The organism is Flavobacterium sp. PL02 (assembly GCF_035013205.1).
Lineage (GTDB): Bacteria > Bacteroidota > Bacteroidia > Flavobacteriales > Flavobacteriaceae > Flavobacterium.
The window spans coordinates 1-57671 of sequence record NZ_JAYGJP010000004.1 but is presented as its reverse complement, the minus strand read 5'-3'; the positions used below and the strand labels follow the sequence as shown (position 1 = coordinate 57671).

Here is a 57671-nt window from a genome sequence, read left to right as displayed (position 1 = left end):
GATGCATTCAGCAAAAAATTCAGTGCTGAAAGAAAATCTAAAACATCCAAAAAAGTAGAAACGTCCTATGTTATACCAGTAGTGTTTCATATTTACGGTGATGTTCAAAGCGGGAAAACCGTTACTTACCAAAAAATCGTAAACCACCTAAAAGAACTAAATGATGATTTTAATGGTCGTAATGCAGATTACGCAACTGTAGATCCATTTTTTCAGGCAAGAAGAGGAACATTAAAAATTGAATTTAAACTTGCTAAAATCGACCCAAATGGAGGTTGTTCTTCTGGAGTTGTATTTCACCCTGCAAAAAATGGTTATGGTAATGGTGGCGGATACGATGACCAAATCGCTGCAGATGCATGGGATAATAAAAAGTATATGAATGTTTATATTCAGAACGATTTATATGCCGATGGAACACTTAACAACTCAGGAGTTGCCTGGTACCCAAGTACAGGTATGACTGCTAGTAATACAGCGAGAGTTGTATTTAATGGTGCTTATATATTTGACAACTCTTATAGCAAAGAATTTTCGGCTACATTAACACATGAGTTTGGTCATTTCCTAAATTTAATACACACTTTTGAAGGTGGTTGCACAGGTACTGATGAAGTAGACGACACTCCTCTTGAAGATGGTAAACATACGTTGTCATGTACACAAGGAACAAATTGTAATGGCGACAGAGTAAATAATGAAAACTACATGGGTTACAATGGCGCTCAAGGTTGTTACAAAATGTATACTCAAGGACAAATAGACAGAATGCTTGCTGCCTTAGAACATCCTGCAAGAAAAACACTTTGGCAAGAAAGTAACTTAATTGCTACGGGAGTAAATACAACAGGAGGATTATTAGCTTCAAGCACAAATTTCTTTAAAGAAGCAGTTGTTAATGATGGCTCGTTTGATACTGCTGCAACAATTACCCTTACAGGAACAGAGACATTTGCTCTAGCTTCTGGAACACTAGCTTCTGGAACACATTTTACCCATACTTTTCCAGCAGGAATTACACCAGTAATAACAGTTAATTCTAATTCTCAATTAACAGTTACTTTAACGGGAAAAGCAACAAGCCATTTAAAATCTAATAGTGCCAAAGGAACAATTACATTGTTACCAGCAGCTTTCTCAGGCGGAGCTTCGACTATGACTTGTACAGCTTTATACTATGATCTTAAATTTACAGATCCTTACGGAATTTACTTTGTAGATATGCCAGATGCAACTGCAAATGCGACTCTTACATGGAAAGCATTTGATATCGAAAAAGGAGATGATCCATCATTTGGAGCTTGGAGATATGCAGCCAATGCATTAAAAATTGAAACCTATGCTAAAAAACTAGTATGTGAAACAGGAACCAGAAACATTTCATTACTTCCTGCAAATACACAAATAAGTGCTGCTAGTAATTTTAAAGCTCCGGGAGCATATCCTGATCAATTAGATTTACGCACTACAACATACAAAAACTGGGATGGTAAAACAGGATATGTAGGTTTTGACTTTCTGCTTGAGGGCGCAACTTGTTACGGATGGTTCAAAGTTACTGTAGATGCAGACGGAAACGGATATACAATATCTGAATATGCATATAACACACAACCAGGTTCGCCTATAACTACAGGAGTAACTGCAAAAGTTGGGGTAACATTATCACCAAGCACATTATACGAATCTGATAATAATGATGGTGCAGTTCCTACAAATGCAGTAATTACATTATCTACTAATAATGGAACTTTTACCAAAAGTTCAGGAGCATTAACAGTAGGTACCGATTATACAATTACAGGCGTTCCTGCAGGATTAACTGCAACTTTAACATTAGAAAATAACTCTAAAGCTGTACTTGCTTTAACAGGAAAAGCAACTTCTCACTTACCTAACAATAATTCTTCAGTAGTAGTTACATTTAAGGATGCAGCAATAACTGGCGGAATTACAACACTAGATAATGCATCTAAAACAATAAAAGTAGAATTTGAAGCTCCTTTTGGAATCTATTATGTAGACAATCCTGACTATGTAGCTTCACCAGCAGCAAACTGGCAATGGTTTAGCTTAATTATCGGTGATAATACCGAATATGGGGCATGGCAATTTGCAGCAAATGCATTAAAAATCGAAACTTATGGTAAAAGATTAGTTTGCGAATCAGGAACAAGAAATATCACTAAAGTTCCTGCAGGTGGTACTATAGGAGCATCAAGTAATTTTACAGCTCCGGGAGCATATCCTAATCAATTAGATTTACGTACAGCAACATACAATACTTGGGATAACGAAACTGGTTATGTAGGTTTTGAATACACTAATAGAGGAAGAATATGTTACGGATGGATGAAAGTAAAAGTAACTGCAAGTGGAGACGGATATACCGTTACTAATTTTGCTTACAATACTAAACCAAACGAATCTATAACAACCCCAATTATCAATGCACCTAGTAATTTGGCAGGAACAGTAAATGTAACAGCACTTTCGGTTGCATTAACATGGGTAGATAACTCAGATAATGAAACAGGATTTACATTAGAAAGAGCTGAAGGAACTGGTGCATATAGCGTTATTAAAACTTTTGCTCCAAACGTAACTTCTTATACAGATACAGGATTAACAAAAGGAAATGCTTATTCTTATAGAATAAAAGCAAATATGAATGCTACAAATTCCGATTACTCGAATGTGGCAACAGTAACAATCGAAGATTCTAATCCGAACCCAACATTAGCTAAACCAATAATTAATGAAGGAGATACAGGAATTTATGCTACAGGTTTTTATGTAACATGGGGATTAATCAATGGTGCAATTAGTTATGACATTCAGGTATATAATGAAACTGACGGATGGGTTGACCAAGGAACATCAACTGCTCATTTCTTATATATTAATAAAAAGGGAACGCAAACAAGTTATAGAGTAAGAATGAGAGCTGTAAATGCAACAGGTACAAGTGACTGGAGTACTCCTAGAGACTTTACGCTTCCTGGAGCTTTAGTAGCGCCATCTAATCTTGCTGCAATAGCAAATGCAGCTACTCTTGAAGTTGATTTAACATGGGATGATAATGCAGACATCGAAACTGGATTCTCTATAGAAAGAGCTTTAGGAAACGGAGCATATAGCGTAATTGCAACTCTTAGTGCCGACGAAACTTCATATACAGATACAGGATTAACTGCAGGAAGTACTTACTCTTATAAAGTAAGAGCAAGCGAGAATACTACTTATTCTACCTATTCAAATATTGCAACAGTAACTATCGATGATGCAAACCCAGCGCTACCAATTCCTGTATTTTACGATCCATCTAATGGAACTTACCCTTACGGATTTTACGCTACATGGGCATTAATTAATGGTGCTACTAGTTATGAAATACAATTATATAATGCAGTAACAGGATGGGCAGATTTTGCAACATCTACATCTTATAGTCAATATATTGAGAAACAAGGAGAAGAGAGAAATTACAAAATAAGAATAAGAGCTGTATACGCAAATGGAGCAAGTGATTGGAGCGCTCCTATGGACGTTACCCTACCTCCTACGCTTGGAATTAATGAATTTGAAAACGATAAATCATTTACAATTTCTCCTAATCCAGCTTCAGATGTTGTAAACTTCTCACTTAAGAATATAGAATCAACTAATCTGGTAATTACAATTTACAACAATAATGGAGCGCTTATAGATACAGTTCGTAATACAACTACTTATCATGTGAACCACTTACCAACAGGTATATATTATGTAGTAATTACAGATGGTACACTTAAGCAAAGTAAAAAACTGGTAATAAAATAAACGATTCCTAATTTTTATAATAATACTCATAAACCTAAACCGCCGAAAAGAATATCTTTTGGCGGTTTTTCTTTTTATAACTTTGTCTGATTAATTTGAGAAATGAAATGAGAAAACAATATAACTTACGCCCAAGCAAAGATGGTTTAAGAGCTTGGGATGTACATCGATTAATAGAACTATCTAAAAACTTCCCTGTTAAACGTGTTTTATTAAGCGAAATTAGTGAAGTAAATGAAACATACTGGTTTCAAGATCCAAGCCAATTACCTACTTGTACAGCTATTCTGGAGCATATAAAACTCATGGAAGAAGCTAGTTTAGACTACCCAATTATTTTATGTGCCAATGGACGCCTGATGGATGGAATGCATCGCGTAATGAAAGCACTTCAACAAGGTCATACCGATATTAAAGTAGTACAGTTTAAAACCACACCCGAACCTGATTTTATAGGTATTCCGGCAGACGAATTGCCGTATTAAAAATTTAAAACCTTTGTTCCTTTACTTATTTAATCATTAACAATAAAAGCTAAAAAAGGAGCTATTTCCTGCTATACACTCTATCTTTTATGGCGAACCCCGCCACAAAAGGATGCCGTTCCTATCAGGGCTAAAAGAATAAAAAAAACACCCAAATAATTTATTGGTCTCAGATATAGTTTAAAACTATCCACTTTAGTGCATTTCGCTTTAGCTTCTAAAAAATATTTTAGCCACAAATTGCACAAATTTTCACAAATTAATTAGCGCTAATTTGTGTAATTTGCGGTTAATAAATAAGTATTGTAGCCTAGCAGACTTTCAAATCTATGAACTTTTAGTCCATAGTGGTTTAATTAAATAAAAAACAAACAACAACTCTTTTTTATAGATAATTTCGTAAACAAACTAAAAATATTCTAATATGAAATACATATTGACCTTATTAATCACGCTGCTTTCATATAATATGCATTCACAAAATATTATTGGCGAATATTGGCGTATTAGCGAAATTATTGGACAAGACACAAATTACACTCAAGAATATGTTTTACAAAAAATGGATAAAGATGATAAACCTTATTCAATGTATGGAAATAGAATATTCTTTGATAAGAACAACACATTTAAATGTAGTTATTCTGCTACGTGCGGAAATGATTGTTTTCCATCGTCAGTAGGTGCATACAAACTCATAGACAACAAACATATCGAGATAGATATAAATGAATTTTCGCAAACAGGAGATTGTGAGCAAAAAAAGATTGCACTAAATCTTAAACTAAGATATTATATATCGCAGAAGACAGATAAAATAATTAAACTGATTAAGAGCGATGGAAATATATTTCAGGATAATCTAAATGAAAAATACTCTTTAATGGTTGATAATTATAGAGAAGAAGTAAAAAACAGAAGCTTCGATTTGCTTAATTTTAAAACAAACCAAAAAGACAATTTCCTACGAGTAAATGCATATATAAAGAATAAAACTAAAATTAAAAACTATAAAATTCTCTATACCCAAAAATTAGATGGCACTTTTCTAATAAATTTAGTTCAAAATGAAGACGCAGAGAATGATTATTTTTATATCATAAATGCTTTTGTAGACAATTTCGAATACAACGTTGGATATTATAAACTCAAAAAGAAGTAGTTTTTACTTCTTTTTGAGTTTATAATCCTAACAGGTTACAAAAACCTGTTAGGAAACAATCCCTAAAAGGTCAAGAAAAGACCTTACAGGATAACATATTTAACTTTTAAATCTGCATCATCTGCTAAACTTTAAACTTTAAACAAGTTTAATATCCAAAAGGATTATCTACACTATTCATTGGCTCAGTAAACCACTTAGGACCATTTGCAGTCATATAAAAATGATCTTCATGACGAATACCAAATTTCCCAGGAATACAAATCATTGGCTCATTACTTACAACCATTCCTTCTTCAAGTTCTATTTCGCTTCCTCTTACCAAATAAGGATATTCGTGAATATCTAAACCAGTCCCATGCCCTACTCGATGAGGTAATCCAGGCAAATTATAATCAGAACTTAATCCCGCTTCCGCTAAAGTTTTTCTGGCAGCATCATCTACAGAACCGCAAGTAGCACCTATTTTGGCAGCTACAAAAGCAGCATGTTGAGTTGCCTTTTCCAGATTCCAAATAGTTTTATATTCTTCAGATGCTGTTCCATAAGCATACGATCTTGTAATATCCGAAATGTATCCTTCTAATTTACAACCTGTATCGATAATAACTGCTCCATTATCTTTTAAATCCTGAGGAACAGATACACCGTGAGGATATTGTGTATCATCGGCAAACAATACAATACAAAAATACGATCCCGAAGGTATACCCGCTTTTATATGCGCTGCATTAATAAAACTAGTAACCTCATTAGCGCTAATTCCTGGGCGTAATATCTTGGCAGCAGCACGTTGTACAACCATTGTAATATCTTTGGCTCTTTGGATAATAGCAATTTCATTTGCCGATTTTTGCATTCTGCAACCCGAAGTAATTGGCAAAGCATTTATAATCGTATAAGATTGATTCGTTTTAGTTACACCATCAACCAAGAAATATGGAGCCGACTCATCTAAAGCAATAGTTTCGCCAACTATATTTTTATTCTTTAATAATTCGCCCATTAAAGCATACGGAGATTCATGCTCTTCCCAACAGTTGATTTTTCCGTTTATTTCCATATACTTTTTAAAAGTACCTTCTTCAAACTTAGGAACAATATAATCTAGTGTTCCATCATCGTATAGTAAAGCACCAACCATTCTTTCAGATGGATTCCATTTTGTACCAGTAAAATAATAAAGGTTCGTTCCGGCGTTAACATAAGTCGCCTTTACCTTTACCTCTTTCATAATAGCAACTGCTTTTTTAATCCTGCCTAAATATTCCTCTGACTGAATTGGTTTTACATCCAAAGTCATATTTTCAATTTTTTCTAACTCAATAGCTGCGTTCGAGCCTCCTATTCCAATTGCCATTTATTATATTTTTTAAGTTATTTTATTTATCTAAAACCGTTAAGGTATATTATTTATATGTAGCGTAAAAATTAACCACAAGGTTGACACAAAGTTCGTAAAGTTTTTAAAATCTTTCTAATCATGAGGGAAATTTAACCGCAAAGTCTTAAATCCTTTTAATCTCTTTAATCTGTGGTAAAAAAATTAACCACAAAGCTCGCAAAGTTTATCCTCAATATTGCCTTTCTGAGGAACGAAGAATCTCCACAAAAAACTCCACAATCTTTGCGGAGCTACTCGCGGAGACCCTTCCTGCGTCAGGATGACAAGATTGTGGCAATTCGTAGCAGAAAAAAATAACCGCAAAGTTTTTAAAATCCTTTTAATCTATTTAATCTGTGGCGAAAATTAACCGCAATCTTTATCGAGCTACTCGCGGAGACCCTTCCTGCGTCAGGGCGACAAGATTGCGCTTATTCGCACACATTCTCAGAACCTTAGTGTCTTAGCGCCTCAGAACCTCTGTCTCTTTGAACCTTTGCCCCTCTGAACCTACCTAAGTATAAACCCATTTTTCATAGGATCTTTTGGATCTATAACAAAAGTATTAATACCAGTTACAAAAGCAGTTCCTTGTACTTGCGGAATCACCGCCTGAAACGGACCAAAATCTTTTTCCTCAACAAGCGAACCTTTAAAAGTACTTCCTGTTATACTTTCTATCGTAATAGATTCATTCGGTTTTATGGCATTTCTAGCATTTTCAATAGCAATTCTGCCCGAAACACCCGAACCTGTTGGAGAACGATCTACTTCGCCATCGGCAAAAACACAAACATTCCTGCTATGATTAGCAATATCCTGTGGTTCATCTATAAAAATTGTTCCGTAAAGAAAACTCAAATCATCTTCAAAAGGATGCAAAACTTCTTTATCCTGATTCATTACCGCATGTTTTATGTCCATTCCGCTCTGAATAATGGTACGATAATCTTCTTCGGTTAAACCGAAATTTAAATGCGTATTTTTTCTCAAATCTACATAAGCATAAAATGCACCGCCATAAGCCAAATCATAAACAACATTTCCTATCCCGGGAACATCAACAATACGATCCAATCCCACAACAAAACTAGGCACACAATGAAAACGTACTCCAGTAACTTCTCCGTTTTTAATCGTAACATAAGAGCGTATTCTACCGCAAGGAGCGTCTATTTTTAATTCATTTTCGCCTTCTATTACAGTAATCCAGTTCATTTTTGCGGCAAGCGTACTTATCGCAATAATAGCATGACCACACATACTACTATATCCCTCATTATGCATAAATAAAATACCAAAATCGGCATCATCATCATTTGGCGGAAGCAAAATACAACCGTACATATCAGCATGACCACGAGGTTCAAACATTAATGAAGTTCTTAAATAATCGTAATTCTCTTTAATATCTCTACGATATTCCAATACACTATTTCCTTTAAGCTCAGGAAAACCCGAAACGATAACACGCAATGGTTCGCCGCCAGTATGCATATCAATCGTTTTTATTTGTAACGCATTCGATGCAATTTTATATTCTGTATTACTACAAATATTACTATATGTTTTAGACATTTATCTCTGATTTTAAATTAAACTCTTTATAAAAATAAGCTGCAGCAACAAGGTCTTCTAAAGCATGACCAACCGACTTAAAGAAAGTAATTTCAGTATCAGATGTTCTACCTTGTTTTTTATTGCTACATAATTCAAATAAATCTGCTTTAATAGATTCTCTTGTAATAATTCCATTGGTTAACGGAATTAAAATATCGCCACTTTCCTTTAATCCACCCTGATAAGTATCAAGAAACACACTCGATTTTAAGATTGCTTCATCATCGGCTTCACGCATATCCTTTTTATATGCTCCAACCAGATCCAGATGTTGCCCTGCTTTAAGCCATTTACCAAACACAAGCGGAATAGGCGATAATGTTGCCGAAGAAATTATATCAACTTGCAATATCACTTCTTCGATTGTAGAAACTGCTGTACAAGTAAACGGAAAACCTTTTAAAGCGTCACAAACCATTTGTGCTTTTTCTATTGTTCTTCCCCACACATATACTTGTTTTATGGGACGAACACTGGCATGAGCCTGAATTAAATTAATTGCCAGAGCACCAGTTCCTATCATAAGCATAGACGAAGCATCCTTGCGAGAAAGATAACTACTTGCCAATGCCGATGTTGCTGCTGTTCTTTTACCTGTTAAGGATTTAGCATCCAGAATTGCTTTGATATTCCCTTTATGTCCATCTAGATAAATGTATGTTCCTTGTATAGAAGGCAAATCATACTTACCATTATTAGGGCTTACGGTAACGATTTTTACTCCTAAATCTTTCCCAGGCTGAAATGCAGGCATTAATAATAATGTAGAATCTTTGTTTTCCTCAGGGTTAGAAAAATCATGGTGATGCCGAAGAGGTACTTCAATTTTTTCTGTCGAAAATCCATCACGAAGTCCTTCGATTAATTTTTTAAAATCACAATTTTCTGAAATAAAATTGTCTGAAATAAGTTGAATAGGTTCCATATTTAAAGTTGAAATTTCATTAAAAATAGCAGATTATTTTTTCCAAATCCAATTTTACAAAGAACTAGTTAACATAAGGCAACTTAAGGTTAATATAGTATAAATTGATTAGTTTTGAAGACTATATTTTTATAAAAAAATCAATTTAAAAATAATGAAAAAGTTAAAACACATTTTATTACTTCTGGTTGTTTCCCTTACTTCGTACTTGAGTTTTGCTCAAACAGAAACTGCCGTTAAAACCGATTTAGAGAATAAATTATCCCAATTATTTCCTGGTGTTGAAATTACCAAAATGAAAGATTTAGAAGGATTTAAAGAATCGTATCAATTGGTACTTAATGAACCATTAGATCATAAGAATCCTAAAAAGGGAACCTTTAAACATTATATCTATTTATCGCATATAGATTTTAATAGTCCGATGGTAATCGAAACCGAAGGATATGCAGCTCGATACACAAAAACCGAATTAAGTTCTTTATTAAATGCCAATCAGGTTATTGTAGAATATCGTTTTTATGGCAAATCCAGACCAAACCCAATTCCTTGGGAATACCTGACAAATGATCAAGCCATTGCCGATTATCATAACATCGTTACTAAACTAAAACAATTGTACACAGGAAAATGGATTTCGACAGGAATTAGTAAAGGTGGAGAAACTACCTTAATTTATAAGTCTAAATACCCAAAAGATGTTGATGTTGCAGTTCCTTATGTAGCACCATTAATTAATACACAAGAAGACCCAAGAATACAACAACATCTTGCAACTGTAGGTACTGCAGAATGTCGCGAGAAAATAATTGAATTTCAGCGTGCATTACTTCAAAACAGAACTGCACTTCTTAACGAAATAAAACTATATGCAGCAGAAAAGGAAATGACTTTTACAGAAGTTTCTATGGATGAAGCATTAGAATATGCTGCTCTCGAATTTCCTTTTTCTTTCTGGCAATGGGGAGGAAAATGCGAAGACATTCCGAGTAAAAATGCATCTTCAAAAGAATTATTTGATTACATGAATAAAATCGTTGGAATTAGTTTTTACTGCGATAAAACCTTCGATGAGTTATTACCATCTTATTACCAACACATGAGCGAATTGGGTTATTATGGTTTTGATTTTACTCCGGTAAAAGATTTACTAACTGCTGTAAAAAGCACTTCGAATTCTCGATTTGCGCCTAAAGATGTCCAAATAACCTACAACCCAAAATACATTAAGAAAGTTAGAGAATACGTAGAAAATAAAGGTTCAAAAATACTTTATATCTATGGAGGTTATGATACATGGGGAGCTTGCTCGCCTACTCCAAACCCTAGCCTTGATGCGTTAAAAATGGTTAATCCGGGTGGAAGTCATGCAACAAGAATTAAAAATTTCCCAGAACAAGATCAGGAAAAAATAATGAAGACTTTAGAAAAGTGGTTAGCTAAATAGATCTATAAAAAAAGAGAAAAGCAAAATGATTTTACCGCAAAGAACACCAAGATTTACGCAAAGTTCGCAAAGCATAATGATTAAGCTTTGCGAACTCTGCGATTTTTCCTTGCGCTCTTTGCGGTTAAATTTTATTCTTAATGTAATCTAGATTCATTTATGCACTACATTTTCTTCTGTAAATCCTTAATATCTAAAATACAAAACCAAGATTAAGACGAATATTTTGAGGTGTTCCAGTAAACAAAGATGTTGTTCCGTATGCGCCTGGAAAATATAATTTATCGGTAATATTATTGGCAGTTACACCAACAATATAATTTTTGTACCTGTAATTTGCCGACATATCGATATAAGAAAAAGCAGGTAATAAAATAGAATCAGCACGATAACTACCTCCTAAAGTATTTCCTTGGAATCTAATTCCTGCACCTAATTTTAAATTCTTTAATAGTGTTTCGGTAAAATTGTATTCCAACCAAACATTACCAACATATTTAGGAGCATTCAAAGGTCTGTCGCCTACATTTCCTATCGATGTTTTTCCTAGATATTTAACCTCATTATAAGAATAACTTCCCATCACTGACCAGTTTTGAGAAATAATACCTTGTACCGAAACTTCAATTCCTTTACTGTTTAAACCCGGAATTGCCATTCTTCTTTTCTTGTTTGGATCACTAGGATCAGCCACAAGTAAGTTTACATAATCTATATCATATAAAGCCAGCGTAGTACTTAGTCTATTCGAAAAAAAGTCACCTTTATAACCTATCTCATATTGTTTTCCTTTTTTGGGCGGAAATGGCCCACCAGCACCAACATTATTATTGGTTTGTGGTTCAAATGATTCTGTATAAGATGCATAAAGAGATATATTCTTTTTAAGTTCATAAACCACTCCTACTCGTGGAATCCATGCATTAGCATCCGAAGTAATTTCTACTCCCGTAGCATCAAGTTCATCTACAGGCTTTTGTTTATAGCGATACTCATTATAGCGCATTGCCAAGTTTAATTTCCATTTTTCTCCTATCGAAATTTGATCATGAATAAACCCTGCATAGTTATTCGTAACCTTAGTATTATTATCCATTCCCTCATCTCCTAGCGGTACATTTGGATCATTGATAACAATTGCATCTTGCGAATAATCTGGATTACCAATGCTCAACGACGGATATACTTTGCTTATATATAGATTTTTTAAAACACGATCCTGAATAATATCTGCACCAACTATCAGTTCATGCGATATAAATTTAGAAGTCTTAAAGTTATATTTCAAAAATGCCGTATTAGCAATCCATTGCGTATTATATTTCCATGTAGTTCCTTCTCTCGGAATACTATCTTGTGTAGCATTTAATGGTCCAAATCCATAAACATCAAGCATATCCAAATTTCTTTTTACATATCGACTCATTAAAGTAAAACTAAGCTTATCACTAAATTTATGTTTAAAAGTTAGCGAAGCCGAAGAGTTTTTATCTTTCCCAAACGAAGGATTTCCTTGCGTAGTAAAATTTGGATCAACATTATCAAAATCATAGCTTCCATCATCTTTTTTCTTAATATATGTCCCTCTGTCATATTGAAAACGCGAATTCATAGTTAGGTACGTATAATCAAGATTTAAAGATGTTTTATCCGAGAAATCATATTGCAAAGTTGGCGTAATAAGCAAGTTTTTCATGTATTGAAAATTTCTATAACTATCGCTATTCTCTCCTCCTACAACCAATCTGTATTTTAGTTTTTTATCTTTAGTTAATGGTCCCGTAGCATCGGCAAATCCTGTAAATAAATTCCAACTTCCGGTAGTAAAATTAACCTCGTATCTTGCTTTATCCAGAGGTTGTTTGGTCGTTAAACTAATAACTCCTCCCGGATTTCCTACAGAATACATTACAGAGGCTGGTCCTCGCATTATTTCGACTTGATCGAGATTATATAATAATACTTTCTGGCTATAATGATATAGAGTACCTCGCATCCCATTGGTCAATAAATAAGCATCTCCATAATTATTAAAACCTCTCATAGAAAATGAGCTATAAGGCGTTGTATTAGCAACTCCTACCATATTTTTGGCAACCTCATTAAGATTTAAACTTCCTTGATCTTGCCAAATACCTTTGGAGATTACCTGTATAGATTGTGGTATATCTATAAGCTTTGTCGCAGTACGTGTTGCAATAGATGAGATTGTATCGTTGTACCGCTTTTCTTTTTTTCCGTAAATAGTAATATTATCTAGTTCTTCAGTTTTGGCGTTGTCTTTTGTAGTTTTATGCTGTGCAAAAGCAACTTGCCCCAATATTAAAAGGGCAAAAAGTATATTTTTCATTTAGTTTTATATAAATTTTAAATAATAACAAGTATTCCATTGGCAAAAAGCCATGAAAATTCATTTCAATACCGATTGAAAATTGAAATTAGATTTTATATAAAATAAGCTGGAGGTCGAAATGTTACTATAGAAACCGAGATAGGTTTCTTTGCAAAATGAAAAAAAGAAGTTAAATGATTCTCTTTATATTTTTTATCAAAGATATCATCGCTACTAAAATTTTGAATGTAAACAAGTTCTTGCTTTTCTTTTAGATGGTTTTGCATCTCTTTTTCATTAGCATCAAGCTTTAATAAGTTTTTTTTAAGCTCACACTTTCCATTACAAGAATTGAATTCTACTTTTCTTTGTACACAAATAGTTTTAGCAATTTTATCTTGGTTAATTTTAAACATCGCATAAACCAATACATTCCCAAAAGATGGAAACATTAGTATAGATGAAAGTAATATGATCAAAAACTGCTTCAGACTTATTTATTTTCAGCAAAAGTAACGTATCTATCCAAAAATAATCATGCTTTTTTAATAAAACTCGATTAAAAACCTTTAAATTTATGTTCTAAAATCTTATTTTATGAAAAACTATGTACTACTTTTCGTTACTGTTTTAACACTCTCTTTTAACTCATGTACAACGATGAAAGACACTACAAAAACTGCAGATCTTTACAATACCTCTTGGGAACTAGAATATATTTCTGGTCCTCGTATCGCTTTTGATGGTTTATATCCTGATAAAAAACCTTTTCTTAAATTTGATGAAACTACAAAACAAGCATCTGGAAATGCAGGATGTAATGGATTTAGTGCTCCATTTACATTAAAAGGAAAAACACTAACATTTGGGGAACAAGGTCCAACAACTATGATGTTTTGTGAAGGTGGTGGAGAACAAACTTTCTTGCAAATGATTAAAAAAATCAATGCCTACTCTATTGATAAAGATGGTAAACTTAATTTATTACTAAATGACGTCCCAATGATGAGATTTAAAAAAGTAACTAAATAATCTTAGCATATAAAAACAAAATCCCTCAATATAGAGGGATTTTTTATTTTTAAGGTTCTGAGATTCAAAGGTTCAAAGGGAAAAAATTTTGCGGTCAAATCTTTTGCCACTCCCGAAGCTTCGGAATAAAAGGATTAAATAGATTCCGAACTTTGCGAACATAGCGTAACCCTTTGCGAACTTTGCGGTTAACCCCCCTACTACATTATATTTAGAGTATATACTATCCTGAAATTTCGGGACTGAAACTGAAAACTGAAACTGAATACTATTTTTCGATTATTCTCTGGCGATGTTTAATCCCCCAATCTGCGATTACTTTGGTAACATCTTTAAGCGTTGCACCATATTCTGTAATTTCATATTCTACCATTATAGGTTGAGTGCTTAAAACGGTTCTGGTTATAAGAAGATTTACTTCTAACTCTTTTAAATCTCTACTAAGCATCTTACCAGAAATTCCTTTAATCTCTTTTAATAAGTCCGAATAACGCATTTTTTTATAGCATAAGCAGGCAATAATCGATATTTTCCACTTACCGTTTAATATATCCACCACATCCTGAATGGCCATTACTGTGCTATAGCACTGTTTTAATCTAATATCATTTTCTGTTTCCATACCATGTTACTTGGTTACTCATTTGTCACTATTACTTTTCGTTACAAAGTTACAAAAAGTAACAAGCTTTTATCTAGATTTGTACTTCCTAATTAAAAATAATTAAAGATGAATTTACTAGACACATTAAAGTGGCGATATGCTACTAAAAAAATGAACGGTAATAAAGTACCGCAAGAAAAATTGGATTATATACTGGAAGCTGCCAGACTTGCTCCATCTTCTTCGGGATTACAACCATATAAAATTTTTGTAATTAGCAATCCAGATTTATTAGAAAAAATAAAAGCTATTAGTTGGAACCAAAGTCAGATTACAGATTGTTCGCATTTATTAGTTTTCGCAGCTTGGGATGGTTATTCGCTTGATAGAATTACTGCTGTATTTAACAAAACTCTTGCCGAGAGAGGTTTGCCAGCTGATACAATGGATGATTACAAGAAAACACTTTGGGGACTTTACGAACCTCTTTCTACAGAATGGCACGCAAATCACGCGGCTCGTCAGGCTTATATCTCTATGGGAGTTGCAATTGTAGCTGCTGCTGAGCAAAAAGTAGATGCTACACCAATGGAAGGTTTTATTCCTGCAGAAATGGATAAACTTTTAGGTTTAGAAGAGCAAGGTTTAAAAAGTGCGTTATTGTTGCCTCTTGGTTACAGAGATGAAGCTAATGACTGGCTAGTTAACATGAAAAAAGTAAGAACTCCAATGGAAGAGTTTGTTACTGAAATTAAGTAAGCTTTTTTAGGTACAAAGGTTCAGAGATTCAAAGGTTCAAAGGGAAAAATTTTGCGGTCAAATTTTTGCCACAGATTAAAAGGATTAAATAGATTCAAGACTTTGCTCCCGACGCTTCGGGATTGCTTAATCCTTTGCGAACTTTGCGGTTAATTATCTAACACAGATTTTAAAATATATTTATTGAAAATGAAAACTCAATATATACATCTTAAACACCAATACAGCCCTTTGAACCTTTGAATCTCTGAACCTCTGTGCCTTAAAAAAAACTTATTTTTTTATCTCTTGAAATATAAATTCAGCATCGGCATAACTTATAGGAATGTCTGGAGCAAAACAAGGCAGACCAAGATATGTGGTTATGACACCTTTTCCTAAAATTAATTTATTGTCTTTTTTTAATAACGAAATCGGAACTCTTTTTAGGTCACCTCCATAAGTTCTACAATAAAATTCCCCAAGATATACATCCTTTTTGATGTTACCTTTTATACTTCCAGAATCTTTCGTTGTTTCTCCGTACTTTATTTCGTATTGACCATAAAATCGATCTTTATTTATCACAATTGATAAAACTGCAGTATCTTTATTTGTACTTATTGCCTGATAAACAACTTGCTTTTCTATAACTTTCTTTTCTTTTTGGTTACAACCAATTAACAATAAAACTATCCCAAATAAAGCAATTGATTGGGCTACTACATACCTTTTTATCTTTTTCAAATACATATTTTGATTATTTCGTTCCCTCAAAAATAAGAAATAGTTAATTAGTTCAGTTATTTATTTTTAAAGTTATAAACATTCTGAAAATCATGAATCTATACCAAACGCAAAGCTTTTTTAAACTTGAATCAAGGGATTTTTTTTTGAGAGTAAAGACTATATCAAAGTCAAAAAAGATTCAGAATGATATGAAGTAAAAATCTTTGCAGATCCTAAACCTTTTCTAAATAAAGAACCCAACTACATTTTGTAATCGGGTAAACTTTAAATCAAAAAACAACCAAATAAAAACATTAATAATGATTACCACCAATCATTATAACATATATTCTTTTGCAGGGACTAAATCGGCATTACGATTTAAAAAATTTGCTAATAGTTTAAAAGAGATTCCTTTTAAGTATTCCTCGAATGAAACATCAAATATTGATTTTTCTTTTAAAGAGAAAATCAATATTAAACTATTGCTATCTATATAATCCTTATGGGGTTTATTACTATTATTAAGTTTATTATTAAGGAATTCTGCATGAGGCATTTCGTTAATAAATTTCTGCATCATAACGGTATCGATAAATAAACTAAAACCAAATGTCTTTTGATTTACTGCAGGTTCATAAGCATTTTCGACTTGATTATTTAAAATGGTCAAATCTAAATTTATTGCATCGTTTATTTCATCATCTAAATCGCCAAATTCAGTTAGATTATAATCGAATATATAAAACTCTTCCTCTGATGTCAGTTTACTCATCCTTATAGGGCTAGTTAACGTATAATCGCTAAAAAGTACCGAAATACCTGGCGCTACTTCTATAAAATAAGTATGTCCGGTTCCAATTGCTTCTGGAATAACAATGATTTTATCATCAATAAGTTCAGCATTAATTCCATCAGCAAACGACCGTTGCCATTGCGGTTTTAATGAGTAAAAATGTGTGGTATTTTTCATATTTTATATTTTAAGAAATATTCCTGAATATTTCAAAATGGAAATAAATAGTTTGAACATATCTGGATAAATTATTGGGATAAAATTAATATAAGTACATTTAAATATAACTCCTTTTAAATCAAAAAAACATCAAAAAAAGCCACAATTTGAACAAATAGCAACTAATTTTTTAATGATATTAAAAATTACTTATAATATCACAATTCACACAACATACAAAAAGAATAATTGAATTAAAGTAACGTGACCATAACTGTTATATTAAAATAAATCTTCGTGAGATTACAATACACTTATAAAATAAGATGTTTCTTATTGTGACTTAATTCATAAGCAATATCGTTAATTAATTTAAAATTTTCGACTTTATAGGTAATAGATTTACTAGTATTTATTTTGTACCAAAAAAATAATAGGATTAATCTAAATATATTTTTTTATAAAATACAATCATCGTTTAAAATCTCTTTATTATCTAATATACTCTGTAACAATAGAGTAAAAAACACAAGAAACCGAATGTTATTATTTGATTTAAATTGTGAATATCTATTTTACGAATTGTCGATTTCTTTTTCTTTAAAATCTATCTTTGACACCCTTAAAAAAAAAGAAATGAGCACAATTTGGTATGAATGCAAGGTAAAATATAGAAAAACAGATGATACTGGAACACAAAAGGTTACAACAGAACCTTACTTGGTAGATGCGTTATCTTATACGGAAGCAGAAACCAGAATTAATGAAGAAATGTCAGCCTATATTAGTGAAGAATTTAAAATCACAAATATAAAAATGGCTAATTATGCCGAAATTCACCCTTTCGAAAATGCAGATCGTTGGTTTAAATCAAAAGTATCATTGATGGCGTATGATGAGGAAAGCGGAAAAGAGCGAAGATCAAATATGTATATTTTGGTACAAGCAAATGATGTAAAAGAAGCCTATGATAATACAATCGGGATAATGAAAAACACCATGGGAGATTACAGTATTCCTGCTATTGCAGAATCGCCTATTATGGATGTTTTCCCGTATTTTAGTGGTGAAGAAGGAGAAATGGAACAATTAGAAAGATTTAATGCGCTAAAAGCTTCAAAACCTGAATTAGTAGCCGCTGGTGAAACTGGTGATGACTTTGTAGGAGCTGAAAGTGAATAATTCGTTTTAGCATTTATAGTATATAAGGAGGGCTTTTTTAGTCCTCTTTTTTGTTTATTAAAAAATAAAAAAGCCAGCCCAATTTCAATTAGATAAATGCTATAATACCTATATAATTTTAAAACGATTATCAGTAATTATTTTGAATCTCACTTTTTTTATTATCTTTATTTCTAACTTAATTTATTAATATATTCTTATACCCTGATAAAATTTACAATGAAATTATCTTTAAACCCAAATTACATTAAATCATCAAATTTTATTTTTATCTCTGTAGGTCTTGGGCTTATTAATTTTTTACTTTCACCACATATACTTTCTTCAAAATCGGCAATGATTGTAAGTATAATTACTCTTTCCTTACTCTTTATAGCAGGATTGCTTGTACGGTTTCAAATATCATGGATTAAATATCTTTTATTAGCTTTAATTCTCATTGGTTTTAATAGTCTCCCGTCTCTTATAAAAGAAGAATTAACTACTCATCCCATAAATGCTATCTTCACTATACTACAAGCCATAACTCTAATTTATGCCACCATTTTGTTGTTCTTTAAATGGTTTTTATATAAACGAAACAAGTAGGAACTGAGGTCTTTTTGAGTTCCTACTTGTTTCTACTTTGTTTACGGATTTAGATTGTGGGTACGAAGTCAGGGGGCTTTCGTACAGCACACACTACTAATTTATTTATTCATTAGAATTCTTTGAAGACCGGGTTATGAGATTACTATACTTTTTAGCAATTAGTTTAATGATAGTGGCATGTAATGACAAAAAGAAGTCTAAGGATAATGCTATAAATTTAGCAGAAAACTATGATGGTTATGGCGTTATTCGATTTACGTCCAGTTCAACAGGCTCTATAAGATATTTAGAGTTTTATCCTTTATTAATTGAAAAAGATGATAAAATTGACTTCAAAGATATAAGCAAATTTAATATTAAAAACGGACTTGTTTTACGACAGACAAATAAATCTATATTATGGCAAAGTCTAATAACAACTAAGAATATTAAATGGGACGATGAGGGCTATGGATTAGCATTGATTTTAATCAAATACCATAAAAAAAATAATGATCATAAATTTGTAAATGAATTTGAAAGTTATTTAATTTTAAAAAATCGTAATATAAAAGTTAAAATGTTTGACCCTGAATCTAATAAAATTGAGATTGATAATTTTAAAGTAATTCAAGGAATATAATTTTAGAATATTATTCCTGAAGTTTTCTTTCCCTCGATGCCCACTTCAAAAAAGCAAGTACAAGTTTAAAGTATGTATGAAGAAATTTGAATTGTTTAAATAAATAAAAATGACTTCGCGAATATTTTGACGAGGCTTTATATATTTCGTTTGATTATGAGTGGGAAGTCGGAGACGTTCACACTGCGCTCGTTAGAACACTTTGGAGAGCAGGTGGATTACAATTAAGACGACAAGAAGATAATTTTGGCAATTTTTCAAAAGGGAAATTAGTTTAGAACTTCAATATCAAGAAAATAATTATCCAATAAATTATAAAAAAATCAATGAAGAAAATAGTAATTTTAATATGTTTATCTATTCAATTTTCTTGTACCAAACAAAATGAACTCGAAACTATTTTTATAGCCAAAGAAAATGAATATTGGCAATATAAAGATGATTGTCAAAGTTATGGAGTTTATTTTAAATTCAATAAAAAAGGTGATTATGATAAATATAATAGGTTCATTAACGGTGGTTTTGATTTATTCAATAACGATGGCGATTTAATAAGTGGTCCAAGATCTTGGAGTATAAAAAATGATTCCACATTCATTTGGGATAATGAAGATTACAAAATAGAAAAATGTAATCCCAAACAAATAATACTATCATATTATCATTATAAAGAAAAAAACAGAAAATGCAAAATAACCCTTAATAAAGTATTAGACAAATAAGCTGAAAAAGTCAAACTTCAAAGGTACCCTGCTACTAGGCTAGGATATGCACAACGATAACCCGATTTCCTTACCCGTAAATAAAATTAAAATTAAAGCAACTCATAATCAAGTTGCTTTTTTAATACCAATTAAATCTACATCCTCATTCCATAAACAATCTATCAATTCTATTATATATGTTTTAAAGAAATCTAACTGTACAAATTGCTTCTTACTTTCTTGCTTTATAATACTCCTTACTTCCTATTTCTTAACCATTTATCTACAGGTTCAAGAACCGTGTTCACGATAGTAACTAAGAATGTACAAATTAATGCTTCGGCAAAATAACCTGAAGCCGCAATACAGCCAATAGCTGCACTACACCATATTGTAGCTGCCGAATTTAATCCATGTACATTTGGTCCTTCTCTAAAGATTACTCCTGCTCCCAGAAAACCAACTCCCATAACGACTTGGGCAGTAATACGAGTTACATCAATATTTGGTGCACTTGCTGCAACTTTTATAGACAATAATACAAAAGCTGCAGCTCCTGTTGCGACCAGCATATTGGTTTTTAAGCCAGTTTCTTTATGATGCCATTGTCTCTCAAAACCTATAATTAACCCTGCAAAAAGGGCTATCACTAATCGGGTTAAAAATTCTGTTGTAGTCAAAATAATTACTTTTTATGATTAAAAATCACTTTATATAAAGATATTTAATTTTTTAAAAATATAAGAGTTAAGCAATTAATATTATTCGAAGTATAAGAACACCAATTGAATCAAAACTTGATTTTTTCAACTTTCGACAACATCCGAAGAAATACTTGCAATAAGCCAGAACAATTATTCTACTGAAAACCAAGACTTAATAGGTATCATTTCAAAAACTATTCTATGTTCTATTTTATAATTTGAAACCAAAATATTAAAACAAACGATACTTCCAATACTTTTTTATCATGACATTGTAAAACTTATACTTAACAATTTCTGTAGAAATAATATAAAGAACATCTATGTTAAGATGGTGTAAATGGTAATGCAAATACAACCAAACTATAAATTTAAATTATCAACCAAGATTTGATATTTTCTTCCAATAGGTAAAACCTCACTATTACTCATAGTTAAAGTTCTGGAAGTTAGTGCTTGTATAGCTTTTGTATTTACAATAAATGACCTATGAATTTGTATAAAATTTACGTTATCAATATCTGTAGCAATACTAGAAAGTGAACCATATATTATAATAGGTATATCTAACTTGTTACTAAATAGTTTCATATAGTTACCTAAACTTTCAATGTAAATGATATCTTTTAATAAAATATCTGTCATCTGACCGTTTACACGATAAGAAAGTACATCCTTAACACTAGTATCATTCTTATTTTTTTTACCCAAAAAATACGCTTTTGCTTTGGTAATTGCTTTTGCAAATTTTTCTATAGAGATAGGCTTGAGTAAATAATCTATAGCATCATTTTCATAAGCCGAAAGGGCAAAATCAGAATAAGCTGTAGTTACAATTGTAAGCGGACGATTGGGCTGAAGTTCCATTAACTCTACTCCTGATATAACTGGCATATTAATATCCAGAAAAATAATATCGTACGTATTTTCGTTGAGCATTTTTAGAGCTTCCATACCACTAAATGCACTACCAGAATGCTCTAAATCCTCATATTTTGCAATATGCGAAGCTAGCGCTTTGTGAGCAGGAGTCTCATCATCTATTATAAGGCAGCGGTAGGTAAATCCCATATATTTAATTTTATACTGAATAAATCATCCTCTTTATTGCATTTAAGCTCGTGTTTTAATCCATAAACTTCAAGCCGTCTTTTAAGGTTTTCAATCCCTATTCCGGTACTTAAAAGTCTGGAGCCATCTACCAAAAAATTATTCTTTATCGAAAAGGATAAGTTTCGTCCCTTTACAATTACATCCAGAATAATGTAAGGCGCTGCCGTTTCTCCCGAAAATTTGACTGCATTTTCTACCAATGGCAAAAAGAACAATGGCGATATTTCTATTCCTTCAAAATGGCCTTCATAATTTTGAGAAATCGAAAGGCGTTCATTCCTAAAAGTATAATACTCTACATATTTTTTAATAAACTCTACTTCTTCTACAAGCAATACAAAATCTTTCTTGGTTGCTTCTATCTGATACCGAAGCATATCTGACAGATTCAAAATTCTATCTGGAAGTCTTTCTGGGGCAACCAATGCTTCTCCATAAAGATTATTCATTGCGTTAAGCAGAAAATGAGGATTTAATTGCTGTTTAAGAAAGGAAAGTTCCGATTCATAATTAATAATATCCTTACTCGTTTGCGAGATTTTATCAACAATCCATAAATGCAGAAAATAAATTCCTGTACCATTACAAACTAATGAAAATACAGATAATGTTTTAAGTCTTCCTAAATCAACATATAAAAAATACCACGACATCAGGAAGTAAAAACAAATCCAATAGATAATAAAAAGAACAGTAAAGGTTTTATACTTCTTTTCGAAAAACAACATTTTAATTAAAAAAATATTACTGATTAATACCCCAAAATACATTGGCAAATAGCCTAAACATATTTTCTTAAAAAGGTAAAACCAGTCTACTTCAATACTAAATTCATCATATACACAAGCCAAAATAATCCCTACAACAAGGATATTTATTATGCTGTTTCGTAGAAAAAAGTTTTGATAAATTTTAAAAAATTTCATGTGTGCAAAATTAGCTTAATATTTAATTTATAACCTTTTATAATGCTAAAATTATACAAACGCCATTGGTATAAATCATACGCCATTAGTATAATTGTTCTATTATAATAAGAAGCTACAAACTACATTTGCTTCCGATTTTTACTAGCTACATCAAGGCATTTACGTTTTTTATACCAAACTCATGAAAACAATTATTTATTTTATTCTACTAGCTTTAACTTCTTTACATGTTATAGGTCAGGAAGATAATAAAACAATGAAAGGCTTTGTTAGAGCCGTAAAGGAAAATTTTCCTATTACAAGAACTTTCGATTTGCAATATGACCAATTCGGACCTACGAACTATGATGCTAAACTCTTTGGGCAAGACCTGGAAAAAGGAAGATTTGACAGCCATAATAGATTAAAACTAGCTGTAAACTTGCCCTTATATAAATCGCAAACACAACGATTTATTGTAACAAGTACATTTAACTATAAGTATGAATCTTACGGATTTGGTGATGTTTATAATTTTGACTCTAATATAACCCATACTCGACCTACACAAGATTTTCACTATCTCGCTGGGGCATTAAGCGCTACCTATGTTTCGTCTCTTTTTAAGAAACCCATCATTTACAACACAACCGTAATTGTCGATGGAAATCAAGAAAACGTACAACGAATTAAAGGGTTTGTTACTGCAAGTTTAGTCATCAAGAAAACACCAAATACAACTATTACGATTGGGCTTTTAGCAATTGCAGATCCATCATCTATAGTTCCTGTTGCTCCTTTATTTACGTATAATCACCACTTCTTAGATTCTAAATGGGAGATTAATGTAATCCTGCCTAAGAGTATTCTTTTCAGAAGAAGTTTGCTAGAAAACGGACGTATTTCGTTTGGGACAGAGTTTGATTCGGAAAATTTCTATCTGAATCTAAAAACACCGCAGTTAAACGGAATCTACGAAGTAAACTCTCTCGAATTAAAATCTGGCGTAACCTACGAATATCATATAGACCGAAAAATTATAGGCACATTTAAAGCCGGAATAAACAATGTTTTAAGTACTCGTGTTACCGAAAGAGGCGAACGAACCAACAAATATATTTATGACAACAAACAAGATCCTCAAGGCTATTTTAGATTTGGTATATCTTACAATCCATTTTAAAAAAGAGAAATCATGATTGAAATTTTTAAAACAAACGTTCAAAACGAAACTGAAACAACTGTAATTATAAAAAGCATTCAAGACTATTTTCAGGACCATAAAATTAATTTTGATTTAGAAGATTGCGATAAAATACTACGAATTGAAGCCAATGAAATAGAATCAAATAAAATTATAGAACTACTTAATATCCTTAGCTTTGATTGTGTTAAATTAGATTGATTTTTTTTTAAGGTTCTGAGATGCTAAGGTTCTAAGTCACTGAGACTAGATATTTTTTGCCACAGATTAAAAAGATTAAAAGGATTCTATCCCAAAGCTTTGCAACCTTTGCCTAAATCTTAACGTTCTCTGCGGTTAAAACATATAAAACTTTGCGAACTTTGCGTATCCCGACGCTTCGGGATTGCGTTCTTTGCGGTTAAACACACATAGAACTTTACGGTAAAACATCTTCTAAATACGATAAAAAATGAAGTTACGATTATTACTTTTTTTGTGTGCTGTTACTTTTAATAGCTTTTCTCAGAATAACGTATTGGTTTTTCAATCTGATTTTGGATTAAAAGACGGTGCGGTATCAGCTATGAAAGGAGTCGCAATGGGCGTTTCTACCGATTTAAAAGTATTCGATTTAACGCACGAAATTCCAGCATATAATATATGGGAAGCAGCTTATCGCCTATCGCAAACTGCTCAATATTATCCCACAGGAACAGTATTTGTTTCTGTTTGTGATCCCGGAGTAGGAACAGCAAGACATTCGGTTGTATTGCTTACTAAATCAGGACATTATTTTGTAACTCCAGATAACGGAACTTTAACTCTGATAGCGGAACAATTAGGAATTCAGGAAATTCGCGAGATTGACGAAGTCAAAAATCGTCGTCAGGATTCAAATGAATCATATACTTTTCATGGTCGTGATGTATATGCATATACAGGCGCGCGTTTGGCATCCAAAACAATTACTTTTGACCAAGTCGGACCAAAATTACCTAATGAAGTAGTAAAAATAGAATACCAAAAACCTGTTTTCGAGAAAGGAATTATCAAAGGAGGAATTCCGATTTTGGATATTCAATATGGAAATGTCTGGACGAATATCGACAAGAAAACTTTTGCTAATTTAGATTTGAAAGCGGGAGATTTGGTAAAAATTCAAATCTTCGATGGAACTAAAAAAGTATATGACGGCAAACTAAAACTAGTGCATACTTTTGGAGAGGTAAAAATCGGAACCGATGTTTGCTACTTTAATAGTCTTTTAAACTTTTCATTGGCGGTAAACCAAGGTAGTTTCTCCGAAAAATATAAAGTTTATAGCGGAGCAAATTGGAATATAGTAATCAGCAAATAGCTTTATTAAATAAAAAAAGGTGTTCATCATTACAATGAATACCTTTTTTAGTTTTTAGAATTCTCTAATTTTTAAGAGAAGCCATGTCTATTACAAAACGGTATTTTATATCACCTTTTAATAATCTTTCGTAAGCATCGTTAACACCATTTACACCAATAATTTCTATATCTGCGGTGATGTTATGTTTCGCGCAAAAATCAAGCATTTCCTGAGTTTCGGCAATTCCACCAATAAGAGAACCAGAGAAACTTCTTCTGCCTAATATAAGACTAAATGATGTTACAGGAAGTGGATCCATCGGTGCACCTACTAATGTAAGCGTTCCATCTACTCTAAGTAAGTTTAAATACGCATCGATATCATGTTGAGCCGATACACAATCTAAAATAAAATGAAGGCTTTTAGCATGTTTAGCCATTTGTTCGGCATCGCTAGATAATACTACTTCGTCTGCTCCCAAACGTTTAGCATCTTCCGTTTTAGATAATGAAGTAGTAAAAACTACAACATGAGCGCCCATTGCTTTTGCAATTTTAATACCCATGTGTCCTAAACCACCAATACCTACAATACCTACTTTTTGTCCAGGCCCCACTTTCCAGTGTTTTAAAGGAGAGTAAGTTGTAATACCAGCACAAAGTAAAGGTGCAACACCGGCAAGATCTAATTTATCAGATATATGAAGAACAAAATTTTCATCTACAACAACACTCTCAGAGTATCCACCAAACGTTTGTCCACCTAAATGTTTATCCGGAGAATCAAATGTAAGTGTACTTCCTGAATCGCAAAACTGCTCTAAATCTTCTTTGCAATGTTCACACTCTCTACAAGAATCAACCATGCATCCTACTCCAGCTAAATCTCCTACTTTAAAGTTTTTTACATGATCTCCTACTTTGGTTACTCTACCTACAATTTCATGTCCCGGAACTATTGGGTATGTCGTACCGTGCCACTCGTTTCTAGCCGAGTGAAGGTCTGAATGACAAATTCCGCAATACAAAATATCAATTTCTACATCATGAGCCGTTACCGCTCTACGTTTAATGTCTAATGTTTTTAATGGTGCTTCAGCAGCTTCAGTACCAAATGCTTTTATGTTTTTTGTTTCCATAGTTTTATAGTTATATTTAATTCTTGTTTACAAACAAATTTAAACTCAGTTTTTAAATAGATTCATTGCTAAAATTATTTAGAAAAACTGTTGTATTCTTCATCAGTAACTTGTTCCATCCAAGTTCCGATGCCTTTATCAATCTCGGTAATAATTGCTATATGCGAGAATCGACTATTTGGTGTTGCGCCATACCAATGTTCTACCCCTGGCAAAATGGTAAGAACTTCTCCTTTATGAACCAATCGTATTGGTGTACCTCTTTCCTGAAAATATCCAACACCTTCAGTCGCAACAAGCAATTGCAAAGCCGAGTTTGTATGCCAATTATTTCTAGAACCTGCCTCAAAAGCAACTTCTTTTATAGTAGTATTACGTGGCTGAATATCACTAGTACGTTTTTTATAAGAAACTGCGCCTGTAGTATATTTATTAGGAACTATTCCTTCTTCGATAACTGTTGTATAATGTGTTGACATAAATTAGTTATTTGTTGTAGTTTAATTTATTATTTAATGCTAACCCAATAAAAACGCAACCAATTTAAAAACAGTAAATTACAAAAATATTCTCTTATAATAATGTAGAGAACAAAAATTTAAGAATTACTTTTTTTAAGCTTGTTTTTAAATTAATATTGGATGAAACAACACACCTATACCTTAAAATTATTTAAAGCTATTGTATTGTTCGTCAGTTACTCTTTCCAGCCAATCTACAATACCATTTTGAGTATTAGTACTTATTGCTATATGAGTAAATTCACTCTCTGGAGATGCGCCATGCCAATGTTTAATATCTGGTAAAATAGAAACAACATCACCTACATTAAGTAACTGAATTGCTTTTCCTTCTTCCTGATAGTACCCTACTCCATGAGTAACTATAAGGACTTGACCTCCGGGATGAGTATGCCAATTGTTTCTTGCACCAGGTTCAAAAACTACATTTCCCATAACAACATTTAGTGCGCGATTATCAGGAACAAGAGTTTTTATCCAAGCATTACCAGTAAAATAATCTGCTGGTGCAGGATCTCCTTTGGGGAAAATTGTAGTATCGATTTGATCTGCTTGATTTTTCATAATTTTTCTGGTTTTATACATCAGATAGAAACTAAATCTTGAAGTAGTGGTCAATAATAACTTCGACCATATTATTTAGCTAAACAATCTAATATTGGTTAATACTAATTATTTCAGTGCAAATTTACTTTGGCAAAGACATACAGATATAACGATTATCAAACAAAAAATTAAGAATTTCAAACAATCTACACTCTTAAAGTTTTAGGTATTGTTCCTGTAAGTCTTTTAAAGTAATTATTAAAGTAGCTAGGATACTCAAATCCTAACGAATATCCGATATCAGCAATACTCCAATCCGTATGTTGCAAAAGTGCTTTTGCTTCGCTAATTATTCTTTCGGTAATATGTGCTGTGGTCGATTTTCCTGTAATTTCTCTCACCGAGCGATTCAGGTGGTTTACATGCACAGCAAGATTTTGAGCATAATCCTGTGGTGTTTTTAACTTAAGCGGTTGGTTCTTGGTTTCTATTGGGAATTGTCTTTCTAAAAGTTCAAGAAAAAGAGTTGTTATTCTCGAAGATGCATTTTTATGCTTAAAGAAATTTTCCGAAGGTTGCATCTTAAGCGCCTCATGTATAATAAGGTTGATATAATTACGAATTAAATCATCTTTAAATATATAGTCAGTATTTTGTTCCGAGAGCATTTTCTTAAACATAGTAGCAATAAAACTCTCCTGTTCAGCAGTTAAAGAAAAAATAGGCGTTCCTCCTATTTTAAATAATGGGGACTCGTTAAGGCTCTGAGAACGATCTTGTTTCTTTATAAAATCTTCTGTAAAAACGCAGGCATATCCATTATAAGATGGCGATATAATTTCCCAAGAATAAGGAATATGAGGATTACCAAAAAATAATATAGTACCATCAGTCTCAATACCTCTGTCGGCATAATGAATAAAACTTTTGCTAGTATTAATGCATATCTTATAAAAATCTCTACGATTATAAGTAGGAACTGCATTAACACCACTATTTACTTCATACACTTTAAAGCCTTTTAACTTTAAGTCATTAGTAGTAAAATCCGAAGCCTGAGTAACAATTTGATTATCCATGCAGCAAAGTTAAGAAAATCAAATATAACTTAATCTGAAATTATTGTTATCATTTTTTTTATGCCACAGATTTAAAGGATTAAAATGATTCTAGAATGTTGCTAAAAAATCCGTGTTTAATCCGTGTTTTCGCTTTAGCGAATCTGTTTAATCCGCGTCCCTTTCGCAAACAGTTAAATAGAAATAAAATCTTGCGAACCTTGCGTAAAACTTAGCGCCCTTTGCGGTTAATCCCACACAACGTAACGCAACCTAATAAAAATTAGCTATTTGTGTAAGTTGTTTAAGATCTAGTAATTGTATTTTCCGACCTTCCATCCAGATAAGATTATCTTCTTTAAATTCATGAAGTACTCTTGCCAGTGTTTCATTTGCAGTACCTGCCATGTTTGCCAAATCGGCTCTGGAAAGCATTATAAAAACCTTTTTTTCGATATCACTTATTTTATACTTATCATGTAATATTAGTAAACTAAGAGCGACTCTTTCCCTTACAGTTCGTTGAGATAATACAGCCATTAGGTTTGCCATAACACTAAATTCATGACTTAAACTTTTTAATAATAATCTGGAAAAAACTACCGAAGTGTTGAGAATATGAATAAAATCATCTTTAGAGATAAATGAAATGATGGCATTTTCTATAGCAACAGTGGTATCTCCATACGATTCCTCACTTAAAATAGCCGAATAGCCAAAAAATTCTCCAGGATTGTAGATGTAAATTATCTGTTCCCTGCCATCGTTATCAACTTTGTATTTCTTTATTTTACCAACCTTAACATAAAAAATACCTGTAGGCAAAGTTCCTTCAGTAAATATAGCTTCATGTTTGCGATATTTTTTATTATGCATAACCTCTTCGAGCATATCCTTATCATCTTCAGGAAGCTCATTTAAAAGATATTGGTTATTAAAAATAAATTTTGATATCATAATAAACTCAAAGTTAAGCTATTTTCCTTCCTGCTTTGTAAATATTGATTTAAATCAAATTTAAGCATCATTTTAGTCGTTATAATCTATTTTAAAGCTACTTACCTTTGTTTTATTCAAAAATTAAGTCACATTATACATTTTATAATAAAATGATATAATATAAAAACAAAAATTATGTTTATTCCTAGAAGTCTTTATTACACTAAAGACCATTTGTGGTTACGAAAAATTGGATCATGCGATTTCTATATTGGTATTACAGATTATGCTCAAAAAGAAATTGGAAAAATTGATTCAGTTGAACTAAAACTAGAAAGCAATACTATTAAAAAAGACGAAACATGGGGAACTATTTATGGTACAAATAAAACTTTTACCCTTATCTCCCCTTTAGATTGTGAAATCACAGTAACTAATTGTATCTTAGAAAAAAATGCATCACATATTAATACCGATTCTTATTATAATTGGCTCTTAAGAGTAGTTATCACAATAGATAACAGTACTTTTTTGACCAATGAAGAGTACATACAGCTAACAAAATGATTTTTAAAAACCTAAGACAAAATATTGATATCGAAGACAGTACATTTAATCAATTGTACCCAACTCGTATTCAAAGACTTTCTGAACGACATTGGACACCTGTAGAAATAGCCAAAGTTGCAGCCGATTACCTAGTCGACAAACCTTATAAAAAGGTATTAGACATTGGTGCCGGAGCAGGAAAATTTTGCTTAGTGGGAGCTGCATCTACAAGAGGCTTTTTTTATGGAGTAGAACAAAGAGAATCACTCATAAAAGTATCTAAGAAAATAGCCGAAAAACACGATATAAAAAATGTAGAATTTATTCATTCAAATATCGATCAAATCTCATTTTCAGATTACGATGCATTTTATTTCTATAACTCCTTTTACGAGAATATAGATATTACCTGTCCGATAGATAAAATCATACTTCCAGAAAAAGAATTGTTTCACACCTATTCTAATTATGTGAGAGAACAACTCGGCAAAACTCCCAAAGGCACAAGGCTCGTAACCTATTGGAGTACTTGGGAAGAAATTCCAGAAAGTTTTGACCTCGAAGAATCTGCTTGTGATGGAATATTGAACTTCTGGAAGAAAAAATCCTGATTCTATATTGCAATTTATATCAAAAAACCTGCCCGTAAATAATTTTCCGGGCAGGTTTTCTGCTTTAATAATAAAAGCAATAACTATACTGCTTTATTTAAAACTGCAACAACTTCTTTCCAATTGTTAACCCTTAAATGATGGGTTTGGTTTACATTATGAAACGCCGTAAACATAATAGGTTTTCCCATACAATAATCCAGATTCTTAGCATGATCATCAATCATATAATCTGTATTGATAATTCTTTTGCTTCCGCATAAAATAATATTTTCCCATTTTATAAAAGGAAAATGCTCCTCAAGCCAGAATACTTTTTCAGAAAGAGACATCGGAAACTCCATAGCTGCAGAAACTATAAAAAGCTCATAATTTTCTTGTAATTCAAGTAAACTCTCCACAGCATTAGGCATTACAGGCAATGTTCTAAAAAAATTCTCCGAATTTAAAATCCTACGCAAAATAGCTCTCTCCTTAAAAGCTTCTTCTTCGGTTAGCCCCTGAATACTATCTTTTGTAATCGCAGTTCCAAATTCATTATTATAATACGTGATTAAATGCGCCTCAATATCCGCAAGTACGCCATCCATATCGATAGCAATTGTTTTCTTATTCATGATAAATTATTTTGCAACAAATTTATGCAAAAATTGCAACATATTGCAATTTTAACTTATTTTTGCAATATAAATCCGCAACACATGAAAAAGGAAGAACGTCAGAACGTAATTTTAGAATACCTCTCAAAAGAGCACAGAGTAACGTTAATAGAACTTAGCGAATACTTAAACGTATCCGAAGACACCGTAAGACGCGATGTAAAAGAACTTTCTGATCAGGGATTACTCAAAGCAGTACGAGGCGGTGCTGTAGCCCCATCGCCAATACCGTTACATTACAGAAATAGAGAAAAACATGACCTCGAAAACAAAAAAATTATTGCCGAAAAAGCAATATCATTCCTAAAAGATGGACAAGTAGTATTTATCGATGGCGGAACAACTTCAGTGGCATTAGTGGCTAGTTTCCCTTACGATTTAAAAATAACAATCATTACAAATAGCTTTCCAGTTGCGGCATTAGTAGAAGATTTGCCTAATATCGAACTAATTTTTGCAGGCGGAAAAATGTGCAAAACATCATTTGCAACCTCCAGTATCGAAACAATAGATTTCTTCAGAAACTTTAGAGCCGATGTCTGCATCTTGGGAGTTTGCAGCATACATCACGAACGCGGAATTACAGGTATTATGTACGATGATTCGCAAATTAAAAAGAACATGATACAAAACTCAAACTTTGTTATCGCATTAAGTTCTATCGAAAAAGTAGGAACAGCCGAAGCTTATTTTGTTTGCCCAATCAAAGACATTAATGTTCTAGTAACAAATAATGATCCCGAAGATGAACTATTAAAACCTTATAAAGACGCAGGCATAACAATAGTCTAATACTATTTATAAGGAGCTAATCCAGCCATACACTATATCTTTGCTTGCCTAAAGAAGGCAAACAAAGGATGCCGTTACTGTCTGGGCTAGGACTCCCGTTTTCATAATAAATATAAGTTTAGGCAAATCTTTACTACCTAAAAATCCTTTCAAAAATCAAGATTCTGAAAGGATTTTACCCTTGTAAAAGTTTAAAACTTTGACTAAGGTTGTAATGGAGAATTTAATAGTGAATCAAATTGCAGAATCAGTTTCAAAATACAACATAACATACAAAATAAAGTCTCCCAGAACTCAACCTAAAATATCGTTTAATGAAAAGTAAACTTCTCTTGTTGCTTTAAAATTCCAATACTAATTTTTCCATTTTTTTTTAAATATGGACTTAGAATAATATATTTCTCTCCGGGAAAAATTATACTATAACTAAATGTGGTGTCTATTAATTTTATTTCTAAGTGATGTATTCCTTCTTCATTTATAAAAACTTTAATCGTTTCATGTGTAGGAACAACATTGGTAGATTTTAAATATATTTCCTTAACTTTCTTCCTGTCTAAATTTATTTCAACTTTCAAGTCATCGAGCTGGCTATTTTTTGGCTATTCAATCGAGATTATAAACTCTTTATTAGTACAACTTATCAAAAAAAACATCATTATAATTACTATTGTAAACTTTCGCATTATTGATTAATTTTTAGAAGTTTTTAAAAATAAATTTAACCTTATAAAAGTACTAATTTACTCAACAACAACTTTCATTTTAAAAAACTTCATTTCCATTAAATACACAAAAAAACCTCTTGAAATTTTACTTTCAAGAGGTTTTGTAATCTAAAACAAAAATGGTTTTCTATTTCCAACCACCACCTAAGTCTTTATAAATATAGACTGCAGCATTAAGTTGTTCTTTTTTAGTATCTACTAATTCCAGTTTAGCTTCCAGAGCATCACGTTGCGTCATTAAAACTTCAAAATAATCAATTCTGGCAGATTTAAATAAATCATTAGAAATATCAATCGATTTGTTTAACGCATCTACTTGTTGCGATTTTAAATCATATCCTTTTTGAAGGTTATCAATTTTAGAAAGCTGATTAGAAACTTCTAAATAAGCATTCAGAACCGTACGGTCATAATTATACAAAGCCTGAAGTTGTCTTGCATTTGCACTTGCAAACTCCGCTTTAATCGCATTACGATTAATTAATGGCGCAGCTAAATCTCCTGCTAAAGAATAAAGCAATGACTCTGGCATAGTAAACAAATACGATGGTTTAAATGCCTGTACACCTATTGCAGCCGAAATATCTAGTGACGGATAAAATTCGGCACGAGCTACTTTTACATCCAGTTTTGCAGCCACTAACTCTAATTCTGCTTGTTTAACATCTGGACGATTCGCTAACAACTGCGACGGAATCCCAGAACTAACAGATGAAGGCAACAAAGCCAAAAAGTTACTATTATCTCTTTTAATCTCTTGAGGATAACGTGCTAACAAAAAGTTGATTTTATTCTCTGCTTCTTTTATCTTCTGAAGAATCTCAAACTCCATACTTTTTGAAGTTAAAACTTCAGCCTGAAATTTCTGAACACCCAATTCTGTTGCTCTCGCAGCTTGCTTCTGAACTTTTACAATTTCCAAAGCATCCGTTTGCAATTTTATCGTCTGCTTTACGATTTCTAGTTGGCTATCAAGAGCTAATAATTCATAATAAGAATCTGCAACTTCTGCAATAAGATTTGTAATTACAAAGTTTTTCCCTTCTACAGTCGCTAAATATCTGCTTACTGCTGCTTTTTTAGAATTGCGCAATTTTTTCCAGATATCTACTTCCCAATTTGCATAAGCCGAAATAGTAAAATCACCTAGAGGATCTGGCGTTTCTCTACCAGGAGTTATTTCAGTAGAAGCATCACCAGCACCCTGGCTTGTATATCTTCCTACTTTCTCTACACCAGCACCAGCACGTACGCCAACAGTTGGCAACAATAATCCTTTTTTAACACGAATATCATTTTTGGCAATTTCTATTTCTTGCAAAGTGATATTTAGCTCCTGATTGTTTTTTAGAGCAACATCTATTAAATCTACAAGGTTCTGATCTTTAAAGTAATTATTCCACTTAATAGCCGACATATTTGTCGTGTCTTTCTTGTCTCCAAAAGACTCAGGAACCGGAGTCTTTGGAGTTTCTGCTACTGTTTCTGGAGTCTTGCAACTTACTACAGCAAGACAAAGCCCTAAAGCAATAGCATATTGATGTAATTTGAATTTATACATGATTGTTATCAATTTCTTCTGTTAATGGGTTTTCTTCTTCATGTTTTACCAGCTTGTGTTTTTCGGCAATTCTACCAAATATGTAATACAATCCCGGAATAACAAATACACCACAAATTGTACCTATAAGCATACCTCCGGCAGCGGCAGTACCAATGGTTCTGTTACCAATTTTACCTGGTCCCGTAGCAAAAGCAAGTGGCAATAGTCCGGCGATAAAAGCAAATGAAGTCATCAAGATAGGACGGAACCTCGCTTTCGCTCCCTCCATTGCGGCTTCAAGTACAGATTTACCAGCGGCATGCCTTTGTATGGCAAACTCTACAATCAATACGGCATTTTTACCCAATAAACCAATAAGCATTACCATGGCAACCTGAGCATAAATGTTGTTTTCTAATCCTGTTATTTTTAACAGAAGGAAAGCTCCAAAAATACCTGCCGGCAATGAAAGAATTACAGATAATGGCAAAATAAAACTCTCATATTGGGCAGCTAAAACCAAGTACACAAATCCTAAACAAATCAGGAATACCCAAATTGCCTGATTACCCTGTGCAACTTCATCGGCAGAAATACCTGCCCAATCAATATCATATCCTCTAGGTAACTTTTTGGCAGCAACATCCTGAATTACTTTAATAGCTGTACCAGAACTGTATCCCGGAGCTGCACCACCACTAATTTCTGTAGAATTGTACATATTATGTCTTGTAATTTCTGAAAGACCGTATACTTTTTCTAATTTCATAAATGCCGAAAATGGCACCATTTCATCATGGTTGTTTTTCACATAAAGCTTTAAGATATCATCAGGTTGTGCACGATATTCTGGAGCAGCCTGAACAATTACCTTATAGTTAATTCCGTATTTAATGAAACTAATTTCATAGTTACTTCCCACAAGAGTAGATAACGTATTCATCGCATTTTCGATAGAAACTCCTTTTTGTTGTGCCAAATCATTGTCTACCTTCATCATGTACTGAGGAAAACTCGCACTAAAGAAACTAAACACGTTAGATAACTCAGGTTGTTTGTTTAATTCTTCTACAAACTCTTTATTAACAGCTTCCATTTTTTTGAAATCTCCCGAACCTGTTTTATCTAGCAAACGAAGTTCAAATCCTCCTGCAGCTCCATATCCTGGTACTGCTGGTGGTTGGAAAAATTCGATATTGGCACCTGGAATATCTTTCGATTTTTCTTCCAGTTCTGCCATAATCTCCACTACAGATTGTTTACGATCGTTCCAATCTTCTAAGTTAATCAAACAAGTTCCCGCATTAGATCCTGTACCTTCCGTCAGGATTTCATAACCTGCAAGGGCAGATACTGATTTTACACCCTCTACATCTTCAGATATTTTTTGCAGTTTTAATGCAATATCATTTGTTCTTTCTAATGATGAACCCGGAGGTGTTTGTATAATAGCATAAAACATACCCTGATCCTCATTTGGTATAAATCCAGAAGGAACTGTGCTACTAATAAGCCATGTTCCTGCACAAAATCCTAGAAGTGCGATAATAGTAACAGCTCTTCTATTTACAATTTTGGCTAATACATTTTGATATTTGCCTTGAGCAAGATTAAACTTGTTATTAAAACCATCTATAAATCTGTTTACAGGTGTTTTCTTTTTAGGTTTACCATGATTATTTTTTAACATCATTGCACAAAGTGCAGGAGTTAAAGTCAAGGCAACAATACCCGAAAGTATAATTGCTGTAGCCATCGTGATCGAGAATTGTCTGTAAAAAACTCCTACTGGGCCAGACATAAATGCTACAGGAATAAATACCGCAGCCATCAGGAAAGTAATTGCAACAATAGCACCCGCAATCTCATGCATTGCTTTTTTAGTTGCTTTAAAGGCTGAGAGATGTTCTTCTTCCATCTTGGCATGGACGGCTTCGATTACCACAATCGCATCATCGACGACGACTCCAATCGCCAGAACCAACGCAAATAATGTGATTAAGTTCAATGAAATATCAAAGAATGTCATAAAAATAAAAGTCCCAATTAAGGAAACTGGTACTGCAATCGCAGGAATAACCGTAGAACGCCAATCGCCCAAGAAAAGAAATACAACAAGTCCTACCAGAATAAAGGCTTCGATTAAAGTATGAATTACTTTTTCGATAGAAGCATCTAAGAATTTAGAAACGTCATAAGAGATTTCATAATTCATTCCTTTTGGAAACTTTTGCTTAATTTTTTCAAGTTTAGCTTTTACATCTTCAATAACCTGATTTGCATTACTTCCAAATGATTGTTTTAATACAATCGCTGCAGATGGCTTTCCATTTAAATTAGAATAAATATCATACATCGAACTACCAAATTCAACTTTGGCAATATCTTTTAAACGCAAAAGCTCTCCGTTACTATTAGATCTAACTACTATATTCTCATATTGCTCTTTTGTTGTAAAACGACCAGAATATTTTAATACATACTCAAATGCCTGAGAACGTTTACCAGAACTTTCTCCTGTTTTACCTGGCGAAGCTTCTAAACTCTGACTTGATAATGCCTCCATTACTTCATCGGCAGAAATTTTGTAAGCCAACATACGATCGGGTTTTAGCCAAATACGCATTGCATATTCACGAGTACCTAAGATATCTCCTGATCCTACTCCATTTACCCTTTTTAATTCTGATAGTACATTGATATCTGCGTAATTGTACAAGAACTTCATGTCGGTATTTTTATCCGTACTATAAAGGTTCACATACATCAACATACTAGGAACTTCACGCGTGATCTTTACTCCTTCACGAACTACCAATGGAGGTAATTTATTGGTAACCGAAGCTACTCTGTTTTGAACATTAATGGCTGCCTGATTAGGATCTGTTCCTAAATTAAAAACCACTTGAATACTTGCTTCACCGTCATTTCCTGCATCAGAAGTCATGTATTTCATTCCTGGAACTCCGTTTAAAGCTCTTTCTAAAGGAATAACAACCGATTTAATCATCAATTCTCCATTAGATCCAGGATAATCTGCTGTAACATTTACCATCGGTGGAGAGATGGAAGGGAATTGAGTAATAGGTAAATTCATCACCGACAATATCCCTAAAAAGACAATTATTAGCGATATTACTATCGACAGTACAGGTCTTTGTATAAATTTATTAAACATTTATTTGTATTTTTTTAATGATTAAACCACATTATGAAATGTAGGCTTGTGAAATGTGAGTTGTGAAATGTAAACTGAACACTGTCACCGTAAACTGTTACTGAACACTGAACACTTCCCCCTACTCCGCTTTTAATCGTAAATTATTAATCACTTTTTGAGGAGCGATATAGCTAAATTTAATCTTATCATTATCTTTTACTTTCTGAACTCCTTCTAGTAAAATTTTATCATTTTCAGTAAGTCCGCTGCTTATTACATACAGATCTGGGATTTCGCCAGTAATACTGATTTCTCTAGAACTCACTTTATTGTTTTTATCTACAATAAAAACATATTTTTTATCCTGAATTTCGTAAGTCGCTTTTTGTGGAATCACAATCGCGTTTTTAAGCGGTACAAGCATTTGTACTTGTCCTGTTTCTCCGTTTCTAAGTAATTTAGCCGAATTAGGGAATCTTGCTCTAAAGGCGATATTTCCTGTTTCATTATTAAATTCACTTTCGATAACTTCTACGTTTCCTTTATCTTTAAAAAGTTGACCATTTGCTAAAACCAAATTCACTTTAGTTTCTGCACGATCTTTTACATCCGTTTGATATTGAAGATATTCTGGCTCAGAAACATTGAAATAAGCAAACATCTGACTGTTGTCTGAAAGACTTGTCAATAATTCACCTTCATCAATAAGACTTCCCAGTTTTAACGGAATACGATCAATTGTTCCGTCAAACGGAGCTCTGATTTCAGTAAATGATAAATGTAGTTTTGCCAATGCAACCTCTGCTTTTGCAGCCTGAAGTTTTGATAATGCTACCGCTTGTTCGTTTTTAGAAACGATATTTTTGTCTGCCAACATTTTAGTATTCTGCAATTCGATTTCAGCAGCTTTTTGTTCAGCCTGAGCTTTAAGTAACTCAGCTTCATACATTTTTGGCTGAATTTTAAATAACAATTGTCCAGCCTTTACAAACTGTCCTTCATCAACATAAATATTTTGTAAAAACCCTTTTTCCTGGGCGCGGAGTTCGATGTTACGTACAGATTTAATCTGCGAAACATACTCTTTAGTAAACGAAGTGTCTATTTTTACAGGGTTTGTTACTGTAAATTTTTCAGCTTCTTCTTTTTCTTCTTTTTTAGTTGTACAACTAGTTAGGCACACAAGGGCTATTAAGCCTGTGAACAAGATAATTCTCTTCATGGTATAAAATGGAAATTAAGCGATTGAATGCTTGGAATGCAATGATTCCTTTGGATGTTAAAAAGACATCAGTAGCCATAGTTATGCACGAACAGTCATACAAGAAGAAGTACTAAATATACAACAACAAGATATGCATCATAATCACACTTTAGGTAACCGATGTATCTTGTTTATCAGATTCTTAATACTCGTTGAGTAATATAAATAGGATTGGATTGGCCACAAAATGGCGTGAAGATTTTAAAACTATTTTGATGATGGTCTAAAATAGATTGACAAGAGAGTGTCAAATACCAATTATCTAATAAGCTATAATTTCCTGTAAAAAGTTTATCAGAAATTCCATCTTTGATATCTCCTCCAAGGTGTTCCTCGTCGATATCTAAGTCGGCATCTTCAATTAAAGAACTGCCTGAATCCTGATTAGTAAATTTTACTCGGTGTTTTTTCTCTAAACTATGAGAAGAAGAATTTTGATGTGTACCGGCATTAAGATATTGACCTCCGCCTAGCAGAAGCAAACTTAAATACACAAATATCACAACGATTTTTTTCATTTGGGGTCAAAAGTAAACAAAGTATTGAAACAAAAAAAGAATTTTCACTAGGCTTTAACAAGTAAAAGCCAACGAAAACGTTTTCTATTAGTTATCAAATAGTTAAATAACTCAAATCTTGTATTAATTTCTTAAAATAGTAACATTAATGATGTTTTTTTAGAAATATTTTATCCCATTAAATGCTACATTATTTCTGGTAACTTAAAAAAAGATCTTTTTTGTGTATAGCTATTTTAGGACGATACAATAAAATTAAACCTAGAATACAGAGTCTTATTTTATTCTTTTATGCAGATGTAACTGACTTAGCGCTATTATTTTATACTTACTTCGGCTTTATTTTTAAAAGTAGAAATTAAATATTCTTCGTGTCTATTTTGCTTAATATGACAAGAATCATATTTTGCAAAAAAGTCAGGCCATAACTTTGTGTTTTCTATAATTAAATGAAAACCCTTGCTTATATATTTTTAATAACTATGATTTTAAGACCTGTCTTTCCTGTCTTAGATTACATTATTAATTATGATTATATAGCGACTGAACTTTGCGAAAACAAAAATCAACCAGAATTAGATTGTAAAGGGAAATGTCATTTAAAAAAGGAATTAGGAAAAGCAACCGAAGATGATTCTTCATCTTCATCAGAGAAAAAGAGCTTTCCTACTGGATTAGATCTGTTATTCCTGGAAAAAATCAACTCATTTAATTTTAAACTCATTTTCAAATCCATTTTGAAGAATGATATTTTGCCTATAAATCTATATTCTCATTTCAATATTGATTTAATATTTCATCCACCTACTCTTCAGTATTAATTTTCGGAATTTTTATTAATTGTCTTATCGGTAATACAAACCGACAAGCTGCTTATTATCCATTTTTAAATTTAATACTTATGAAAAATTTTAAATATTTATCTATTCTTTTTGTTGCAGTTACTCTTTTTTCTTGTTCCTCTGATAGTGATTCTACACCCGAAAACCCTATTGATGAAATATCAGGACTTACAAAAATTCAAGAATTATCTAATGATAATCATATCATCGAACTTTATTCTGAAACTGGAAAATTAACCCAAGGTTACAACCAGATTTCATTAAGAATAAAAGATAAAAACACCAATACATACATTACCAACGCTTCCTTAAATTGGATGCCAATAATGAATATGGCAACCATGCAACATTCTTGTCCTAAGTCTCTAATCGAAAAGGTTTCTGGTAAACAAACGTTATACGATGGTACTATTGTTTTTCAGATGGCTCAAAATGACAAGGATTTTTGGGAATTAAAAATTAACTATACTATTAATGCTGTAGATTATACTGTAACAGCACCTATAAGTGTATTTGCATCTGAGAAACGTACTGTAAACTCTTTTACAGGAACTGATGGTGTAAGATATATTTTGGCTTACATTGCTCCTAAAAGCCCAAAAATTGGATTGAATAATATGACGGTAGGGCTATATAAAATGCAAGACATGATGACGTTTTCTGCGGTTGATAATTTTAAAGTAAAAATTGACCCAAGAATGCCAAGTATGGGCAATCATAGTTCTCCAAACAATACCGATTTAACACAATCGATAGCGCAAGGATTTTATAACGGAAATCTTTCCCTGACTATGACTGGTTATTGGAAAATTAACCTTCAACTCTTAAATGCTTCTGGCGATGTATTAAAAGGAGAAGAATTTACTCCCGAAAATACCTCAAGCAGTCTCTTCTTTGAGATTGAATTTTAATCATTTTATTAGTAACAAAATAAGGACTAAGTGGCAACGCTTAGTCCATCCCTATTTGTGATATTATGAAAATTATAGCAACAATTCTGTTAGCAGCATTTTCAACTATTTGCTTTGCACAGAAAAAAGAAAAAGATAGTATTTCGCCCATTGATCTTAATGAAATTATTGTTATTGGAAAAAAAACGCCAGTATCTCAAAAACAACCTAAATCTCTTGCGACTGTCGAAGAATATTTACAGCAATCATCTAAAGTAAATATGGTACGAAGAGGCGGATATGCACTCGAACCTATTATCAATAGTATGGCTACTGAACGCACTGTTATCACGATTGATGGCATGCGAATTTTTGGAGCTTGTACCGATAAAATGGATCCTGTAACTTCTTATGTAGAGATATCAAACTTGTCTGAAGCCAATATTGCTTCAGGTCAGCAAGGAAGTTGTCATGGCCCTACAATTGGCGGTGGAATTGATTTAAAACGAACCAATCTTACTCAAAGAGAATTAGGATGGAATGGGAATTTAAGAACGGGATATGAAACCAATAATCAACATAAAATCATAGGAACATCTATAGGCTACAACAATAGTTCTTTTTATATCAATACTGATTTTATGTATCGTGATGCAGAAAATTACAAAGCGGGAAACGATGAAGAAATAAACTTTTCGCAGTTTACAAAATACAACCTATCGGCAACAGGGGGTTATTATTTAAACAAAAAGAGTTTAATAGAAGGTTCGATAATTTATGATAAAGCTACAGATGTAGGTTATCCTGCACTACCAATGGACGTTTCTTTGGCGAAAGCCACAATAACTTCGTTGCGTTATAGCTATACTCCTGCTTCTGAATATTTTACCAATTGGGAAACCAAAGTATACTTTAACACCATTACTCACAGAATGGATGATACAAAAAGACCAAGCGTCCCTATTCATATGGATATGCCGGGTTGGTCAGACACCTACGGATACTACTCTAAACTAAAAGGGAAATTTAAAAACCATCATTTCATGGCAAACCTGAATAGTTTTTATAACAAATCAATTGCCGAGATGACAATGTATCCTAACAATCCCAAAGAAAATGCTATGTTTATGTACACTTGGCCGGATGTTAGAACATTCTACAACGGGTTGTATCTAGAAGATGGGATAGCAATTTCCCCAAATTCTGACATTAAGATTTCTGCAAACATCGGAATGCATTCTAATAAAGTGGCTGATGAATTTGGTTTACAAAGTCTACAGATTTTTTATCCTGATATGGATGCATCCAAAAATAGAGTTCTGAAAAGCCTTTCTGGGAATTACCTCGTGCATCACGATAAATTAGAATATGGTTTTGGTTTAGCCTACGGCGAAAGAGCACCTTCAGTTTCAGAAGGATATGGATACTATTTGTACAACAGTAATGATTTTTATGATTATGTAGGAAATCCAAATCTGAGAAACGAAAAATCATTTGAGGCTAATCTTTCATTTGGGTTTAAAACCGAAAAATTTACTTCAAGACTAACTTCTTCCTTTTTCCATATTCAGGATTATATCGTCGGAAAAATTGATGCTAACATACATCCTATGACTATTGGAGCCTCGGGAGTAAAAGTATATAATGCATTAAATTATGCATCAATTTTTAATACCGATTTAAATCTGGAATATAAAATAGCCGAAAACTGGAACTTCAAAACCATGTTCGTTTATAGCTACGGAAAAGATGATGATAACAATAATCTGCCATTTATAAGTCCGTTGCGTTATTCGGGAAGCATTCAATACAAAAAAGAGAACTTTAATTTAGGATTTGGCGCATCTGGAAATCTGGCGCAAACAAAATTCGCTTCAGTATATGGAGAAACCAAAACACCTGATTATGTAATCTTTAATTTCAATTCTGGATATACATTTCCATGGAACGATAACAAGTTAAATGTTCAGGCTGGAGTCGAAAATATTCTTGATAAATATTACACCACATTCTCCGATTGGAATAAAATTCCGAGACAAGGAAGAAACTTTTTTATTAATGTTTCTTATATTTTGTTTTAAGTAAGATATTAAGGAAGACGGAGAAATACTTAAGAAGATAAGTAGCGACACTAGATATCTTTCATTCTTAAATTCTATCCTATTTAGACCATAGCTCCCGGTTTCAACCGTGTGATACAGATTATGATAATACATTACGTTCCAACGGTTAAAACCGTTGGCAATGTTTATGACATGTTATTTGTGTTTGCAATCTCAAATAAATCTCTCGCTAAGACGCAAAGCCACAAAGAAAATTAATGTAACATTAGCGACTTGGCGTCTTTGCGTGAAAAATTGTAGTAACGATAGCGCGGAAATACTTTCCATGCCCATTACAATAAGACATAAACAAAACGAAAAGTATATACTAAATAACTTTGTTTGTGTGCACAGATTCAAAATCCGCGCTATTGTTGTTATTTTCTTAATTCAGAAATGATTAATTTTGATATCAACAGTAAATAAAAATCTTGTTTACTAATAATTACCTCTGTCATTAATCCTAAGAAAGAACTAAAATTATGTGGCACAAAACCAAATTAACCAAAATTCTGAAAATTAAATATCCTATTCTTCAAGGTCCATTAGGTGCAGGTTTTTCTACTGTAGATTTACTTACTTCAGTTTCAGATGCGGGAGGTTTGGGTAGTTTTGGAGCTTATACGCTTACACCACAAGAAATTCTGGAAGCTGGCAATAAAATAAATGCAGCAACAGACAAACCATATAATATTAATTTGTGGGTATCGGATGTCGATGAACGATTGGAAAATTATTCGCCTGAAAGTTTAGCAAGAATAACAAACTTATTTAAGCCTTATTTCGATCAATTAAACATTCCGATTCCTGATCTAAATATTGACATTCCATCAAAATTTGAACAACAAGTTGAAGTTCTTTTTCAGATAAAACCTGCCGTTTTCAGCTTTGCATTTGGAGTTCCATCAGAAGATATATTAAACGAATGTCGTCGTTTAGGGATTAAAACTGTTGGTAGTGCTACTACCCTTGACGAAGCTTTATTTCTCGAAAGTCATAAAGTTGATGCTATTGTTGCAGCAGGTTTTGAAGCTGGTGGTCATCGCCCTTCTTTTCTAAAACCCGCAGAAGATTCTTTAACAGGTACATTTGCCTTAGTACAACAGCTGAAAGCCAAGATAAAAACACCCATTATAGCCGCCGGAGGTATTGTAGATGCTAAAGGTGTTGCTGCAGCACTTACTTTAGGTGCTGATGCAGTACAATTAGGTACCGCTTTTTTAGCTTGTGATGAATCGGGTGCCACACCCGAACATAAAAAAGCATTATTCTCTGAAGCTTCACAATATACCATACTTTCTAAATCGCTTACTGGAAGAATGGGAAGAATGATGACCAATCGCATTGCCGAAGAAATAAAGTTTGAAACCGAAGTATTACCATTTCCGCTTCAGACAAGATTAATAGCCGCTCTTAAAACTGCTGCATTCGCTCAAGGCAAAACCGAATTGATTAATTTCTGGTCTGGACAAAATGCAATTAATCTAAAGCATACTAATGCCAAAGAATTAATGCTCTCCTTAATTAATAAAACTAATAAAATATTGAAATAAATCCATATTTAAATTCTAACCAAACAAAAATATGAATGCAAATAGTGCAGGGCAAAACAATGAAACAGTCAAAAAAGTATTACCACTTATTTTGGCGACTTCTATTTTTATGCAAATGCTCGATTCTACCATCCTCAACACATCGATAACTTCTATTGCCAAAGATTTAAACGAATCACCGCTGGACATGCAAAATGCTATTATCAGCTATGTTCTGACCTTAGCACTCTTTATGCCTGTTAGCGGATTTTTATCTGATAAATTCGGCACCAAGAAAGTATTTATGTTTGCGTTATTGTTATTTAGTGTTGGGTCTTTATTCTGTTCGCTTTCCCAAAATTTAACTCATTTGGTTTTTTCCCGTGTGATTCAGGGTATTGGAGGAAGTTTAATGACACCAGTAGGAAAGCTTGCACTTATTAAAACATTCCCTAAAAAAGAGTTATTAAAGGCAATGAATTTTGCCATCATTCCTGCCTTAATTGGTCCGGTATTGGGTCCATTGGTTGGTGGGTATATGGTCGATTATTTATCATGGCACTGGATTTTCCTGATCAATATTCCGTTTGGAATTATTGGTATTCTTTTAAGCTTAAAATACATGCCTGATTACAAATCACCTATAATCGATTTTGATTTAAAAGGCTTCCTTATCTTTGCAGCAGCATCGCTCCTCTTGTCTATTTCTTTAGAATTATTTGGCAACACAGTTCAGTTAACACCTGTTTTACTGATATTAATGGCAGGTTTTTTAATGTTGTATTGGTACTATCGCCATGCTGTGACAGACAACAATCCTCTTTTTCCTTTAAATTTATTTCAGGTAAGAACCTTTCGTGTGGGCATAATAGGTAATCTCGCTACTCGTTTGGGTTTTAGTTCAATCCCTTTATTATTACCTATGATGATTCAGATTGCTTACGGTCAGTCGGCAGTAACCTCGGGGTGGATTGTCGCTCCTATGGCTCTCACTGCCATGTTTGGAAAATCGGCAGTAATTAAAATTTTAAATACTTACGGATATAGAAAGACTTTAATGGTGAATACTTTTATTATCGGTGTACTAATTTGTGCTCTTGCCATTCCATCCATTCACACTTCCATCTATTGGTATGTTCCAATTATTTCGGTATTGGGTTTCTTTAACTCCATACAGTTTACCTCTATGAATTCTATTTCTATTGCCGATTTAAGAAACTATCATACAAGTAGTGGTAACTCATTAGTTTCTGTAAATCAGCAGTTGGCTATTGGTTTTGGTATTGCTTTCGGATTATTGGTTCTCAAAATTTTTCAGGGTGATGTAAAACTCATTCACAACGAAATTCACAATGCTTTTCGATATACATTTTTAGTTGTGGGCTTTTTGACAATTCTATCTGGTTTAGTTTTCAGAAGACTGCATGATAAAGATGGTGACAATTTAAAGTCAGGAATTTAACTGCATTTTTTGCATCACCATAGCAATAAATTACTTGACATAATTTTATAAAAAAACCTGTAAACATAATACTTACAGGCTTTTTTATATCTCTTTTTTCTTTTCTACTATATATTTATCGTCGAATAAATGATTGGACTTCATTCTTTTTGTGCAAAAGCATTGAGCAAAATCATCATTAAAATATGGAATTTGACCTTAATCATTTACCGCCAAATTATTCCCGTAAATTTTATCATTTTCTATCTCAACGCGTTTATGAGTTGCATTTTTACATAATTTGTCAGATGGTCTTAACGGCTTTTCTTTATATATTTTTTCTAAGTTTAAAAAGATAAAAAAAAATACATGAATAAATAGTGATAGAATAAATTTCATATGTTGAAGGTTGTTCTCTTATAGACAGCATTAATATTAAAAGCTTATGTGTTTTTAATCATTCTTTATTAAATAGCCCCAAAAAGCTTTCAAATTTAGAACCATCCGAACAATGTAAAAAAGCCTTATTGGTGATTTTTAAGCCATTCTAAACGTCTCTGATCTGCAAGATGTTTCACAGAAAAATTTTCGAATTTTGCTTCAAATCCGTTTCCATCAGGACAAGCTGCCATAAGTCCTACCATAACAGGAATATTATCCTGCAACGGAGCATTACGGGTCAGAATATAGTTTTTATCATCCAAAGAATAATAAATTTCTACAGCGTCTAATCTGCGTACAGCCTTAATCCATACAAAAGGAGGAACTTTGTCTAGTACGTTCACACTCCAGTCGCTCTTTTCATGTGTTACAACCGTACTGATATTAAATTTACCGTCTACAAACTCAACACCAGTTTTAATATAATTTTTTTCATCTACACGAATCATAAGCCCCATCTGGTCGAAACGGGTTTTATAATTTCCTGTTAGTTTTACTTTTGTTTCAAATTCACCTCCGTACATACTGTAATAAAATGGACCATCATCAACAGTAAATCCATAATGCGAGATTCTCCAATAATCACTTTTTGGTGTAACCTGCATAATTAAGCTATTGTCTTTTATCTGCCATTTTTCAGGTTCATTAAACCAATTCATTTTTTCAAGACTCTGTGCATTTATTTCAGTTAAGCTCAGTAAGAGGCCAATAGCTAATATAGTTTTTTTCATAAGTTTGTTATAGATTTGAAATGTTACCTTGTGCGTTCCAAAATTATAAATTAATATTCTACATCAAATGGCTATAAATAACCATCAGGATACTGAAAATATTCGTGAGTTACTTGATATAAAACTATTTTCTCAGCCTTTTTCAGGTTTTTCTCAGCCTAATATGCAACTCAACGATGGTAAAATGATCGCTAAACTATACGCCAAACTAGAAAACACAATTAGTGTACTTAGCGATTTAAAAGAAAGGAAAAGTTATATTTATTCTGGCGGAGTCGCTCAGCAACTGGGATTTGAACCCAAGCAAACATCCATAAACTCTATTTGGGAAGATGAATTATTGAGCCGGGTTCATCCAGAGGATCTTCAGAAAAAATACCGCCTCGAGTTTCAGTTTTTTAAGCTACTGAAATCTATTAGTTTAAATGAGCGCCTTAATTATAATGTAATTACCAAACTGAGAATTAAAAACAACGAGGGCAAATATCTTCTGATAAAACATCGCTTACTATACCTTAGCAGCACAGATGAAGGAAATATTTCACTAGTACTTTGCTTATACAACATGGTATACGATTATCCTGGATTTGATGTTCCTGATGGAGTGATTATTAATACCGCTACAGGGGTAATTTTAGATAGCGAACAAGGCCGTTTTGATGATTTGCTATCGATAAGAGAAGGTGAAATTATTCAGCTTATTAATTTGGGAATGCGAAGCAAAGAAATCGCAGATAAACTGTCCCTGAGCATACATACAGTAAATAGGCATCGCCAAAATATTTTTGAAAAACTCAATGTTAATAATGCCATGGAAGCCTGCAGAATTGCAAATGCCACGGGATTAATACCACGTTAGAATTTCCAAAAAAAAAGAAGGGATAGTTTTTCAATTCAACTATCCCCTACTTCAAATAAAACCAATAAATTAAATAATTATCATTTATTTTTTAAATTAATTCCATCCACCGCCAAGCGCGCGATACAAGTTTACAACGGCATGCAATTTCTGACTTTGATCATCAATTCCTCTTAATTGTGCATTTAGTAAATTTTGTTCGGCTGTTAACACATCGGTATAATTAGTCGTCGAATTGTTTAATAATTCTTTATTAAAATCTACCGCTTTAAATAATGCTTCTAACTGTTTTTTCCTTTTTTCTTCTTTTAAAGCTGCGTTATCATATTTAGACAATGCATTCGAAACTTCTTCACTTGCTTTTAACATCGAAAGTTCAAAATTATACAACGCTTCTTTTTGCAAAGACAATGCTGTTGCCAATCTCGCTTTATTGATTCCTTTATTAAAAATTGGTTGTGCAAGCCCTCCGGCTATATTGCCAAAAAGTCCACCGTTTGTAAACCAATCTTTTAATCCGAAGCTTGAAAAACCAGCTGCTCCACTAATAGTCAAACTAGGATAAAAATAAGCTCTTGCTACATTACTTTCTTCAAATGCGGCTCTAAAATTATATTCGGCTTGTTGTACATCTGGTCTGTTTGCCAAAAGCTGCATCGGAACCCCAATTTTTAAATCATAAACAAGCTTTTGTTGTTCCAGAGAACCACGTACAATCTTAGTTGGAGATTTTGCTAAAAGCACACATAAAGCATGTTCGGTTTCGGTTATCTTTTGTTCTATATCCGGAATCGCTAATTCAGCTTCATAAAAGTTGGCTTCACTCTGCACAACAGCTACTCCATTAATAATAGAATTTTCGAAAAGAACCTTAATTGTTTCGGCATCTGTTTCTCTATTTTTGGCTGTCTTTTTAAGTACTTTTAATTGTTCGTCGAGTATAAGCAACTCATAATACGAATTGGCAATATCGGCTATTAGTTGAGTCTGAATAGCACGTTTGGCAGCATCTGTAGCCAATAAATTAGCAATGGCACCTTTTTTGGCGCTTTTTAATTTTCCCCAAACATCTACTTCCCATCCTGCTGTAATACCCAAATCATATTGTGTTGATTGGTCGAAAAGTCCAAATCCTTGCGGGAAAGCCAATCTGGATTCTTTTACCGAAACATTCCCATCTACCGAAGGCAAGAAAGCAGCTTTTTTCAGTTTAAGATTTGCTGTAGATTGGTTAATGCGTTCAACCGCAATCTTTAAATCTAGATTTGCTGCCAGTCCATCGGAAATAAGTTGCTGCAAAGCTGCATCAGTAAATAGTTCCGACCATTTCATCGTTGCCATATTTGTTGTATCCTTATTTTCAGGCTCACGATATTCTACTGTCGTTGCAGGTTTTGTATAGGGTTTCGTGATTTTACACGAACTCCATATACTGGCAACAATCAGTATAATGACTATTATTTTATAATTGTATTTCTTCATTATTATATGTTTTTATTTTTTATTTATTTGGGTGAAATTAACCGCAGAGTTCACAAAGCAGTAAAATCTTTTTAATCTATAGCTGGATTTAACCGCAGAGTTCACAAAGGTTTACGCAAAGTTCGCAAAGCAGGTTCAATACAAAGCTTTGCGAACTTTGCGTTTTTATAAAACCATCCATGTAAAAAACTTTGCGCCCTTTGCGGTAAAATAATCGCAAAACTATTCCCTCTGAACCTTTGCATCTCAGAACCTTTGTTCCTTTCTAATCTAATCTAACATTCTCGGCTCATGCGCGGGTTCTTTTATTCCCCCAACTTTTTCCTGCATAGCCTGAAAAATGATAAACAAAACCGGAATCACAAAAACCCCGAATAATGTACCAATCAACATTCCGCCTACGGCTGCTGTACCAATAGACCTGTTACTTAATGCTCCTGCTCCAGTAGCAATCATCAACGGAATCAATCCGAAGATAAAAGCAAACGAGGTCATTAAAATAGGTCGTAATCTGGCTCTTGCTCCAAATATTGCCGACTGCACAAGGCTTCTTCCGCTTAAGCGATGTAATAGTGCAAACTCTACAATAAGAATGGCATTTTTGGCTAAAAGCCCAATCAACATTATCAAACTTATCTGAAGAAAAATATTATTATCTACTCCAAAAAGATTCGCGAATATAAAGGCTCCTGCAAGTCCTATTGGTAAGGATAACAACACCGAAAATGGTAAAATATAACTCTTGTATTGTGCACTTAGCAAGAAGTAAATAAAGATTAAACAAAGTCCGAAAATCAATGTTGTCTGACTTCCGCTGGAAAGTTCTTCTTTGGTTAAACCAGAAAACTCATAAGTATACCCTCTTTCTAGTGTTTGTGCTGCCACTTCCTCGATTGCTTTTATCGCATCTCCAGAACTATATCCTGCATTTGGCGCACCAGTAACAGTAGTAGATGTAAACAGGTTAAAACGATTTAAAAATTCTGGTCCATACGTTTTCTTTAATGTTACAAACTCCGAAATTGGTGCCATTGCCCCTTTATCTGTTCGAACAAAAACTTTATTAATATCACTTTCTTTCGCTCTGTAATCAGGATGTGACTGTAGCATTACTCGATATTGTTTTCCGAACTTATTAATATCAGAAGCATAGATTCCACCAAAATAACCCTGAAGCGTATTAAGAACAGTGTTTACAGATACACCCGCATCTTTACATTTAGCCACATTTACATTGACTTCCATTTCTGGGAAACCAATATTAAACGGACTTGTAGCATACATTATCTCTGGTCGCTGATTGATTGCTGCCATAAACTTTCCGATATTCTTATCAAAATTCTGATAACTTCCTCCCGTTTTATCTTGCAGTTGCACTTCAAATCCGTTGCTGTTTCCAAATCCTTGTAAGGTTGGTGCAGCAAAGAAAATGATACTTGCTCCTTTTATATGTGAAGTTTTTTCAAACAACTGACTCACAATTGAATTAACATCCTGAGTTTTACCTTTCCTTTCATTCCAAGGTTTCAATCTAATGAATAATGCTCCGTAAGAACTTCCAGATCCGTGAATTAAATCCATTCCCGAAAGGGTAGATGAAAGTTCTATTTCGGGAATACTTCTCGCAATACTATCTATTTCTTTAGTAATTTCTTCGGTACGTTCCAGAGTCGAAGATGGTGGTAAAACTACATTCCCAAAAATAGCTCCTCCATCATCATTGGGTACAAAACCAGTTGGAGTTGTTTTTATTAAAGCATAAAATACCATTCCGAATAGTGCAATTGCAACTAATGAAATCCATTTTCTGCGAATCAGGAATCGAACTGCGTTAATATATTTATTTGTAACCGTTTCAAAAGCTACATTAAAACTCGCATAGAATCTTGGTAAGAAACCTTTAGGATGATTTGATTTTTCTGGGTCGTGTGGTTTTAATAAAATAGCACAAAGTGCAGGACTTAAAGTCAATGCATTAATTGCCGAAATTAATATGGCTACTGCCAATGTTAAACCAAATTGCTTGTAAAATACACCCGCCGAACCTGTAATAAATGTAACAGGAATAAATACCGCCGACATAATTAAGGTAATAGATATTATCGCTCCGCTAATCTCGCTCATAGCATGAATGGTTGCTTTCTTAGCCGATTTTGCACCTTGGTCAAGTTTGGCATGAACTGCCTCGACGACTACAATCGCATCATCGACCACAATACCAATGGCAAGAACCAAAGCAAAAAGTGTCAATAAATTAATCGTAAATCCGAATAGTTTCAAGAAAAAGAAAGTACCAATAATCGATACAGGAACTGCAATCGCCGGAATTAATGTTGACCTAAAATCTTGTAAAAAGATAAACACAACTATAAAAACCAAAATAAAAGCTTCGATAATCGTATAGATTACCTTTTCGATAGATGCGTCTAGAAAATCATTGGCATTTAAGAAAGTATGGTACTCTAATCCCGGAGGAAAATCCTTAGATGCTTTTTTTAATATGTCTTCACAAGCAATAATTAATTCTCGAGCATTAGATCCTGAAATCTGACTTATCGCTCCTCCCGAAGAAACTTTTCCTTGGGTGATTAATGAAGTGGTATAATCTAAAGCACCAAACTCAATATCGGCAACATCTTTTAAGCGTAATAAACTTCCTTGTTTACCGCTTCTCAAAACAATGTTTTCAAACTCTGCAGGGTTTTCAAGTCTTCCAGTAAATTTTAGAGCATACTGTACCGATTCTTTACTGTTTTCTCCAATTTTTCCAGGTGCAGCTTCAATATTTTGTTCTTGTAATGCTTTAATAATATCGTCTGGAACTAATCCTTGATTTGCCATTGCATCGGGTTTTAACCAAATACGCATTGAATATTCCTGACTGCTATAAATTTCAGTTCCTCCTACTCCTTCAACACGTTTCATCTCGGGCATGATATTTATCCTCAAATAATTATCAAGAAATTTTTCGTCGTACTTTCCATCTTTGCTATATAACAAGAAACTAAAGGCGGTACTACTTAATTGTTTGCTAGTTGTAATACCCGATTTAATAACCTCATTTGATAACAAACTTGTAGCTTTAGTAACTCTGTTCTGAACGTTTACCGCTGCCATATCGGGATTTGTTCCCTGCTTAAAGAATATGGTTATCGACGCGCTACCATTACTACTTGCCGTAGATGTCATATAGGTCATATTCTCGACTCCGTTTATTTGTTCTTCAAGCGGAACAATTACACTTTTCATAACCACATCGGCACTTGCTCCTTGGTAAGAAGCGGTTACAACAACTGTAGGTGGCGCAATTTCGGGATATTGTGATATGGGCAGGGAAGCTAATCCCAGCAATCCTAAAATCACTATTATTATCGATATTACGGTGGATAATACCGGATTTTCTATAAATTTTCTAAACATGTCTTTTTATTTTTTTGATGAAGGAACTATCGGTGCGATTTTCACTCCATCCCTTAAATTCCCTATTCCATCTGTAATTATAGTATCTCCAGATTTTACGCCTTCGGTTACTACATATTCTTTTTCTGTTGAGGTGTTTCTTATTTTTATTTCGGTATTATGCACTACATTTTGCGCATCTACAGTAAATACAAAAAAGCGTCCCTGCAACTCAAATACTGCTTTTTTAGGAACTAAAATCGCAGTTTCAAACTGTGTTGGAATGACAATTGTGGCACTTGCTCCACTCCATAATTTGCCTTCTGGATTTGGGAAAACTGCTTTAAAATTTGCCGAACCAGTACTTGCATTTAATACTCCGCTTAAAGTCTGGATTTTTCCTTTTGATGGATAAGTTCCCCCATCGGCAGTTACTAACGAAACCTCGGGCATATTTTTGAATTTATCTTTTAATTGATTCCCTGAATACTGACTCAAAAAAGAGTTTAATTGTTGCTGACTTAAAGAAAAATAAGCAAAGATATTTTTGGTATTAGCAACCGTAGTTAAAGGGTCTGGTGCCGAACTGCTTACTAAACTTCCTATTTTAAAAGGCAAGCTTCCTACAACTCCATTTATCGGGCTCACAATATTGGTAAAAGCAAGTTTGGATTTAGACGCAGATAAATCGGCATTTGCCTGGCTTAATTCGGCTCTTTTTACTCGTTCAATATTTTTAGCAGATGTCAATTCATAGTTATTTATAATTTTCTTTTCTGCTAAAGCTGCTGTTCTTTTAGTCTGGATAACGGAGGTTTCCAGACTTGCTTCGGCTGCAAGAACTGCTGCTTTCTTATTATTTACTTCCTGCAAATAACTATTGGCATCTATTTTAAATAAAGGTTGTCCTTTGGCTACAGCCGAACCTTCTTCTACATAAACCTGCTCTATATATCCATCTACTTTAGAGCGTATTTCGACAGTTTGTTCTCCTTCTAAAGTCGTTGGAAATTCGACTGAAACATTGGCTTTTTGCGCCTTTATCGTAAGCGTAGGATATGCTACTGGACTTTCTGTTTGTTCTGCGTTTTTGGAATTACATGAAACTATCAAAAGTGTTCCTATAATCAGTATTGCTATTCTTCTTTTCATTATTTCGTTTATTTTCTTTTGTAAATCATTAAAGGAGAACCTGCTTCTCCCCACATTAGGGTTTGTACATATTTAATTAATTGGCTTGTGGCCAATACAAGAACTTCTTCGGGTATGGACGAATTGGCTTTTAGCACTACTTTTTGATTGATAAAAGCCGAAAATTCTATTTTCCTTATTCTTTCCATCCATAAAATTCCTTTGTGATTTCCAGTTGTCGAATACACCACTATCGATGCATGCGGAGCTAGTAATGAACTGATTAATACATACGTCCAAAGCGGAACTATGGCATCATTGGAACAAGTGATTACTACATCTTTCCCTTTATATTGGTTCCAATCAATATTGGTCATTTCTAATCGGAATGTCTTTTCTTGTAACATAAAATCTTCTATAAGAAATGGTACAATATCAAATATTATAAAATCATTTTCGATGGGTTTATACGACCGTAAATCGAGAGTTTGTATGCCTGAAGCATCTATTTTATTTATTATTTCCATATTTTGGATTATTAAAAAATTGAGTTATTTATTGAATTTTAATTTTTGAGTTTTGCTAATTTTTGGACATAGGTCTCCCCCGCCCAACTTGAATACTATTTTTCTAGTATGTTGAGCACGCTGTAAAAAACACTTTAATTTTAGATAATTATTTTAACACATAGAAACATAGTTAACAAAGCGTAAAAAAGACGTTTCACTCAAAATAAATCACATAGCGCTATGCGAAAAAATTATGATTTTCTTGAAAACATCTCAAGATTTAATTCAAATCTATGTTTCTATGTGTTAAATATTATTTTACTCTCAAAAGATTACATTAATCATTAACTAAAGGTTTTTGAGATTTCTAAAATCTATAATAGAGAGTATGTACTATTTGTAGATTTTCATTAACACATTCCAGTACGGAACGATATATACAGGTAAATTAATCCTATCATATGAACTAATGGGTGGTGATTGTAATTCTAGTACCATAATCTATAGTTTGCATTAATAATTTCTGTAACTCTCAATATTGATTGCTCTTAGGATAATAATATCTGGCAATGAGCTTTGATAAGTTATGCAAAATTAATATTTTTGCATAATAAAACAACTAAATACTTGTTTTATTAATTTATGACTACAAATAAGATTTTAATGTTGCTCAAAATGCGAGGTCCCCTTACGGCTCTTGAGATTGCGCATGAGCTTAAGATAACAAAGGAAGGCGTTAGACAACAACTACTTAAACTTGTTGAAGAAGATTTTATTCATCCTCAGGAAGAGTCTAAAGGTGTTGGTAGACCTCAAAAAACTTTTAGCCTTACGGCGAATGGAAATTCGAAGTTTCCTGATACGCATGCCGAATTAACCCTAAAGCTAATTAATATTATTAACGCTATGGGTGGAGATACTATGCAAGCGGTTATTGATGTGTATGAAGAATCTGGGAAAAAGAAGTATCATGAAGAAATTGATACTATTAATGATTTGGAACAAAAAATAGAAAAACTTGTCGAAATAAGAACAAGAGAAGGTTATATGGCGGAATACGCTAAGAATGACGATGGGTATCTTTTTGTCGAAAATCACTGTCCTATTTGCGCTGCTGCAACAATTTGCCAAGGTTTTTGTTCTTCCGAATTAAATACATTTAGATCTGTATTAGGAAAAGAAGTTAGCATTAATCGTGTGAGTCATATCATTGCGGGCGAAAGAAGATGTGCCTATCAGATTAGTATTTAGTTTTCAGTTTTTAGTCGCGGTTTTCAGTGGCAGTTTATAGTATCAGTTTACAGTAAAGCTTTGCGAAAAAACCTTTGCGCTCTTTGCGGTTAATTTCTCTGCTACTGAAAACTGAAACTGAAAGCTAAAAAAGCCCTTTCTAAATTTTAGAAAGGGCTTTTGATTGATTGACAATTAATTAAATTTAGTCCATTGAAACAACAATAAATTCACTTCTTCTGTTCAATTGGTGTTCAGCTTCGGTGCAAGGAACTCCATCGGAACAGTGGTTTACTAATTGACTCTCACCATATCCTTTGGCGGTTAATCGATTAGATTTAATTCCGTTTTTTATCAACCATTGTTGGGTTGATTTGGCTCTTCTGTCTGATAATGCCAGGTTGTATTTGGCTGTTTGACGACTATCGGTATGGGAGCGGATATCGATTTTCATCTTTGGGTATTGCTGCATTACCGCCAGGATTTTCTCTAGTTCGAAGGCGGCATCTTTGCGGATGATGGATTTATCTAAATCAAAATAGATGATAGGTATGTTTAGCGTTTTGGCTAAATCGGTTCCTACTGTGATTGGCTTGATGCGTTTTTCTAATTTTATATTTAGGTTTGTTTCTCCTGATTGTTCTTTTATGATTACTGGAGTTTCTATCGTTTCATAATCTTCTTTGGCTACTCTTACATGATAGGTTTTGTTACAATCTACCTTAAAGCTGTATGTTCCGTTTGCTACTGTTGTAACCTCGCCTATTGTTTTAAATTGCTCGTCGAGCAGGGTTACTTTGGCGTTCTCTAGTATGGCGTTGGTTTCTTTGTCGCTTACTATTCCTTTTAGGGTTTGCTCGCAGTTTAGTTTTCTTGTTTGGGTTAGTTTGTAAATATCATCGTTGCCGTTTCCTCCTTCTCGGTTGGAGGTGAAGTATCCTTTTTGGGTTTCGCTATCGATGATAAATGCAAAATCGTCTTGTTTGCTATTTATTGGTGCGCCTACGTTTTGTACTGTTGTAAAGGTGTTATCGTTGTTGTTCTTATCGTTGTTGTTATCATTGATTTTGGTAACGTATACATCGAGTCCGCCTAGTCCTGGTCGTCCGTCGCTGGCAAAATATAGCTGGTTGTCGTTTGCCATAAACGGGAAGGTTTCTCTGCCTTCGGTATTGATCGTTTTTCCCAGGTTTTCTGGTTTTCCAAAGCTTTTGTCGCTGTTTATTGTTACGCTATACAAATCGGATTGCCCCAGGGTTCCTGGCATATCGGAGGCGAAGTATAGTTTTTTCTCGTCATTGCTTAGTGCTGGATGTGCGGTGCTGTACTGGTCACTATTAAATGGTAGCTCGCTTACGTTGGTCCATTTGCCATCGATTTGTTCTGCTTTATAGAGTTTTAACAGGGTGATTTTTTGGTTGTCTTTGCCTCTTTTTCCTTCCAGGTAGTTGTTTCTTGTAAAGTACATTGTT

Annotated in this window: 51 protein-coding genes (1 of these 51 running past the window's edge); 23 read left to right on the top strand and 28 right to left on the bottom strand. The window is 33.2% G+C overall.

Features of this window, described 5'->3' with window-relative positions:
- The 3 genes from SHI72_RS13765 to SHI72_RS13755 all read left to right on the top strand — a co-directional run.
- Positions 1-3822: the 3' portion of a M43 family zinc metalloprotease gene (locus tag SHI72_RS13765; protein WP_323490299.1), read on the top strand. It extends 117 nt beyond the left edge of the window; only the last 3822 of its 3939 coding nucleotides appear in the window; the start codon falls outside the window, past its left edge; the stop codon is at positions 3820-3822.
- A 107-nt stretch (positions 3823-3929) separates the two neighbouring features.
- Positions 3930-4307 carry a hypothetical protein gene (locus SHI72_RS13760; RefSeq protein WP_086896385.1) on the top strand — a complete coding sequence of 126 codons (378 nt, stop codon included), beginning with the start codon at positions 3930-3932 and terminating at the stop codon, positions 4305-4307.
- A 424-nt stretch (positions 4308-4731) separates the two neighbouring features.
- Positions 4732-5469: a hypothetical protein gene (locus SHI72_RS13755; protein WP_323490298.1), complete on the top strand. Its 738-nt coding sequence runs from the start codon at positions 4732-4734 to the stop codon at positions 5467-5469.
- A gap of 148 nt (positions 5470-5617) precedes the next feature.
- On the opposite strand, the gene SHI72_RS13750 is transcribed toward SHI72_RS13755, so the two are convergent.
- From SHI72_RS13750 to SHI72_RS13740, 3 genes are all read right to left on the bottom strand, one after another.
- Positions 5618-6829, bottom strand: coding sequence for a Xaa-Pro peptidase family protein (locus tag SHI72_RS13750; protein ID WP_323490297.1), 1212 nt, complete (start codon positions 6827-6829; stop codon positions 5618-5620).
- Positions 6830-7363: 534 nt separating this feature from the next.
- Positions 7364-8431: a proline racemase family protein gene (locus tag SHI72_RS13745; RefSeq protein WP_323490296.1), complete on the bottom strand. Its 1068-nt coding sequence runs from the start codon at positions 8429-8431 to the stop codon at positions 7364-7366.
- Positions 8424-9398 carry an ornithine cyclodeaminase family protein gene (locus SHI72_RS13740; RefSeq protein WP_323490295.1) on the bottom strand — a complete coding sequence of 325 codons (975 nt, stop codon included), beginning with the start codon at positions 9396-9398 and terminating at the stop codon, positions 8424-8426. Before SHI72_RS13740 ends, SHI72_RS13745 begins: the two co-directional genes overlap by 8 nt.
- Positions 9399-9552: 154 nt before the next feature.
- Here SHI72_RS13740 and SHI72_RS13735 point away from each other — a divergent pair, with 154 nt between their 5' ends.
- Positions 9553-10845, top strand: coding sequence for a S28 family serine protease (locus tag SHI72_RS13735; protein ID WP_323490294.1), 1293 nt, complete (start codon positions 9553-9555; stop codon positions 10843-10845).
- Positions 10846-11038: 193 nt separating this feature from the next.
- Here SHI72_RS13735 and SHI72_RS13730 read toward each other — a convergent pair whose 3' ends face one another.
- Together SHI72_RS13730 and SHI72_RS13725 are read right to left on the bottom strand one after the other, a co-directional pair.
- A complete protein-coding gene (locus tag SHI72_RS13730) occupies positions 11039-13195 on the bottom strand; it encodes a TonB-dependent siderophore receptor (protein WP_323490293.1) in 2157 nt (718 codons plus the stop codon).
- Between the two features lie 95 nt (positions 13196-13290).
- Positions 13291-13629 carry a hypothetical protein gene (locus tag SHI72_RS13725; RefSeq protein ID WP_323490292.1) on the bottom strand — a complete coding sequence of 113 codons (339 nt, stop codon included), beginning with the start codon at positions 13627-13629 and terminating at the stop codon, positions 13291-13293.
- Between the two features lie 145 nt (positions 13630-13774).
- Between SHI72_RS13725 and SHI72_RS13720 the strand changes: the two genes are divergently transcribed.
- Positions 13775-14209 (top strand): META domain-containing protein, encoded by a 435-nt coding sequence (locus SHI72_RS13720; protein WP_039114398.1) that lies wholly within the window; start codon positions 13775-13777, stop codon positions 14207-14209.
- A gap of 268 nt (positions 14210-14477) precedes the next feature.
- Here SHI72_RS13720 and SHI72_RS13715 read toward each other — a convergent pair whose 3' ends face one another.
- Complete coding sequence (locus SHI72_RS13715; protein ID WP_323490291.1) at positions 14478-14831, bottom strand: helix-turn-helix domain-containing protein; 354 nt, start codon at positions 14829-14831, stop codon at positions 14478-14480.
- A gap of 108 nt (positions 14832-14939) precedes the next feature.
- On the opposite strand from SHI72_RS13715, the gene SHI72_RS13710 reads away from it, so the two are divergent.
- On the top strand, positions 14940-15572 hold the full coding sequence (locus tag SHI72_RS13710; RefSeq protein ID WP_323490290.1) for an NAD(P)H-dependent oxidoreductase: 633 nt from the start codon (positions 14940-14942) through the stop codon (positions 15570-15572).
- Between the two features lie 273 nt (positions 15573-15845).
- Here SHI72_RS13710 and SHI72_RS13705 read toward each other — a convergent pair whose 3' ends face one another.
- Positions 15846-16298, bottom strand: coding sequence for a hypothetical protein (locus tag SHI72_RS13705; RefSeq protein ID WP_323490289.1), 453 nt, complete (start codon positions 16296-16298; stop codon positions 15846-15848).
- A gap of 319 nt (positions 16299-16617) precedes the next feature.
- Entirely contained in the window at positions 16618-17253 is a 636-nt protein-coding gene (locus SHI72_RS13700) for a hypothetical protein (protein WP_323490288.1), read from the bottom strand.
- 618 nt (positions 17254-17871) lie between these two features.
- On the opposite strand from SHI72_RS13700, the gene SHI72_RS13695 reads away from it, so the two are divergent.
- The 4 genes from SHI72_RS13695 to SHI72_RS13680 all read left to right on the top strand — a co-directional run bounded on the left by SHI72_RS13695 (position 17872) and on the right by SHI72_RS13680 (position 20352).
- A complete protein-coding gene (locus SHI72_RS13695) occupies positions 17872-18417 on the top strand; it encodes a DUF4494 domain-containing protein (protein ID WP_039118561.1) in 546 nt (181 codons plus the stop codon).
- 219 nt (positions 18418-18636) lie between these two features.
- Positions 18637-19005, top strand: coding sequence for a hypothetical protein (locus tag SHI72_RS13690; RefSeq protein WP_323490287.1), 369 nt, complete (start codon positions 18637-18639; stop codon positions 19003-19005).
- A 136-nt stretch (positions 19006-19141) separates the two neighbouring features.
- Positions 19142-19630, top strand: a complete 489-nt coding sequence (locus tag SHI72_RS13685) for a hypothetical protein (RefSeq protein WP_323490286.1) — start codon at positions 19142-19144, stop codon at positions 19628-19630.
- A gap of 326 nt (positions 19631-19956) precedes the next feature.
- Positions 19957-20352 (top strand): hypothetical protein, encoded by a 396-nt coding sequence (locus SHI72_RS13680; RefSeq protein WP_323490285.1) that lies wholly within the window; start codon positions 19957-19959, stop codon positions 20350-20352.
- A gap of 239 nt (positions 20353-20591) precedes the next feature.
- Here the strand turns inward: SHI72_RS13680 and SHI72_RS13675 are convergent, their stop codons facing one another.
- The 3 genes from SHI72_RS13675 to SHI72_RS13665 form a co-directional block, all read right to left on the bottom strand.
- Positions 20592-21014 carry an MgtC/SapB family protein gene (locus tag SHI72_RS13675; RefSeq protein WP_086894467.1) on the bottom strand — a complete coding sequence of 141 codons (423 nt, stop codon included), beginning with the start codon at positions 21012-21014 and terminating at the stop codon, positions 20592-20594.
- A 387-nt stretch (positions 21015-21401) separates the two neighbouring features.
- On the bottom strand, positions 21402-22109 hold the full coding sequence (locus SHI72_RS13670; protein ID WP_323490284.1) for a response regulator transcription factor: 708 nt from the start codon (positions 22107-22109) through the stop codon (positions 21402-21404).
- Complete coding sequence (locus tag SHI72_RS13665) at positions 22082-23077, bottom strand: histidine kinase (RefSeq protein ID WP_323490283.1); 996 nt, start codon at positions 23075-23077, stop codon at positions 22082-22084. Before SHI72_RS13665 ends, SHI72_RS13670 begins: the two co-directional genes overlap by 28 nt.
- A 184-nt stretch (positions 23078-23261) precedes the next feature.
- Between SHI72_RS13665 and SHI72_RS13660 the strand changes: the two genes are divergently transcribed.
- The 3 genes from SHI72_RS13660 (at position 23262) to SHI72_RS13650 (ending at position 25602) form a co-directional block, all read left to right on the top strand.
- A complete protein-coding gene (locus tag SHI72_RS13660; RefSeq protein ID WP_323490282.1) occupies positions 23262-24242 on the top strand; it encodes a hypothetical protein in 981 nt (326 codons plus the stop codon).
- Between the two features lie 12 nt (positions 24243-24254).
- On the top strand, positions 24255-24464 hold the full coding sequence (locus tag SHI72_RS13655; RefSeq protein ID WP_039118520.1) for a hypothetical protein: 210 nt from the start codon (positions 24255-24257) through the stop codon (positions 24462-24464).
- Between the two features lie 250 nt (positions 24465-24714).
- Positions 24715-25602 (top strand): S-adenosyl-l-methionine hydroxide adenosyltransferase family protein, encoded by an 888-nt coding sequence (locus SHI72_RS13650; protein WP_323490281.1) that lies wholly within the window; start codon positions 24715-24717, stop codon positions 25600-25602.
- A 64-nt stretch (positions 25603-25666) separates the two neighbouring features.
- On the opposite strand, the gene SHI72_RS13645 is transcribed toward SHI72_RS13650, so the two are convergent.
- From SHI72_RS13645 to SHI72_RS13625, 5 genes are all read right to left on the bottom strand, one after another.
- On the bottom strand, positions 25667-26722 hold the full coding sequence (locus tag SHI72_RS13645; protein WP_323490280.1) for an NAD(P)-dependent alcohol dehydrogenase: 1056 nt from the start codon (positions 26720-26722) through the stop codon (positions 25667-25669).
- A gap of 74 nt (positions 26723-26796) precedes the next feature.
- Positions 26797-27201: a cupin domain-containing protein gene (locus SHI72_RS13640; protein ID WP_039118517.1), complete on the bottom strand. Its 405-nt coding sequence runs from the start codon at positions 27199-27201 to the stop codon at positions 26797-26799.
- A gap of 189 nt (positions 27202-27390) precedes the next feature.
- Entirely contained in the window at positions 27391-27807 is a 417-nt protein-coding gene (locus SHI72_RS13635; protein WP_323490279.1) for a cupin domain-containing protein, read from the bottom strand.
- Between the two features lie 188 nt (positions 27808-27995).
- Entirely contained in the window at positions 27996-28868 is an 873-nt protein-coding gene (locus SHI72_RS13630; RefSeq protein ID WP_323490278.1) for a helix-turn-helix transcriptional regulator, read from the bottom strand.
- Between the two features lie 252 nt (positions 28869-29120).
- On the bottom strand, positions 29121-29804 hold the full coding sequence (locus tag SHI72_RS13625; protein ID WP_323490277.1) for a Crp/Fnr family transcriptional regulator: 684 nt from the start codon (positions 29802-29804) through the stop codon (positions 29121-29123).
- A gap of 177 nt (positions 29805-29981) precedes the next feature.
- Between SHI72_RS13625 and SHI72_RS13620 the strand changes: the two genes are divergently transcribed.
- Positions 29982-30353, top strand: a complete 372-nt coding sequence (locus SHI72_RS13620; RefSeq protein ID WP_039120345.1) for a glycine cleavage system protein H — start codon at positions 29982-29984, stop codon at positions 30351-30353.
- Positions 30350-30946, top strand: a complete 597-nt coding sequence (locus tag SHI72_RS13615) for a methyltransferase domain-containing protein (protein WP_039114423.1) — start codon at positions 30350-30352, stop codon at positions 30944-30946. The genes SHI72_RS13620 and SHI72_RS13615 overlap by 4 nt, the downstream gene beginning before the upstream one ends.
- Before the next feature lie 83 nt (positions 30947-31029).
- Here the strand turns inward: SHI72_RS13615 and SHI72_RS13610 are convergent, their stop codons facing one another.
- Complete coding sequence (locus SHI72_RS13610) at positions 31030-31563, bottom strand: 5' nucleotidase, NT5C type (protein WP_039120344.1); 534 nt, start codon at positions 31561-31563, stop codon at positions 31030-31032.
- A gap of 84 nt (positions 31564-31647) precedes the next feature.
- On the opposite strand from SHI72_RS13610, the gene SHI72_RS13605 reads away from it, so the two are divergent.
- Complete coding sequence (locus SHI72_RS13605) at positions 31648-32397, top strand: DeoR/GlpR family DNA-binding transcription regulator (RefSeq protein WP_323490276.1); 750 nt, start codon at positions 31648-31650, stop codon at positions 32395-32397.
- A gap of 311 nt (positions 32398-32708) precedes the next feature.
- Here the strand turns inward: SHI72_RS13605 and SHI72_RS13600 are convergent, their stop codons facing one another.
- The 5 genes from SHI72_RS13600 to SHI72_RS13580 form a co-directional block, all read right to left on the bottom strand.
- Entirely contained in the window at positions 32709-32975 is a 267-nt protein-coding gene (locus SHI72_RS13600; protein ID WP_323490275.1) for a hypothetical protein, read from the bottom strand.
- Positions 32976-33252: 277 nt separating this feature from the next.
- Positions 33253-34686 (bottom strand): TolC family protein, encoded by a 1434-nt coding sequence (locus tag SHI72_RS13595; protein WP_323490274.1) that lies wholly within the window; start codon positions 34684-34686, stop codon positions 33253-33255.
- On the bottom strand, positions 34679-37846 hold the full coding sequence (locus tag SHI72_RS13590) for an efflux RND transporter permease subunit (RefSeq protein WP_039120341.1): 3168 nt from the start codon (positions 37844-37846) through the stop codon (positions 34679-34681). Before SHI72_RS13590 ends, SHI72_RS13595 begins: the two co-directional genes overlap by 8 nt.
- Before the next feature lie 121 nt (positions 37847-37967).
- The gene (locus tag SHI72_RS13585; protein ID WP_039114432.1) at positions 37968-39050 is read right to left on the bottom strand and encodes an efflux RND transporter periplasmic adaptor subunit; all 1083 of its coding nucleotides are present in this window, start codon (positions 39048-39050) and stop codon (positions 37968-37970) included.
- Positions 39051-39226: 176 nt separating this feature from the next.
- Positions 39227-39610, bottom strand: a complete 384-nt coding sequence (locus tag SHI72_RS13580; protein ID WP_039114434.1) for a hypothetical protein — start codon at positions 39608-39610, stop codon at positions 39227-39229.
- A gap of 482 nt (positions 39611-40092) precedes the next feature.
- Between SHI72_RS13580 and SHI72_RS13575 the strand changes: the two genes are divergently transcribed.
- From SHI72_RS13575 to SHI72_RS13555, 5 genes are all read left to right on the top strand, one after another.
- Positions 40093-40431, top strand: coding sequence for a hypothetical protein (locus tag SHI72_RS13575; RefSeq protein WP_052250190.1), 339 nt, complete (start codon positions 40093-40095; stop codon positions 40429-40431).
- Between the two features lie 80 nt (positions 40432-40511).
- On the top strand, positions 40512-41363 hold the full coding sequence (locus SHI72_RS13570; RefSeq protein ID WP_323490273.1) for a hypothetical protein: 852 nt from the start codon (positions 40512-40514) through the stop codon (positions 41361-41363).
- Between the two features lie 65 nt (positions 41364-41428).
- Positions 41429-43423, top strand: coding sequence for a TonB-dependent receptor (locus SHI72_RS13565; protein ID WP_323490272.1), 1995 nt, complete (start codon positions 41429-41431; stop codon positions 43421-43423).
- A gap of 503 nt (positions 43424-43926) precedes the next feature.
- Complete coding sequence (locus SHI72_RS13560) at positions 43927-44997, top strand: nitronate monooxygenase (RefSeq protein WP_323490271.1); 1071 nt, start codon at positions 43927-43929, stop codon at positions 44995-44997.
- Positions 44998-45028: 31 nt separating this feature from the next.
- Positions 45029-46438 (top strand): MFS transporter, encoded by a 1410-nt coding sequence (locus tag SHI72_RS13555; RefSeq protein ID WP_323490270.1) that lies wholly within the window; start codon positions 45029-45031, stop codon positions 46436-46438.
- 503 nt (positions 46439-46941) lie between these two features.
- Here the strand turns inward: SHI72_RS13555 and SHI72_RS13550 are convergent.
- Entirely contained in the window at positions 46942-47589 is a 648-nt protein-coding gene (locus SHI72_RS13550) for a DUF1349 domain-containing protein (protein ID WP_323490269.1), read from the bottom strand.
- Between the two features lie 67 nt (positions 47590-47656).
- On the opposite strand from SHI72_RS13550, the gene SHI72_RS13545 reads away from it, so the two are divergent.
- Positions 47657-48448 carry a helix-turn-helix transcriptional regulator gene (locus SHI72_RS13545; RefSeq protein WP_323490268.1) on the top strand — a complete coding sequence of 264 codons (792 nt, stop codon included), beginning with the start codon at positions 47657-47659 and terminating at the stop codon, positions 48446-48448.
- Between the two features lie 96 nt (positions 48449-48544).
- Here SHI72_RS13545 and SHI72_RS13540 read toward each other — a convergent pair whose 3' ends face one another.
- From SHI72_RS13540 to SHI72_RS13525, 4 genes are all read right to left on the bottom strand, one after another.
- Positions 48545-49930 carry an efflux transporter outer membrane subunit gene (locus SHI72_RS13540; protein WP_323490267.1) on the bottom strand — a complete coding sequence of 462 codons (1386 nt, stop codon included), beginning with the start codon at positions 49928-49930 and terminating at the stop codon, positions 48545-48547.
- 270 nt (positions 49931-50200) lie between these two features.
- Complete coding sequence (locus tag SHI72_RS13535) at positions 50201-53350, bottom strand: efflux RND transporter permease subunit (RefSeq protein ID WP_323490266.1); 3150 nt, start codon at positions 53348-53350, stop codon at positions 50201-50203.
- A gap of 6 nt (positions 53351-53356) precedes the next feature.
- Complete coding sequence (locus SHI72_RS13530) at positions 53357-54481, bottom strand: efflux RND transporter periplasmic adaptor subunit (RefSeq protein ID WP_323490265.1); 1125 nt, start codon at positions 54479-54481, stop codon at positions 53357-53359.
- 8 nt (positions 54482-54489) lie between these two features.
- Entirely contained in the window at positions 54490-54987 is a 498-nt protein-coding gene (locus tag SHI72_RS13525) for a DUF2480 family protein (RefSeq protein WP_323490264.1), read from the bottom strand.
- Between the two features lie 657 nt (positions 54988-55644).
- Here SHI72_RS13525 and SHI72_RS13520 point away from each other — a divergent pair.
- A complete protein-coding gene (locus SHI72_RS13520; RefSeq protein ID WP_207621520.1) occupies positions 55645-56220 on the top strand; it encodes a helix-turn-helix transcriptional regulator in 576 nt (191 codons plus the stop codon).
- Positions 56221-56404: 184 nt separating this feature from the next.
- Here the strand turns inward: SHI72_RS13520 and SHI72_RS13515 are convergent.
- The coding region (locus SHI72_RS13515) for an OmpA family protein (RefSeq protein WP_323490263.1) at positions 56405-57671 on the bottom strand (1267 nt) is incomplete at its 5' end.

What these genes read in the sequence shown, in the direction of transcription:
- SHI72_RS13615 (WP_039114423.1), top strand. Translation starts at nt 30,350, where the DNA reads ATGATTTTTAAAAACCTAAGACAAAATATTGATATCGAAGACAGTACA.
- SHI72_RS13535 (WP_323490266.1), bottom strand. Translation starts at nt 53,350, where the DNA reads ATGTTTAGAAAATTTATAGAAAATCCGGTATTATCCACCGTAATATCG.
- SHI72_RS13585 (WP_039114432.1), bottom strand. Translation starts at nt 39,050, where the DNA reads ATGAAGAGAATTATCTTGTTCACAGGCTTAATAGCCCTTGTGTGCCTA.
- SHI72_RS13560 (WP_323490271.1), top strand. Translation starts at nt 43,927, where the DNA reads ATGTGGCACAAAACCAAATTAACCAAAATTCTGAAAATTAAATATCCT.
- SHI72_RS13625 (WP_323490277.1), bottom strand. Translation starts at nt 29,804, where the DNA reads ATGATATCAAAATTTATTTTTAATAACCAATATCTTTTAAATGAGCTT.
- SHI72_RS13620 (WP_039120345.1), top strand. Translation starts at nt 29,982, where the DNA reads ATGTTTATTCCTAGAAGTCTTTATTACACTAAAGACCATTTGTGGTTA.
- SHI72_RS13605 (WP_323490276.1), top strand. Translation starts at nt 31,648, where the DNA reads ATGAAAAAGGAAGAACGTCAGAACGTAATTTTAGAATACCTCTCAAAA.
- SHI72_RS13595 (WP_323490274.1), bottom strand. Translation starts at nt 34,686, where the DNA reads ATGTATAAATTCAAATTACATCAATATGCTATTGCTTTAGGGCTTTGT.
- SHI72_RS13590 (WP_039120341.1), bottom strand. Translation starts at nt 37,846, where the DNA reads ATGTTTAATAAATTTATACAAAGACCTGTACTGTCGATAGTAATATCG.
- SHI72_RS13760 (WP_086896385.1), top strand. Translation starts at nt 3,930, where the DNA reads ATGAGAAAACAATATAACTTACGCCCAAGCAAAGATGGTTTAAGAGCT.
- SHI72_RS13610 (WP_039120344.1), bottom strand. Translation starts at nt 31,563, where the DNA reads ATGAATAAGAAAACAATTGCTATCGATATGGATGGCGTACTTGCGGAT.
- SHI72_RS13665 (WP_323490283.1), bottom strand. Translation starts at nt 23,077, where the DNA reads ATGAAATTTTTTAAAATTTATCAAAACTTTTTTCTACGAAACAGCATA.
- SHI72_RS13700 (WP_323490288.1), bottom strand. Translation starts at nt 17,253, where the DNA reads ATGAAAAATACCACACATTTTTACTCATTAAAACCGCAATGGCAACGG.
- SHI72_RS13690 (WP_323490287.1), top strand. Translation starts at nt 18,637, where the DNA reads ATGAAATTATCTTTAAACCCAAATTACATTAAATCATCAAATTTTATT.
- SHI72_RS13660 (WP_323490282.1), top strand. Translation starts at nt 23,262, where the DNA reads ATGAAAACAATTATTTATTTTATTCTACTAGCTTTAACTTCTTTACAT.
- SHI72_RS13695 (WP_039118561.1), top strand. Translation starts at nt 17,872, where the DNA reads ATGAGCACAATTTGGTATGAATGCAAGGTAAAATATAGAAAAACAGAT.
- SHI72_RS13655 (WP_039118520.1), top strand. Translation starts at nt 24,255, where the DNA reads ATGATTGAAATTTTTAAAACAAACGTTCAAAACGAAACTGAAACAACT.
- SHI72_RS13670 (WP_323490284.1), bottom strand. Translation starts at nt 22,109, where the DNA reads ATGGGATTTACCTACCGCTGCCTTATAATAGATGATGAGACTCCTGCT.
- SHI72_RS13575 (WP_052250190.1), top strand. Translation starts at nt 40,093, where the DNA reads ATGATTTTAAGACCTGTCTTTCCTGTCTTAGATTACATTATTAATTAT.
- SHI72_RS13750 (WP_323490297.1), bottom strand. Translation starts at nt 6,829, where the DNA reads ATGGCAATTGGAATAGGAGGCTCGAACGCAGCTATTGAGTTAGAAAAA.
- SHI72_RS13650 (WP_323490281.1), top strand. Translation starts at nt 24,715, where the DNA reads ATGAAGTTACGATTATTACTTTTTTTGTGTGCTGTTACTTTTAATAGC.
- SHI72_RS13745 (WP_323490296.1), bottom strand. Translation starts at nt 8,431, where the DNA reads ATGTCTAAAACATATAGTAATATTTGTAGTAATACAGAATATAAAATT.
- SHI72_RS13755 (WP_323490298.1), top strand. Translation starts at nt 4,732, where the DNA reads ATGAAATACATATTGACCTTATTAATCACGCTGCTTTCATATAATATG.
- SHI72_RS13715 (WP_323490291.1), bottom strand. Translation starts at nt 14,831, where the DNA reads ATGGAAACAGAAAATGATATTAGATTAAAACAGTGCTATAGCACAGTA.
- SHI72_RS13640 (WP_039118517.1), bottom strand. Translation starts at nt 27,201, where the DNA reads ATGTCAACACATTATACAACAGTTATCGAAGAAGGAATAGTTCCTAAT.
- SHI72_RS13710 (WP_323490290.1), top strand. Translation starts at nt 14,940, where the DNA reads ATGAATTTACTAGACACATTAAAGTGGCGATATGCTACTAAAAAAATG.
- SHI72_RS13525 (WP_323490264.1), bottom strand. Translation starts at nt 54,987, where the DNA reads ATGGAAATAATAAATAAAATAGATGCTTCAGGCATACAAACTCTCGAT.
- SHI72_RS13630 (WP_323490278.1), bottom strand. Translation starts at nt 28,868, where the DNA reads ATGGATAATCAAATTGTTACTCAGGCTTCGGATTTTACTACTAATGAC.
- SHI72_RS13520 (WP_207621520.1), top strand. Translation starts at nt 55,645, where the DNA reads ATGCGAGGTCCCCTTACGGCTCTTGAGATTGCGCATGAGCTTAAGATA.
- SHI72_RS13740 (WP_323490295.1), bottom strand. Translation starts at nt 9,398, where the DNA reads ATGGAACCTATTCAACTTATTTCAGACAATTTTATTTCAGAAAATTGT.
- SHI72_RS13730 (WP_323490293.1), bottom strand. Translation starts at nt 13,195, where the DNA reads ATGAAAAATATACTTTTTGCCCTTTTAATATTGGGGCAAGTTGCTTTT.
- SHI72_RS13555 (WP_323490270.1), top strand. Translation starts at nt 45,029, where the DNA reads ATGAATGCAAATAGTGCAGGGCAAAACAATGAAACAGTCAAAAAAGTA.
- SHI72_RS13685 (WP_323490286.1), top strand. Translation starts at nt 19,142, where the DNA reads ATGAGATTACTATACTTTTTAGCAATTAGTTTAATGATAGTGGCATGT.
- SHI72_RS13540 (WP_323490267.1), bottom strand. Translation starts at nt 49,930, where the DNA reads ATGAAGAAATACAATTATAAAATAATAGTCATTATACTGATTGTTGCC.
- SHI72_RS13565 (WP_323490272.1), top strand. Translation starts at nt 41,429, where the DNA reads ATGAAAATTATAGCAACAATTCTGTTAGCAGCATTTTCAACTATTTGC.
- SHI72_RS13680 (WP_323490285.1), top strand. Translation starts at nt 19,957, where the DNA reads ATGAAGAAAATAGTAATTTTAATATGTTTATCTATTCAATTTTCTTGT.
- SHI72_RS13635 (WP_323490279.1), bottom strand. Translation starts at nt 27,807, where the DNA reads ATGAAAAATCAAGCAGATCAAATCGATACTACAATTTTCCCCAAAGGA.
- SHI72_RS13550 (WP_323490269.1), bottom strand. Translation starts at nt 47,589, where the DNA reads ATGAAAAAAACTATATTAGCTATTGGCCTCTTACTGAGCTTAACTGAA.
- SHI72_RS13580 (WP_039114434.1), bottom strand. Translation starts at nt 39,610, where the DNA reads ATGAAAAAAATCGTTGTGATATTTGTGTATTTAAGTTTGCTTCTGCTA.
- SHI72_RS13645 (WP_323490280.1), bottom strand. Translation starts at nt 26,722, where the DNA reads ATGGAAACAAAAAACATAAAAGCATTTGGTACTGAAGCTGCTGAAGCA.
- SHI72_RS13570 (WP_323490273.1), top strand. Translation starts at nt 40,512, where the DNA reads ATGAAAAATTTTAAATATTTATCTATTCTTTTTGTTGCAGTTACTCTT.
- SHI72_RS13720 (WP_039114398.1), top strand. Translation starts at nt 13,775, where the DNA reads ATGAAAAACTATGTACTACTTTTCGTTACTGTTTTAACACTCTCTTTT.
- SHI72_RS13725 (WP_323490292.1), bottom strand. Translation starts at nt 13,629, where the DNA reads ATGTTTCCATCTTTTGGGAATGTATTGGTTTATGCGATGTTTAAAATT.
- SHI72_RS13530 (WP_323490265.1), bottom strand. Translation starts at nt 54,481, where the DNA reads ATGAAAAGAAGAATAGCAATACTGATTATAGGAACACTTTTGATAGTT.
- SHI72_RS13545 (WP_323490268.1), top strand. Translation starts at nt 47,657, where the DNA reads ATGGCTATAAATAACCATCAGGATACTGAAAATATTCGTGAGTTACTT.
- SHI72_RS13735 (WP_323490294.1), top strand. Translation starts at nt 9,553, where the DNA reads ATGAAAAAGTTAAAACACATTTTATTACTTCTGGTTGTTTCCCTTACT.